Annotated in this window: 36 protein-coding genes, 1 tRNA gene, 2 pseudogenes and 1 other annotated feature (1 of these 40 cut by a window edge); of the genes and pseudogenes, 25 read left to right on the top strand and 14 right to left on the bottom strand. The window is 46.3% G+C overall.

Features of this window, described 5'->3' with window-relative positions:
• The first annotated feature begins 344 nt into the window (after positions 1-344).
• The 7 genes from ABD014_RS22140 to ABD014_RS22110 all read left to right on the top strand — a co-directional run bounded on the left by ABD014_RS22140 (position 345) and on the right by ABD014_RS22110 (position 9,293).
• Entirely contained in the window at positions 345-1,157 is an 813-nt protein-coding gene (locus ABD014_RS22140) for an NUDIX hydrolase (RefSeq protein ID WP_343864965.1), read from the top strand.
• A 175-nt stretch (positions 1,158-1,332) separates the two neighbouring features.
• Positions 1,333-1,893 carry a cysteine hydrolase family protein gene (locus ABD014_RS22135; RefSeq protein WP_343864957.1) on the top strand — a complete coding sequence of 187 codons (561 nt, stop codon included), beginning with the start codon at positions 1,333-1,335 and terminating at the stop codon, positions 1,891-1,893.
• Positions 1,894-1,909: 16 nt separating this feature from the next.
• A complete protein-coding gene (locus ABD014_RS22130; protein WP_343864956.1) occupies positions 1,910-3,409 on the top strand; it encodes a nicotinate phosphoribosyltransferase in 1,500 nt (499 codons plus the stop codon).
• Between the two features lie 34 nt (positions 3,410-3,443).
• Positions 3,444-4,058, top strand: coding sequence for a nicotinate (nicotinamide) nucleotide adenylyltransferase (gene nadD, locus ABD014_RS22125; RefSeq protein WP_343864955.1), 615 nt, complete (start codon positions 3,444-3,446; stop codon positions 4,056-4,058).
• An 18-nt stretch (positions 4,059-4,076) separates the two neighbouring features.
• Positions 4,077-4,895 (top strand): ammonia-dependent NAD(+) synthetase, encoded by an 819-nt coding sequence (gene nadE / locus ABD014_RS22120; RefSeq protein WP_343864954.1) that lies wholly within the window; start codon positions 4,077-4,079, stop codon positions 4,893-4,895.
• Positions 4,896-5,416: 521 nt separating this feature from the next.
• The gene (locus ABD014_RS22115; RefSeq protein ID WP_379341324.1) at positions 5,417-8,308 is read left to right on the top strand and encodes a glycosyl hydrolase family 18 protein; all 2,892 of its coding nucleotides are present in this window, start codon (positions 5,417-5,419) and stop codon (positions 8,306-8,308) included.
• A 163-nt stretch (positions 8,309-8,471) separates the two neighbouring features.
• Complete coding sequence (locus tag ABD014_RS22110) at positions 8,472-9,293, top strand: alpha/beta hydrolase (protein ID WP_343864952.1); 822 nt, start codon at positions 8,472-8,474, stop codon at positions 9,291-9,293.
• A 61-nt stretch (positions 9,294-9,354) separates the two neighbouring features.
• On the opposite strand, the gene kduD is transcribed toward ABD014_RS22110, so the two are convergent.
• The 3 genes from kduD to kduI are packed head-to-tail and all read right to left on the bottom strand — an operon-like array spanning position 9,355 to position 11,778.
• Complete coding sequence (gene kduD, locus ABD014_RS22105) at positions 9,355-10,107, bottom strand: 2-dehydro-3-deoxy-D-gluconate 5-dehydrogenase KduD (protein ID WP_343864951.1); 753 nt, start codon at positions 10,105-10,107, stop codon at positions 9,355-9,357.
• A gap of 16 nt (positions 10,108-10,123) precedes the next feature.
• Positions 10,124-10,906, bottom strand: coding sequence for a DeoR/GlpR family DNA-binding transcription regulator (locus ABD014_RS22100; RefSeq protein WP_343864949.1), 783 nt, complete (start codon positions 10,904-10,906; stop codon positions 10,124-10,126).
• Between the two features lie 38 nt (positions 10,907-10,944).
• Positions 10,945-11,778: a 5-dehydro-4-deoxy-D-glucuronate isomerase gene (gene kduI, locus ABD014_RS22095; RefSeq protein ID WP_343864948.1), complete on the bottom strand. Its 834-nt coding sequence runs from the start codon at positions 11,776-11,778 to the stop codon at positions 10,945-10,947.
• Between the two features lie 241 nt (positions 11,779-12,019).
• Between kduI and ABD014_RS22090 the strand changes: the two genes are divergently transcribed.
• The gene (locus ABD014_RS22090; protein WP_343864946.1) at positions 12,020-13,531 is read left to right on the top strand and encodes an alpha-N-arabinofuranosidase; all 1,512 of its coding nucleotides are present in this window, start codon (positions 12,020-12,022) and stop codon (positions 13,529-13,531) included.
• 1 nt (position 13,532) lies between these two features.
• Entirely contained in the window at positions 13,533-13,796 is a 264-nt protein-coding gene (locus ABD014_RS22085; protein WP_343864944.1) for a DUF6171 family protein, read from the top strand.
• Positions 13,797-13,848: 52 nt separating this feature from the next.
• Here the strand turns inward: ABD014_RS22085 and ABD014_RS22080 are convergent, their stop codons facing one another.
• Positions 13,849-14,751: an ArsR/SmtB family transcription factor gene (locus ABD014_RS22080; RefSeq protein ID WP_343864942.1), complete on the bottom strand. Its 903-nt coding sequence runs from the start codon at positions 14,749-14,751 to the stop codon at positions 13,849-13,851.
• Between the two features lie 405 nt (positions 14,752-15,156).
• Here ABD014_RS22080 and ABD014_RS22075 point away from each other — a divergent pair, with 405 nt between their 5' ends.
• On the top strand, positions 15,157-15,822 hold the full coding sequence (locus tag ABD014_RS22075; RefSeq protein ID WP_343864940.1) for a bifunctional 2-keto-4-hydroxyglutarate aldolase/2-keto-3-deoxy-6-phosphogluconate aldolase: 666 nt from the start codon (positions 15,157-15,159) through the stop codon (positions 15,820-15,822).
• Positions 15,823-15,918: 96 nt separating this feature from the next.
• Here ABD014_RS22075 and ABD014_RS22070 read toward each other — a convergent pair whose 3' ends face one another.
• The 3 genes from ABD014_RS22070 to ABD014_RS22060 all read right to left on the bottom strand — a co-directional run bounded on the left by ABD014_RS22070 (position 15,919) and on the right by ABD014_RS22060 (position 19,167).
• A complete protein-coding gene (locus ABD014_RS22070) occupies positions 15,919-17,022 on the bottom strand; it encodes a Gfo/Idh/MocA family protein (RefSeq protein WP_343864938.1) in 1,104 nt (367 codons plus the stop codon).
• A 14-nt stretch (positions 17,023-17,036) separates the two neighbouring features.
• The gene (locus tag ABD014_RS22065; protein ID WP_343864936.1) at positions 17,037-17,774 is read right to left on the bottom strand and encodes a ThuA domain-containing protein; all 738 of its coding nucleotides are present in this window, start codon (positions 17,772-17,774) and stop codon (positions 17,037-17,039) included.
• 226 nt (positions 17,775-18,000) lie between these two features.
• Positions 18,001-19,167, bottom strand: coding sequence for a Gfo/Idh/MocA family protein (locus ABD014_RS22060; protein ID WP_343864934.1), 1,167 nt, complete (start codon positions 19,165-19,167; stop codon positions 18,001-18,003).
• A gap of 456 nt (positions 19,168-19,623) precedes the next feature.
• On the opposite strand from ABD014_RS22060, the pseudogene pgmB reads away from it, so the two are divergent.
• Positions 19,624-20,258 (top strand): annotated as a pseudogene (gene pgmB / locus ABD014_RS22055) (beta-phosphoglucomutase).
• A 111-nt stretch (positions 20,259-20,369) separates the two neighbouring features.
• Here the strand turns inward: pgmB and ABD014_RS22050 are convergent.
• Both ABD014_RS22050 and ABD014_RS22045 read right to left on the bottom strand, forming a co-directional pair.
• Positions 20,370-20,633, bottom strand: coding sequence for a hypothetical protein (locus ABD014_RS22050; protein ID WP_343864932.1), 264 nt, complete (start codon positions 20,631-20,633; stop codon positions 20,370-20,372).
• Between the two features lie 33 nt (positions 20,634-20,666).
• Entirely contained in the window at positions 20,667-21,494 is an 828-nt protein-coding gene (locus ABD014_RS22045; protein ID WP_343864930.1) for a helix-turn-helix domain-containing protein, read from the bottom strand.
• A 369-nt stretch (positions 21,495-21,863) separates the two neighbouring features.
• Between ABD014_RS22045 and ABD014_RS22040 the strand changes: the two genes are divergently transcribed.
• From ABD014_RS22040 to ABD014_RS22030, 3 genes are read left to right on the top strand one after another with little or no spacing between them, the layout of a single operon-like run.
• Entirely contained in the window at positions 21,864-25,088 is a 3,225-nt protein-coding gene (locus ABD014_RS22040; RefSeq protein ID WP_343864928.1) for an RHS repeat domain-containing protein, read from the top strand.
• A gap of 45 nt (positions 25,089-25,133) precedes the next feature.
• Positions 25,134-30,029, top strand: coding sequence for an RHS repeat domain-containing protein (locus tag ABD014_RS22035; protein ID WP_343864926.1), 4,896 nt, complete (start codon positions 25,134-25,136; stop codon positions 30,027-30,029).
• 13 nt (positions 30,030-30,042) lie between these two features.
• On the top strand, positions 30,043-30,702 hold the full coding sequence (locus ABD014_RS22030) for a tetratricopeptide repeat protein (RefSeq protein ID WP_343864924.1): 660 nt from the start codon (positions 30,043-30,045) through the stop codon (positions 30,700-30,702).
• A gap of 243 nt (positions 30,703-30,945) precedes the next feature.
• Here ABD014_RS22030 and ABD014_RS22025 read toward each other — a convergent pair.
• Positions 30,946-31,736 (bottom strand): annotated as a pseudogene (locus ABD014_RS22025) (MFS transporter).
• A 153-nt stretch (positions 31,737-31,889) separates the two neighbouring features.
• On the opposite strand from ABD014_RS22025, the gene ABD014_RS22020 reads away from it, so the two are divergent.
• A complete protein-coding gene (locus ABD014_RS22020; protein WP_343864922.1) occupies positions 31,890-32,474 on the top strand; it encodes a TetR/AcrR family transcriptional regulator in 585 nt (194 codons plus the stop codon).
• A 52-nt stretch (positions 32,475-32,526) separates the two neighbouring features.
• Here ABD014_RS22020 and ABD014_RS22015 read toward each other — a convergent pair whose 3' ends face one another.
• Positions 32,527-33,870 (bottom strand): helix-turn-helix transcriptional regulator, encoded by a 1,344-nt coding sequence (locus ABD014_RS22015; RefSeq protein ID WP_343864920.1) that lies wholly within the window; start codon positions 33,868-33,870, stop codon positions 32,527-32,529.
• A gap of 339 nt (positions 33,871-34,209) precedes the next feature.
• On the opposite strand from ABD014_RS22015, the gene ABD014_RS22010 reads away from it, so the two are divergent.
• Entirely contained in the window at positions 34,210-34,638 is a 429-nt protein-coding gene (locus ABD014_RS22010; protein WP_343864918.1) for a DUF5412 family protein, read from the top strand.
• Between the two features lie 86 nt (positions 34,639-34,724).
• On the opposite strand, the gene ABD014_RS22005 is transcribed toward ABD014_RS22010, so the two are convergent.
• Positions 34,725-34,798: transfer RNA gene (locus tag ABD014_RS22005), tRNA-Pro, on the bottom strand.
• Between the two features lie 385 nt (positions 34,799-35,183).
• Positions 35,184-35,419, top strand: a binding site (T-box leader).
• 67 nt (positions 35,420-35,486) lie between these two features.
• Here ABD014_RS22005 and leuS point away from each other — a divergent pair.
• Entirely contained in the window at positions 35,487-37,925 is a 2,439-nt protein-coding gene (gene leuS / locus ABD014_RS22000) for a leucine--tRNA ligase (protein WP_343864916.1), read from the top strand.
• A 101-nt stretch (positions 37,926-38,026) separates the two neighbouring features.
• Here the strand turns inward: leuS and comER are convergent, their stop codons facing one another.
• A complete protein-coding gene (comER, locus tag ABD014_RS21995; RefSeq protein WP_343864914.1) occupies positions 38,027-38,863 on the bottom strand; it encodes a late competence protein ComER in 837 nt (278 codons plus the stop codon).
• A 108-nt stretch (positions 38,864-38,971) separates the two neighbouring features.
• On the opposite strand from comER, the gene ABD014_RS21990 reads away from it, so the two are divergent.
• From ABD014_RS21990 to holA, 6 genes are all read left to right on the top strand, one after another.
• Positions 38,972-39,547 (top strand): ComEA family DNA-binding protein, encoded by a 576-nt coding sequence (locus ABD014_RS21990; protein WP_343864912.1) that lies wholly within the window; start codon positions 38,972-38,974, stop codon positions 39,545-39,547.
• 14 nt (positions 39,548-39,561) lie between these two features.
• The gene (locus ABD014_RS21985) at positions 39,562-40,080 is read left to right on the top strand and encodes a deoxycytidylate deaminase (RefSeq protein WP_343864910.1); all 519 of its coding nucleotides are present in this window, start codon (positions 39,562-39,564) and stop codon (positions 40,078-40,080) included.
• A 138-nt stretch (positions 40,081-40,218) separates the two neighbouring features.
• Entirely contained in the window at positions 40,219-42,852 is a 2,634-nt protein-coding gene (locus ABD014_RS21980; RefSeq protein WP_343864908.1) for a ComEC/Rec2 family competence protein, read from the top strand.
• A 275-nt stretch (positions 42,853-43,127) separates the two neighbouring features.
• A complete protein-coding gene (locus ABD014_RS21975; RefSeq protein ID WP_343864906.1) occupies positions 43,128-43,676 on the top strand; it encodes an RNA polymerase sigma factor in 549 nt (182 codons plus the stop codon).
• A complete protein-coding gene (locus tag ABD014_RS21970) occupies positions 43,673-44,935 on the top strand; it encodes a zf-HC2 domain-containing protein (protein ID WP_343864904.1) in 1,263 nt (420 codons plus the stop codon). The genes ABD014_RS21975 and ABD014_RS21970 overlap by 4 nt, the downstream gene beginning before the upstream one ends.
• A 311-nt stretch (positions 44,936-45,246) precedes the next feature.
• Positions 45,247-46,266 (top strand): DNA polymerase III subunit delta, encoded by a 1,020-nt coding sequence (gene holA / locus ABD014_RS21965; protein WP_343864962.1) that lies wholly within the window; start codon positions 45,247-45,249, stop codon positions 46,264-46,266.
• Between the two features lie 105 nt (positions 46,267-46,371).
• Here holA and rpsT read toward each other — a convergent pair whose 3' ends face one another.
• The gene (rpsT, locus tag ABD014_RS21960; RefSeq protein ID WP_343864902.1) at positions 46,372-46,644 is read right to left on the bottom strand and encodes a 30S ribosomal protein S20; all 273 of its coding nucleotides are present in this window, start codon (positions 46,642-46,644) and stop codon (positions 46,372-46,374) included.
• Between the two features lie 202 nt (positions 46,645-46,846).
• On the opposite strand from rpsT, the gene gpr reads away from it, so the two are divergent.
• Together gpr and ABD014_RS21950 are read left to right on the top strand one after the other, a co-directional pair.
• A complete protein-coding gene (gpr, locus tag ABD014_RS21955; RefSeq protein WP_343864900.1) occupies positions 46,847-47,863 on the top strand; it encodes a GPR endopeptidase in 1,017 nt (338 codons plus the stop codon).
• A 239-nt stretch (positions 47,864-48,102) separates the two neighbouring features.
• Positions 48,103-49,026, top strand: the 5' portion of a protein-coding gene (locus tag ABD014_RS21950) for a stage II sporulation protein P (RefSeq protein WP_343864898.1). 408 nt of this gene lie beyond the right edge of the window; the window shows 924 of its 1,332 coding nt (coding positions 1-924); it begins with the start codon at positions 48,103-48,105; its stop codon lies off the right edge, out of view.

Below are 49,026 nucleotides of genomic sequence, written 5' to 3'. Positions count from 1 at the left end.
CTCCCCTTTATAAATAGTCTAATTTATTGGAGGGAAAGACTCCACTTTTATTAGGGGGCCGTGAGGCATATATAACTATTTCCCTAATTAAGCTCCGATCTAAAGAGAAAACATTCGAATAGTTGTATAACTGCAGTTATTTTTTCTGTTTAGGGAATAAAAGGGCATATAGTTGTAAATGAGCACTTATTTTCCTCAAATAAAAACCGTCAGGGAACTTCCCTGGCGGTTCTTCATGCCCGCAACAGCCCAAATTGCATAAATATGGTTGACATTGCCGAATGGGGTCAGTATAATTACAATTAACAATTTGTTAAATGTTAATAAAGGAGGTCCGCTGCGTGATATCCAATGAACAGGCACTGCAGCACTATGACGTCAAGAAATACCGGACACCGGATGGATATACGTCTGATATCGCGGTGTTTACAATCCTATCAGGTCAGCCTGAGCCTTTTAAACCTCCGGTTATGAAGCTGTATATTATGCTTATCAAGCGGAGCATGACGGATAGTGAAGGGCGTCCGAATATAGAAGCTGGCAAATGGGCGCTGCCCGGAGGCTTTGTGAACCCGGATGAGACGGCGTTCCAGTCGGCTGCTAGAGAATTGAAGGAGGAGACCGGAGTAGACAGCATTCATCTGGAGCATTATGGCGTATATGACGCTCCGGGGCGTGATCCGCGGGGATGGATTATCTCCAATGCACATTATGCCATCGTGCCGGAGCATCTTCTGAAGCATCGTCAGAGTGGTGATGATGCTAGTGAAGTCGAGCTATTTCCGGTTGAGGATGTCCTGAAGCTGGAGCTGGCTTTTGATCATGAACAGATTATCCGTGATGCGATCAACGTGATTCGTCGCAAACTGCTGGAGACGACCGCGGCAAAGGAGTTCCTTCCCGAAGAGTTTACATACTCTGAGCTGCAGGCAGTACTGCTTACCGTTACCGATGATTCGGCGATTGCACTGGACGCATCTTTTGCCCGTAAAATAAAATCACTACCATTCATTAAGGAGGTTCCCGGCAAGAAAACAACCCGAACCTCTAAGAAGCCGACGCAATTGTATCGCTTTGTAGAGAAAGCTTCGGAAGCGAATCACTCGCTTTACCATACTAAAGGTAGTTCAAAAAGTCCGCTTTTGATCACGAAGTGAATCAGGAAGTGGGCTCGGCATCGAATCTTGAATTCAGCTGGGACTTCCGGTGCTCACGTACCCAATACGTACGCTCCGCTCCTCACTCCCAAGCTTTATCCAACCTTCTCGGTGCTGAAAATCGACCCTTTTGAACTCGCATTGAATTGAAAGTAAAATCAGGGAGGTATTCAGGATGACAGAAGTGAAGAAGAGAGCATTAATCAATATTGATTACACGAATGATTTCGTGGCCGATGATGGAGCGCTGACCTGTGGGAAGCCAGGGCAGGCGATTGAGCAGGCGATGGTCAACATTACCAAACAGTTTATTGGCAATAATGATTATGTTGTGTTCGCGATTGATCTTCATAGACAAGGGGATCAGCTTCATCCCGAGACTAAACTATTCCCACCGCATAATCTTGAAGGAACGAATGGACGCGAGCTGTATGGCGCATTGGAGGAGGTCTATCAGCTGAATAAGGCATCTGAGAATGTGTATTGGATGGATAAGACGAGGTACAGCGCGTTTACAGGAACGGATCTTGAACTGCAGCTCCGCGCCAGGGGAATAACTGAACTTCATTTGGTCGGGGTATGCACGGATATTTGTGTATTGCACACGGCAGTTGATGCTTATAATAGAGGATTTCATATCGTTATCCATGAAGCAGCTGTAGCCAGCTTTGATCAGGAAGGCCATGTCTGGGCGCTGCGTCATTTTAAAGGATCGCTTGGAGCGGAGATTCAGTAAGTAGGAGGAATGAGCCATGAAGAACAGTCTTGACAAAGAGATGCGGCTGGCGCCTGACGCTTATGCGGATGACAGCTATGCCCTGCATACCGATAAATATCAAATCAATATGACCCAGGCCTACTGGCAGGATCAAATTCATGAACGTAAGGCTGTATTCGAGGTCTATTTCCGCAAAATCCCTTTCGAGAACGGTTATGCTGTCTTTGCCGGGCTGGAGCGGGTGATCCGGTACCTTCAACAATTCCGGTTTACGAAGAGCGATCTCGATTATTTACGGGATGATGGGTATAGCGAGGAATTCCTCGCTTACTTGGAACAACTTCGTTTTACAGGAACCGTGCGCTCGATGCAGGAAGGTGAACTCGTCTTCGCCAATGAGCCGATGATGCAGATCGAGGCTCCGCTGGCCGAGGCTCAACTGATTGAGACGGCTCTGCTGAATATGGTCAATTTCCAGACCTTGATTGCAACAAAGGCCTCGCGAATCAAGCAGGTGATCGGCCATGAGATCAGCATGGAGTTCGGAACCCGTCGTGCACAGGAGTTGGACGCCGCGATCTGGGGAGCAAGAGCTGCTTATATCGCCGGCTTCGAAGCGACCTCCAACGTCAGGGCCGGTAAGCTGTTTGGGATTCCTACGGTTGGTACCCACGCCCATGCGATGGTTCAAGCCTATCGCGATGAATACACCGCTTTTCACAAATATGCGGAAGCCCATAAGGATTGCGTGTTCCTGGTGGATACTTATGATACGCTAAGATCAGGGGTACCTACGGCGATTCAGGTTGCCAAGGAGCTTGGCCCGAAGATTAATTTCCTTGGCATCCGTCTCGATAGCGGGGACCTGGCCTATTTGTCGAAGGAAGCGCGCAAGATGCTTGACGCGGCAGGCTTCAAGCAGGCCAAGATTTACGCGACCAATGATCTGGATGAGCATACGATCATGAACCTGAAGGCTCAAGGTGCGAAGATCGATGTATGGGGAGTTGGAACCAAGCTGATCACGGCTTATGACCAGCCAGCCCTGGGGGCGGTATATAAATTGATCGCCATTGAGGATGAGAACGGCCAAATGCAGGATACGATCAAGATCAGCTCGAATCCGGAGAAAGTGACGACGCCTGGCCGTAAGAAAGTGTTCCGCATCATCAATAAGGGCAATCAGAAATCGGAAGGCGATTATATCGCGCTGGAGCATGAAAATCCACAGCAGGAGGATCCGCTGAAGATGTTCCATCCGGTGCATACCCATGTCGCCAAGTTCATAACTAATTTTGAAGCGCGTGAGCTGCATCGTACGATCTTCAAGGCTGGCGAACTGGTCTATAAGCTGCCAGAGCTACCCGAGATTCAGCGATTTGCGGCTCAGAATCTGGAGCTGCTATGGGATGAATACAAGCGAATGCTGAATCCGGCCGAGTATCCCGTAGATTTAAGCCAGGCATGCTGGGATAACAAAATGCGGCTGATCGCCGAGATCAGGCAGCAGGTCAGCCGGAGAGTCCAAGCATAAGTGCTACTTCGAGATCAGGGGGAGGAATCGGGCGATGGCCAAGATAGGAATCTACGGATCGTCCTTTGATCCGATCACGAACGTGCATTTGTGGACGGCAAGTACGGTGATGCATCGCTGCAAGCTGGATCAGGTTATTTTTCTGCCCTGTTCAAGCAAGCGTCCAGACAAGACGATGCATGTGAGCGATGAGCATCGCTGGAACATGATCATGATGGCGATCCAGGGGAATGACAGATTTGTTGCCGATGATTATGAAATGAAGCAGCCAGGCTGGGAGATTGCGACGTATATAACGCTTAAGCACTTCAAGGCAAAATATCCGGAGGATGAGATTTATTTTATAATGGGGGCGGATCTGCTGCTTGATATCGGTGAGGGAAAATGGAAAAAATCCGAGGAACTCATCCGTGAGAACAAGTTCATCGTTATGGCCAGGGATGGGATCAATATGCTCTCGGCGATCAGCAAGTCGCCTATTCTGCGAAATAGCGATGACGGACAAACGTTCCATCTTATCGATAAAGGGCTGGCGATGGAGATCAGCTCCACCTATATTCGTGACGAGTTCAGATTAGGCGGAGAGCCGCGGTATCTGATGCCGGACAGCTGCTATTCCTATATTAAACAGCACCAACTATATAAATAGAGAGGAGCCATCAATAATATGAGCATTCAACAACAAGTTATTAAAGCGCTGCATGTGAAGCCGGTCATTCACGCCAAGGAGGAGATCCGACAGCGGATTGATTTCCTGAAGGCGTACTGCCGCAAGACGAGAGCCAAGGGCTTCGTCCTCGGGATCAGCGGGGGGCAGGATTCGACACTTGCCGGCCGGTTGGCCCAACTTGCGGTCGAGGAGCTGCGGGCTGAAGGCTACGAAGCGACATTCTATGCGGTGCGCTTGCCTTATGGGGCACAGCAGGATGAGGCGGATGCGGCCGAGGCGCTGGCTTTTATCCGGCCGGACCAATCTCTGGTCGTTAACATCCAGGAGCCGGTACTCGCCTTTGCCGATCAGGTCAAGCAGTCGATCGGTTATCCGATGTCTGATTTCAACAAGGGCAATGCTAAGGCGCGTATGCGGATGATGGTCCAATACGCGATCGGCGGGGAGACGGGCTGTCTTGTCATCGGTACGGATCATGCAGCCGAGGCTGTAACCGGCTTCTATACGAAATTTGGCGACGGCGGCGCAGACCTCGTGCCACTGGCCGGTCTTACGAAGGACCAGGGACGTGAGCTGCTTAAGGAATTGAATGCGACGGAGCGTCTGTATTTGAAGGTCCCTACGGCCGATCTGCTTGATGACAAGCCGCAGCAGTCCGATGAAGCGGAGCTTGGCATTACCTATAAAGCGCTGGACGATTATTTAACTGGCGCAGCAGTAGATGCTAAGACCGAGGCCAGTATTGAGGAACGCTATTTACGCAGCGAGCATAAGCGTCAGATGCCAGTGGCACCTTATGACGAATGGTGGAAATAGAAATAAGGTGAAAGGCTTAAATAAAAGTGGGGGACGGATAAACTGACCCACCACTTTTTTTATGATCTGTAACGGACACCACAATCACGCTAAATTCCGTCCCATTGGAGTCATATTTTATTTTCCATGCCATATAAATACTTTCGTACCAAATCGCAACCTCAGCGTGTGTTTCGTATCTCCCCTAGCTTCATTCTGCGAAGTGAAATGCTATATCACCCCATTAACACCCATTTAAATGTTCACTCTGATCAAACCCAATGCCCCATGCCTAAAGGATTTACACTCTAGTTTTGCTGTATTTCCACATACGTGTTCTTTGTTCTTTGCTGTAATTACTCCACAATATTTTTTTCTCCATATACCATGCCTAGTGACTTACTGCTTCCCACTTGAAAGGGGGTGAGGCCTTTTTATTTGTGATTCGCAGCATCATTGACCGAGGGCGTGTCTATTCAGCATTCAAATAGCAAACAAACGCAGAGTATGGGTACCTGTTGTACAAAAAAGGAGGAGAATGCATGGTTTACAGCAAGGTATTAAAAAAAGTTGGAATGGCCTGGATCTGCTTGTTACTGATCATCGTGTCGTTCGTATCCGGCATTGGTGCACAAAATGCAAGCGCAGCCACTCCAAACGGAAACTATAAAATCGTCGGATATTTTCCATCTTGGGGAGTTTACGGCCGGAGCTATAATGTTACCGATATCGATGTTTCTAAAATTACACACATCAACTATGCGTTTGCTGATATTTGTTGGGATGGTAAACATGGTAATGGTTCTACAGCTATAGACAACCCGAACAAAAATACATGGCCTTGTACGGTATCCGGTATTCCACTTCAATCCGGTAATGTTCCCAATGGCAGTATCGTACTTGGCGATCCTGATGCCGATGCCTTGCGCCCTACACCTGGCGGGCCAACAACCGGTTGCTGGGCCGATGCGGCTTGCGGTAACTTTGGAGCCTTACGGAATTTGAAGGCAAAAAATCCGCAATTGAAGACGATCCTGTCGGTCGGGGGATGGACATGGTCCAATCGCTTCTCCGATACCGCGGCATCCGATCAAACTCGAAAGAACTTCGCTAAATCCGCCGTCGATGCGCTTCGAGCCTATGGGTTTGATGGGGTTGACCTCGACTGGGAATATCCGAATGTTGAAGCCATCAAAGGCAACAGCTACCGACCGGAGGATAAACAAAACTACACCTTGCTGCTTCAAGAAATCCGTAACCAGCTGGATGTAGCAGGAGCCGAGGATGGCAAACATTACATCCTTACCATCGCTTCCGGAGCGAGTCAAAAATTCGTCGATAACACAGAGCTGGGCAAAATTGCTCAAATCGTCGATTGGATCAATATTATGACTTATGACTTCCACGGCGGTTCTTTTGAAGCTACGACTAGTCATAACACCGGTCTCTATGGTGATCCTAGCGATCCATACTACAGCAACGGTTTCTTCGTGGACGGTGCAATCCAAGCTTATAAAAACGCTGGCGTACCTTTGAATAAACTCGTTGTCGGGTTAGAGTTCATGGCTCGAAGCTGGAAGAACTGCCCTCCAGGGCCGAATAATGACGGTCAATACCAGACTTGCGCGGAAGATAACGGTTCTGTGTTCAAATGGGCTCCAAACGGAACTTGGGATGATACCAACTCCGGAAATACAGGGGTGTTTGATTACGGAGATCTCGCCGCGAACTATGTAAATAAAAACGGGTATACTCGTTATTTCAACAGCATTGCCAAGGTTCCTTATCTCTACAATCCAACGACAAAAATCTTTATCTCTTATGATGATACGGAATCCATCGGTTATAAGACTGAATACATCAAGAACAACAATCTCGCCGGCGCTATGTTCTGGGAATTCAGCTCCGATTGTCGCACAAGTCCAAAGTTCAACTGCACAGGGCCTAAGCTGTTGGATAAAGTTGCTGCTGACCTGAGTCAAGCCACTCCGCCAGTGGATACAGTTCCGCCAACAGCACCTACAAATTTGGTTGATACAGGTCACGGCGATAAGAAGGTCACATTAAGCTGGAGCCCTTCAACAGATAATGTAGGCGTTATGGCTTATGATATTTATAAAAATGGCACGCTTGTTCTATCGGTTGACGGAGCGACAACAACCGCACTCATCAAAGGATTAACAGGCAGCACAACGTATATCTTTACGGTCAAAGCAAGAGATGCGGCGGGCAACTCATCCGCAGCCAGCAATGCCCTTTCGGTCACCACTTCACCACCAATCCTCGATAATCAACCTCCAACCACTCCGACCAATCTTGTCGCCTTAGCCAAGACAAAAACGACGGTCAAACTAAGTTGGGGTGCTTCAACTGATAACGACGATATCGCCGGCTACGACATTTACCAGAATGGCGCACTTGTTAAATCAACTGAAAGTACAACGGAGACCATCACTGAACTTTCCCCAGGAACAACTTACAACTTCCATGTTATTGCCAGAGATCTGTCTGGCAACCCTTCTGCCCCTAGCGACTCTATCTCTGTCACGACGCCAACCGATCCGGTCTTCCCTGCATGGCAACCCAATACCGCGTATGCAGTTGGAGCTTATGTTACTTATAACGGGAACCTCTACAAATGTACTTATGCTCACACTTCCATCCAAGGTTGGGAGCCTACAGCCGCTCCAACATTATGGCAGCTTCAATCTGCTCCACCTGCAGATACGCAACCACCAAGCGTGCCTGCGAATCTCACCATTACTGCACAAACTTCAACATCCGCAACATTAACCTGGACAGCGTCTACAGATAATATCGGTGTAACCGGATATGACATCTATCAAGGTTCGAATCTGATCGGCAGCTCTACGACAACAACATTCACCGTAACAGGTCTTCCAGCGGGCAGTGCCGTATCCTTCTACGTGAAGGCGAAAGACGCGGCGGGCAATGTGTCAGCAGCCAGCAACGTCGTGACTACGACACCAACGGCACCGGATACAGTTCCTCCTACCGCTCCTGCAAATCTAACCTCCACGGCAAAAACTCAAACGAGCGTAACCCTGGCTTGGGGGGCTTCCACAGATAACGTGGGTGTTACAGGCTACGATGTCTATAACGTTTCCACGCTGGCCGCTTCCGTCAACGGTACGACGCTTACAGCCGTCATTAATAACTTAACACCAAACACGACTTATACCTTTACAGTCATAGCCAAAGACGCGGCGGGCAACGTCTCAGCAGCTAGCAATGTCGTGACAGTTACAACCGATGCCTCTACGCCAACCGTTGATGCATGGGTGGCCAATAAGGCATACGTCAAAGACGATTTGGTGACCTATAACGGAAAAGTGTATAAATGCCTACAGCCACATACGTCGCTTGCTGGTTGGGAACCTGCTAATGTGCCTGCTTTGTGGAGCCTTCAATAAATCGAGTAGGAGGGGGCGGCACAGTTCCGTCCTCTCCCCTTTGGGAGTAGAGCATGAAAGTACTTTACAATAATACTAGGCCCTTTTAAGGGCTTTTTTTCATTCTCCTTAAGTAACAATTTGCAGTATAATGAGGGATATACGGCATAGAGGAGAGGACAAGATGATCGAGAAAATCGTTGAAATATGGGATCAGGGTACATATGCTGGCCAACTGGAGGACGGTTTTACCCCTAAAATAGAGACTTACATTCTAAAAGGCGAGCAAAAAAGAGGGGCGGTTCTGATCTGTCCCGGCGGTGGCTATGGATTCACATCTGAGCGTGAAGCGGAACCGATCGCTCTAGAGTTCAATGCAGCCGGGTTCCATGCCTTTGTATTGTATTATAGTGTAGCCCCAAGGAAGCACCCGCAGCCATTGCTGGACGTGTCCAAGGCCATTCGTATACTTCGGGAGAATGCGGAAGAATGGAATATTCTTACCGATAAGATTGCGGTCTGTGGATTTTCCGCTGGCGGCCACTTGGCAGCAAGCCTGGGGGTTCACTGGGATAACCCGCTGCTTCAGGATGAACAGGACCAGGGAGCGGACATTTATCGACCGAATGCATTAATTCTAAGCTATCCGGTGATTTCAGGCGGGGAGCATGCACATCGGGGCTCTTTTGACAATCTGCTAGGTGAGGATCCGGAGGAAGCGCTGCTTACTGAGATGTCTTTGGAGGAGCAGGTGAGTGAGAAGACGCCACCGGCGTTCATCTGGCATACATTCGAGGACACGGCAGTTCCGGTGGAGAACAGCCTGCTGTTTGCACAAGCGATGCGCAGACATGGCATTCCGTTTGAACTGCACATCTATCCGGAAGGACCGCATGGATTATCGCTGGCTACCAAGCTTACGGCTACAGATGAAGGGCAGATTGATCCTCATGTGGCAACCTGGATGGATCTGTGCATCCAATGGTTAAGCCGTCTATTCTTATAAAATAACCAAGAGCTGCCACAGTCCCTGAAGGACTGCAGGCAGCTCTTGGTTTAGCAGGAGATTATCTTGCCATCCATCCGCCATCGACACACAGAACATGACCGTTCAGGTAATCGGAAGCCGAGGAAGCCAGGAATACGGCAGGACCCTTCACGTCGTCAGGAGTTCCCCAACGTCCTGCAGGAATTCTCTCGGTGATCGAAGCCGTTCTCTCTTCGTCCGCGAGGATTGGAGCAGTATTGTTGGTAGCCATATAGCCAGGAGCAATGCCGTTGATTTGCAGACCGCTTGCTGCCCACTCATTGGCAAATGCCTTTGTCAGACCCGCAACACCGTGCTTGGACGCAGTATAGCCTGGTACATTAATTCCACCTTGGTAGGAGAGCATCGAGCAAATGTTAATCATTTTGCCGCTGCCTCTCTCAATCATGTGTCTGCCAACGATTTGTGACAGAAGGAATACAGTGTTGAGGTTAATATCAATAACGTCAAACCAGTCTTTCTCGCTGTGATCCTTGGCTGGAGTACGACGAATAATCCCGGCATTGTTCACAAGAATATCTACATGTCCGGTCAGTTCAAGAGCCTTGTCGAAAGTTTGTTGCAAAATAGAGTGATCGCTTAAGTCAACAGTAATATCGGAGGCTTTGCGGCCTAATGCTTGAGCGGCCTTTACAGTCTCTTCGCTGGAGCTGTAAGAAGCACAGACAATGTCTGCTCCTGCTTCAGCAAGTCCTAATGCGATGCCTTGGCCCAGTCCGCCGGCTGCGCCGGTTACAAGAGCAGTCTTGCCGGATAGATCGAATAAGTTCATTAGATATAACTCTCCTTCATGGATTGGATTCACCTTGTTCGTAGCCGCTGGTCAAAATTCGGATTCCCATATCCTTGTAGGGTTTAGCAATCTCGGCTGTAAGTCCGCGGTCGGTTATGATTGCGCTGATCTCGTCGAGGGATGCAAAGGTCCGCAGAGCGGATTGTCCGAATTTATGATGATCGATAACGGCAAACGTCTCACGGGCGGTATCGATTAATGCACGCTTGAAATCAATTAAATCACCGGTATATATGGATAGGCCATGTTCTGGATGAACGCCTGTCGTCGATATGAATGCTTTCTGAATATTGAGCTGCCGGACGTAGGAGTTCGCTTCCGAGCCGGCGAGCATATTGCGAACCCGATATCCTCCGGGAACGACGAGAAGGATCTGGTCTTTAGTTGCAAGTTCACTAATGATATAGACGTCGTTGGTAACTACCGTAAGCGGCTGATTATCCAGACGGCGGGCAATTTCAAGCGTTGTGCTGCCACCGTCAAGGGCGATAATGTCATTTCTGGCGATATGGCGGATCGCTTCATAGGCGATCTCAACCTTGGCGTCTGCATTTTTGGCAAGCGGTTCTTTGGAAGGCAGAATACCGAATTGATCGTCCTGGGCAAGAATCGCTCCCCCATGGATGCGGCGAATCAGCCCCTGTTCCTCCAATTTAGACAGATCCTCACGGATCGTCTTCCCTGTTACCTGCAGTCGCTCGCTCAGCTCTGCTACCGTAACCTCTTTATTCATCAACAATACTTCCATGATCTTCTCGTAACGTCGGATCGGGTTCATCTAACTAGCCTCATTTCTTTTCAAACATCTTTGAACCTTTATTTTAACTCTTTCATATCTACTGGGTCCATATCGGAGTAGATTTTGTTGTCTCCAGCCATGCTCCAGATGAAGGCGTAGTTGCTTGTGCCAACACCACTATGCACAGACCAGCTAGGGGAGATAACAGCTTCATCATTTCTCATAACGATATGTCTTGTCTCAGTAGGCTCACCCATCATGTGGACGACTACAGCATCCTCAGGAAGGTCGAAGTACACATAGGCTTCCATCCGACGAGGGTGCACGTGAGCTGGCATCGTATTCCACATATTGCCCGGCTTGAGGATGGTCAAACCCATAACCAGCTGCGAGCTTTGAATTCCGTTCTCGTGAATGAAGCGATAGATTCTACGTTCGTTAGAATTTGTGATGGAACCCAGTTCAGCGGATTCTGAATCTTCGAGCGTAGCTTTGGCGGTAGGGAATTCTTTATGAGCCGGAGCGGAGTTCAAATAGAACTTAGCTGGCTTTGCAGCGTCCTTGCTGTTGAAAATAACTTCTTTGCTGCCCATGCCTACGAATAAGCATTCTTTATTATCCAGTTCGTATACCGTTCCGTCTACAGTAACGCTTCCTGCTCCGCCGATATTAATGATACCAAGCTCGCGGCGCTCCAGGAAGAAGGATACACCGAGTTCTTTCAGATCCGTCTCCAATCTAACTGCTTCATTAACCGGATGTGCTCCGCCAATGATCATACGGTCTTCATGAGTCAATACGAGTTCTAGTTTGTCAGCTGTAAATAAAGTTGGAATATGAAATTCCTCGCGCAGGCGCTCCGTATCGAATTGCTTAACCTCATTTGGATGAGAAGCATAACGTCTTTCCATGTGAATAGTCCCCTTTACAAAATAATAAGTTCTTTAATGTTCAATTTACTCCATTTATGTTCATTTATCAAGTTCATTTTGGTTTATTTATAAGTTTATTTTAGTTGCACGTGAAAATATTGAGATTCGATACGTAATAAGCATGGACTGCATTGACGAATTTGTAAGAGCTTCATTATAATATTAATGATTATATTTATTAATTAATATATTTATTAATCAAATGAAGGGACGGGAGACAATGGCTTCTAGTGCTGTGTTAAATGCAGATTTGCGAAAAGGACTTATCCATAAAGAGATTTACGGACATTTCTCCGAGCATTTGGGCAGAGGGATCTATGAAGGCATCTGGGTAGGCGAGGATTCACCAATTCCAAATACCAAGGGGATTAGGAACGATGTGTTGAAAGCGCTGCAGCGCATCAAGATCCCGGTCTTGCGGTGGCCAGGCGGTTGCTTTGCAGATGATTACCATTGGGAGGATGGGATTGGTCCGCGAGAGACACGCAAACGAATGATTAACAAGTTATGGGGAGGTGCTATCGAAAATAACCATTTCGGGACTCACGAGTTTATGATGTTGTGTGAGTTGCTGGGCTGTGACGCTTACATAAATGGGAATGTAGGCAGCGGGACAGTGCGGGAAATGTCCGAATGGGTAGAGTATCTAACGTTCGGTGGGGAGTCACCAATGTCTTCCATGCGTGCCGCGAACGGACAGGCGGAGCCGTGGACGGTGAAATATTGGGGTGTTGGCAACGAGAACTGGGGCTGTGGCGGTAATATGCGCCCGGAATATTATGCGGATCTCTATCGTCAGTATCAGACCTACGTCCGCAATTACGGCGAGAATAAGATTCATCGGATCGCCTGTGGTCCTAATGGGAATGATTATGGCTGGATGGAAGTTCTCATGCGCGAAGCGTCTTCATTCATGGATTCGATTACACTGCACTATTATACGATTCTAGGTCCGAACTGGGAGAATAAAGGAGACGCAACCGGTTTTAATACGGATGAATGGTTCACTACGCTGGAGCAAGCACTGCATATGGACGAACTGATTACTCGGCATAGTGCGATTATGGACCAATATGATCCTGATAAACGGATCGGACTGATCGTAGATGAATGGGGAACCTGGTACAATAGCGAGCCAGGATCGATGCCGGGTTATTTGTATCAGCAGAACTCCATCCGAGATGCGCTGGTTGCCGGCGTTACCCTCAACATTTTTCATCAGCACAATGATCGGGTAAGAATGGCGAATATCGCCCAAATGGTCAATGTGCTGCAAGCGTTGATCTTGACGGAAGGGGAGCGAATGCTCTTGACGCCAACCTACCATGTATTTGATATGTTCAAAGTGCATCAGGACGCTGAGAGAGTCGAATTCACTTTCGAGAGTGAAGCTTATCGTCATAATGGCCGGGATATCCCCGCTGTATCGGCTTCGGCCTCCGTGGATCAGGAAGGTGCTATCCATATAAGTCTGTGTAATCTGAACCATGCGGATGACAGTGACCTGACTATCGACCTGCGTGGCATAGATGAGAGGAGCGAGGGACTCAGCGTATCTGGTACGATATTAGCCGCTGCCGAGATCGACGCCCACAATACGTTTGAACATCCGGACCAGGTTGTTCCACAGCCTTTTAATGCCTTTGTACTAGAGGGCAGCAAGCTGAAAGTACAATTGCCGCCGATGTCAGTCACGGTGCTGGAGATCAAGCAGCAAGTGGCGAAGGTATAGGATGGACACGCGAAATAACGGATGCAAAGGCTGCCGGGAGGAGTATCAAGTGACAGAGGAGAGCATCCAGCGCATGTTGGCCTCTCCGATGTTCACCTCTGATCAATGTGTGGAAGATGAGGTATATGATGAGCGGCTGCGAATTTGCAATAGTTGCGTTAAGCTGCAGGATGGGATTAACTGTACGGTCTGCGGTTGCATCATTCCCGTTGCCGCCAAGCTGAAGCGGAAGAGCTGTCCGATGCCGGGCGGGGCGCTGTGGTGAACGATACCTAACCTAAGAACTCCATTCTCTCTGCGCAGCCAGGTGCATGCGTTCAAGTATAATAAAGTTCTGATATAAGATGCTCGTTATAATTGCCGAAGCCTTTGCCAAACAGCGTAAGGCCGCCAATATGACGGGCATCTTCTTCTACAGAAAGCCTGAAGGTCCACTGCTTCCCGCGGATATTCACGTCATTTAGCGTGATCTCTGAAATTTTCAGGCTATCTATAAAAGTGCCTTCTCCCGTAACGCGTAGCTGCTTGAGCAGGCCATATTGGTTGATATGATTCGCCCACCATTTTGGTGTATATTTTCCGCGCTGATCGCCGAAATCGCCGGGGCTTGTCCAGGTGCCGAGCTTGACTCCGTTCAAGGTGAAGGTAATATCTGAAGGCCAGTCATTGTTCGTCTCAGGGGCTTCTGAAGCGATTTCCATCGAGATGACCAGCTCCTCCGGGTTCTGGCTTGCCAACAGGAAGTTAGGGATTTTATATTCTACATAACCTTTCCCGAACCAGAGGATGCCGGCATTCATCCGCTCGTGATCCCAGAAGAAACGGGGGTCATCGAAGCCGCCGATCATATGCTCGGTCGTAGCTAGACCGCAGGTCGGCTCAATTTGGAAGTCAGAATAATGGCCTACCGGAATTTCCGTGCGGTAGCTTTTTCGTTCGTTCTGCACTTTATTGGGGAAAATAATCTCGATGCCGTCAGCGGACAAGGTGCATATTTTCTGCAGACCGCTTCGTCCAGGGGCCATATGACTGCTGATGAGGTTAGCGTTCTCCAGCTTGCGAACATGCATCGTCATTATCGCGCTGCTTAAATTCAGAGCTTCTGCAAGCTCTTTGATATTCAGCGGCTTCTCGGCCAGTAGAGTCATGATCTTCAGACGAACAGAGCTGGACAGCGCTTCGTAGACAGGCAATGACCGTTCGGTAAGATCCAGTTTCATGGCGAGCCTCCTCATATGATTAATATATATGTTAATTATTAATGATTATATTACGTATACTCCCGTTTTTCAATGTGGTAAGGGTTAGGTATTGCCAATGAAATGAGATAGGGCCCTGAAGGCTGGATTCCTTTCAATAATGAGACTTAGTTGTTAGTGTTAATAAGCTGCTGTTATTGAGCAATTAACGCTCAGTAGTCTTACAAGCCAGAAATAAACTGTGGATATACGGCTCAAAATGGAGTATTGTGGATTTATGAACGGAAATGAACCCATTTAGGTTCAAAAGAAACGGCCGAGAAGGAAAATTCATTATCGGAAAGTCTGTTTTTTGAGAGAGATATGTTTTGTCCTTTAGGCAACTATCAAAATCCAGAACATACATGAGGGTGAGGAGAAACCATTATGAAGAAAATCCAGCTGATCCAGAAGATTGCGCAAGAAGGTGTCGTTGCAGTGCTTCGCGCTGAGACGGCAGAGGAAGTTGTCGCTATGGCCGAGGAAGCGATCGCCGGCGGAATTAAAGTCATTGAGATTACGATGACAGTTCCATTTGCGTTGAAAGCGATTGAGGAATTGTCCCGCAAATATAAATCTAATTCAACGGATAAGGCCACTTATGCGATTATTGGTGTAGGGACGGTCCTGGATGCAGAGACAGCTCGTGCCGCAATTCTTAGCGGTGCAGAATTCGTAGTGTCACCATTCCTTAGCCCTGAGACGGTTACTTTGTGCAACAGATATCGTGTTCCAGTAATGCCGGGAACAATGACTATTAAGGAAATTAACGAGGCGCTCGAACTTGGAGCAGACATCGTGAAGCTGTTCCCAGGCAACCTGTACGAGCCATCCGTAATCAAAGCCATCAAGGGTCCATTGCCACAGGCAAACATTATGCCAACCGGTGGAGTATCGCTGGATAACCTGGGCGAGTGGATCAAAGCCGGTGCCGTTGCCGTAGGAATCGGCTCCGATCTGACGAACGAAGCAGTGAAGAACAAGGACTTCTCGTTGATCCGCAAGAAGGCTGCAGCTTACGTGGATGCTTACCGCCAGGCGAAAGGCATCTAATGAAGTAATTAGACCCATAAGAAAGAGCGAGCCCGGGCCATTCAGGCCGGGAATCTCGCTCTTTTTTTCGGATAATGTGTATATGTGTATATTCCGTTAATCCAGAGTATAAGGCTGAAGCTCTAGCGGTAACGGTGCCGGGCGGGCACAGGTACTCTGCATTTGATAATATTGCCCGGAGTCCGAGGAATCGTGGAAGCCCCACATCGCTTCGAGCACATGGTAAGCCATCTCTCCATTGGCACGGTGCGGGCGACCGGATTGCAGGGCATAGGCCATATCAGCGACGCCTATCCCGCGAGTATTCTCGCTATACCCGGCCAACAGCGGGACCTCATTCCATTCGGTTTCTCCAAGCCTACGGTACTTGACCGGACCGCCGAAGGTATTCGGATCGGGAACGAGCATCGTTCCGTCCGTCCCATGAATCTCTATCGGAGGCAGACTACTGCCGCCAAAAATATCGAAGCTCATGATCAGCGATGCAATCGCTCCGCTGTTGAATTCAAGCGTTCCGGCAACATGAGTAGGTATTTCCACAGGGATTTTCTTGCCGTTCTTCTTCTCACTCGAGATTGTCCGCTCCTGCAGAGCCATTCCGGTAATTCCAGCGATCCTGGAGATAGGACCAAGCAATTGAATCAGCGCTGTCAAATAATAAGGCCCCATATCAAACATCGGTCCTCCGCCATGGGCATAGTAGAATTCCGGATCGGGATGCCAGTGTTCATGTCCCCGGCTCATCATGAAGGCTGTCGCTGACATCGGACGACCAATGGCCCCGTCTTCGATCAGCTTCAGCGCCGTCTGAATACCCGCTCCAAGGAAGGTCTCCGGTGCACTGCCAACGAGTAGTCCTCTCTGCTTCGCAGCTTGTAGAATACGCTGCCCTTCTTCACGTGTAACCGCCAATGGCTTCTCTACATACACATGTTTGCCGGCTTCAAGCGCCCTTAAGCATATCTCCGTATGAGCAGCCGGAATGGTCAAATTAATAATAATCGAAATATCCGGGTCGCTAAGCAGTTCCTCGGTAGAGCATGCGCGAGGAATGTTGTATTTAGCAGCTTGCGTCTTGGCCCGTTCCACGTCAAGGTCAGCGCAGGCGCTCAGCTCAATAACTCCGAACTTGGCGCAATTCTCCATATATATGTCGCTAATTTTGCCGCATCCAATAATGCCAACCTTTACGCTGTTCATGTTCATTTCCCCTCTTATGCGTTGTTGTACTGATTGTCACCCATGCCTGTGTATGCTTTGCCGCTCAAGGCCGCTCCATCGTTCAGCGTCAGCTGCTTGCCCTCGGCCGCCCAGAGCATTCCACGGGTCATTAACTCCTTCACTGGAGGAAGGTCGACGATGTCGGCATGGTGGCCAAGAGAGTTATAATATACTCTTCCCAGTCCCCAACGCTTCGTCCACACGACAGGCATATCCACCGCTTTATTCAGGCGATGCGGACCGTCAATGACAGGGAAACGAGTCGTAGCCAATACTTCAACGGCGGGATCAACATGCAAATAATATTGCTCTGTACTTACCATGAAATCAGACACGCCTTCGACGAGTGGGCTGGAGGAGGATTTGATCTCTACCTTGTACTCCACACCATCATTGCCCGGATGAGCCACCCATTGCCCACCGGTCATAAATTGCCAATCTACATTGTTGCGGAAGGAGTCGCACATGCCGCCATGGCATCCAGCTAATCCAGTTCCGGCCTGGACCGCTGCCGATACATTGTTAACGAGTTCCTGAGAAATCTCGCCCATCGTCCATACGGGAACGATCAGATCAAGCCCGAGCAATTTCTCGGCATCTGCATATGCATCAAGCGTGTCGGCAACCTCAACCTCGAATTGATGCTCCAGAAGAGCGTTTTTGAAGATGGTCGCTACCTGCTCTGGTTCATGTCCGTCCCAGCCGCCCCAAACGATCAATGCCTTTTTCATATTATCTATCTCCTTATAGAGGTAGTTTAAAAAGTCCCCCTTTGATCACGAAGTAGCACGGGTAGCTTAATCGGCATCGAATCTTGAATTCAGCCGGGCCTTCCGGTGCTCACGTATTCACTACGTACGCTCCGCTCCTCAGCCCCTAGCTTCATCCAACCTTCTCGGTGCTGAAAGTCTGACTTTTTAAACACGCACTTATAGTAAACATATTTTGCTGTCTATCTTACATTTCAGCGATTTCAACCCAGCGACGCTGTTCAATCGAACGTTCGACGGCTTCGAGTACAGCTTGGCATTTCACTCCGTCTAGGAAATTGGGCACAGGCTGTCTGCCTTCGCGTATCGCATGTGTAAGCTCCAATACTTCATGAATGAATGTATGCTCGAAGCCAATCGTATGGCCCGGAGGCCACCAGGCTTCTGCGTAAGCATGGGCTGGATCGGTGGCGAGAACACGCCGGAATCCCTGCACATCCTCATCATCCGAGTTGAAATAAACCTCCAGCTCATTCATTCGCTCAAAATCGAATTTGACACTGCCCAGACTGCCGTTGATCTCAAATGAATTTGTAGAGCGATGGCCCGCGGCAAACCGCGTTGCCTCGAAGCTGCCTATAGCACCGTCAGCAAATTTGGCCATGAAGAGGGTAGCATCATCAACAGTAACCGGACCTCTAGGCGCGTTCGGATCGGCGCTGCCTGTAGCACTAAGCCCGGTCATTTCTTCAGCAAGCGGACGTTCCTTAATAAATGTCTCGCTCATGCCGATGACTTCATCGATATCACCGATGAGATAATGAGACAAATCGATTAAATGGGCGCCCAGATCCCCAAGTGAACCGGAGCCGGCAATTTCTTTCTGCAGCCTCCATACAAGCGGGAACTCAGGATCCATAACCCAATCCTGCAGGAACCAGGCGCGGAAATGATAAATTTTGCCCAGCCTGCCGCTCTCTACCAGCTTCTTGGCGAGTTGGACCGCAGGGGAGAAGCGGTAATTGAAGCCAATCATATGGGCGACGCCAGCCTCTTCCGCTGCTTGAAGCATCTCCCTGGAGTCTACTAATGAAAGCGCTAACGGTTTCTCGCAGAAAATATGCTTGCCAGCCTTCGCAGCGGCCAGGGCAATCTCTTTATGAGCATTGCTTGGCGCGTTAATATCAATTAAATCGATGTCATCCCGGGCGACAAGCTGTCTCCAGTCGGTTGCAATCTCCGACCATCCTAATCTGGAAGCCGCTTCTGCGACCGCTTGTTCATTTCTGCCGCATAGCACGGCCATCTCCGGCTTGAGAGCCTGTGGAAAGAACATAGGCAGAGCACGATAAGCATTACTATGGGCCTTGCCCATAAATTTGTAGCCGATCATCCCGACACGAAGCTGGTTCATATCATCCCTCCATGAATCAATAAGTTGGTATTGCTTATGAACATTATAGAAAAAAGGCCTGTTTCACACTCGCCAGTTTATGCAGAAACCTAGTCAAAAAATGCGTTTTCGTAAAATAACTGACGGGGATCAAGGGCAGCCCTGTTTGCATTTGTTCTTATGGACTTCGTAATAGTTGCGCTAGTTGACGAGCTTGAACACGAATGCGGGAGTGGCGATTCTGAATAATTCGTTGATAAATTTACTTCAAGTAGATAAAATATTATCAACCGCTTTCAATTTAAATAAAATGTATATTAGTCGTTCAGAATTTCATGGGGTTCAGTACATCAGCAAAACTAAAAATCTTACATTTACCTCATCGGATGTAAACAACAACGATAATAAGAAAATGCTTGGCGACTATGATGATATCAAAGGTGAAGCTACGGTTTATAGTGTAAAGAATCTGGGAACATGAAGCTGCAAGCCGTATTATTTGATCTGGATGGCGTGATCACCGATACCGAAGAGTATCACTATTTGGCATGGAAGCAAATGGCGGAGCAGATCGGAATAGAATCGACCGTGCCTTTAACGAACAGCTCAAAGGAATTAGCCGAATGGAGTCTCTGGAACGGATATTGGTTCATGGGTGTAAGGATGGCCAGTATTCGGTGGAGCAGCGTCGGCAGCTGGCTGCAGATAAGAACAAGCATTATGTGTCACTGCTTGCAGGGCTTGCTCCAGAGCGAGTCTACCCGGGGATTGTTGAATTGCTCGGTCAGTTGGAAGAGCATTAGATTCCTGCCGTATTGACGTCTGCAAGCAAGAATGCTCCGCAAATATTGGAGTCGCTTGGATTGGCGGATCACTTCTATGCGATTGTAGACCCTGACGGCATTCCCGGCAAGCCCGCCCCCGACATCTTCCTGAAGGGAGCAGAACTGGCAGGTGCCGATCCGCGATACTGTATCGGGATCGAGGATGCCCAAGCCGGTATTGAAGCGATCAAGGCGGCAGGGATGTTCGCGGTTGGTATCGGCGAGCCCGAGCTGTTGGGAGCTTCAGGCGCGGATATCGTATACGATAGCACTGTTAAATTGAGTTAAAATCGCTGTTGCAGGCGATGAGGCAAGGTCTATAATTATCAGCTTCAACAAAAATCAGGGCTGCCCAAATTCATCCGAAGGATGATTGGGACGGCCCTGTTTACGTTCGGCTTATTGCTCTTCGTAACTGTTGCGATCATTGACGATCAGACTGGTGAAGATGAGAGACAACAGAATAATGAACCCGGAGGCAGCCAATTGGATATAAAAGTCATGAGGCCTCGGGAGGGATATAAATTGAAAAATAACATCGGTTAACAGGTAGAGCAGCATTTTAAATATTCCCCAAAATACGAGAATGGAAATGATCCATTTGCGAATGGACTTTTTAATACGAGACCGTCTCGTGTAGCTGAGCTTATCCATGACAGACATGAAGATTTACCTCCTTATCCAACATACACTATTCTATTGAAAACTGCTGCGCGTGTCCGAGGGAGAGCAGCCCTTCAACTCCTTATACACTCGATTAAAGGTACGGATGCTGCCAAAGCCGCATTCCAAAGCGATGTCCGTGATGCTAGAATCCGTGTTCACGAGCTGGTGCTCTGCCATGAGCACACGGATCGTATTGAGATAAGTTTTGAAATTCATACCGATCGCTTTTTTAAAGGAACGGCAGAAGTGGGATGGATTCATCTCGAACCGCTCCGACATCATCTCGACGGATAAGTCCATCGCATAATTTGCTTCGATAAAAGAAATAATCCGATGTATTTTGGCTCGTTTACTCTCAAACCTCTGGCTCGAGCTTCGGTCAAAGGGAACGGTAGGCAGATACCTGCACAAGGTTCCGAACAATTCCAGTAAATAGCTCTTGATGTACATAGGGTAGCCCGTTCGGGCGTCCTCATTCTCTTGGAACATTTGACGCAGTAGATCGCCAATTCGCGAGAATTCTGGCTGGGTGGAATCGATATACGGCGACTCGAAGCGAAAATCAACAGGCCAGGTTTTGGCCGCGCCAATCAACTCCGGCTTGAAGATCAGCATGAAAGTTTCAGACTCCAGATCCTTGCTCTCGTAATAGTGAATATCATTACTGCAGCAAATGACCATATCCCCGGCCTGCAGCCGTCGTTTCTCTTCATTTACCCCGACGATAATATCGCCCCGCTCCACGTAGACGAATTCCAGCTCATTATGGAAATGTGGATAAAAGGATAGATTGCTAATACGATAGATTTCAAGCGGAAGCTCGGCATCCATATTCCAATTTTGATAGACCGATTTCATATATATCTCCATGATCCATGCGTAAAATTTTGTATTTATTGGCTTTAGTTCATCATACCGAGTTAGGCAATTTTTGTCTAATGGGTTGAGGTGTGTTTTTTTATGAGAGTTTTGGGTTGATAAAACTAGGGCTAGGGGTATTGAATATTTAAGTTTAAAAGTATGTTTTAGGAAGAAAGTAAAGTAGTTGAAAATAGTATAATGTTACTGGGTAGAAGCGCGTAAGCTGAAAGTCCCTTCATAAAGGTCATCTTCTAAATCAATAGAGGATGGCCTTTTATTGTATAGGTACATTTTTCCTATTTAGGAATAATTAAGTGTGGACGATAGAATCTATGTATCTATAAATTTGGAAATGGAGGTTATTCGATGAAAACAAGGAGGTTATTTCTCTCTATCTTATCTATTGTTTTATTTCTAGGAAGTGTGAGTTCTACATTAGCCAAAGAGAACCCAAATTCCACAGCAGCTATCCATCAGTACTCACTAATTAAAAACGATCTTGATCCACTCAGGATTGAAGTACAGGGAGATTCATTTCAAGAGAACTCAGGACTTTTTGAGAAAGAAACGGAAGATCCAACGGTAACAGAAAGCGTATACCAAATTGAACTATTTGCAGAAAAAACAGAATTGATAATCTATCCTGGAGAAAGTGTTCAATTTACCAATGATACGAATACTCTACTTTCTGTATCAACAGATGCTAAATCGACGAATAATATCCGCTATGATTATGTCTCTTATAATTCCGATGGTAAAGTTTCTTCTGACGATTTAGAGCATACAGGAAGTGCTAGTGTTTACTCTAAAGGTGGAAAGACAATTATCACCGTAGACTACGATTATCCCTTATCAGTGAGTTTTAATTCAGGGATCACTTATTCTTATACGTCTAACCCAGCTTTATTAAAAAAGAAGCTTTATCGAAATGAGAGTTACCTGTTTGCGAACCAATCTTACGCGGCAAGGAGTATTATGAGTGATGCCACTGCTAGTAATGGGAAACGGTATGATTATGCGATTTATAAGAGCGATGGCTCGCTTGAAAGATCTAGCTTCGAATCTACAGTGAAGCCATCAATAAGTGTTGGAGATGAAATTATACTAACAGGAGTTTCTGACATTCCAGTTACAGTGGCCTTGCCTTATGAAGATTTTTTTGGATATGAAACAGAGGAACCTGCTTATGATAGCGTTATGCTCTATCCCGGTAAAAGCTATAAGTTTACGAATGTTGGAACGAAATCGGACCGGGTTGAGCACGCCGGAACTACTAAAGACAAATTCGATTATGTAGTTTATAACTCTGATGGGACGGAAACCTCGCGGGGAACTAATACTTCTACACTACCATTGGTAGCCGTAGGAAGATACGTTGTGCTTACGTTAGTTACAGAAAATCCTGTTCGTGTAGGGGCACCTTATCGTTCTTTCATAGGAGGATATCGTGAAGATAATGCTATTAGTCGAGTCACTGTTTACCCAGGGGAGTCCTATCTATTTACAAATAACGGAACATTATTAAATCCTGTAAATAATAATGCCCGGGCAGTAGATGGTTTTTACGATTATACCGTTTATAAAGCCGATGGAGGTTACGCTTCCCAAGGATTTAATGCTATTAGCACTCCTCAATTACCTGCGGGTGGTATTGCAGTTATAACTGTTCAGGGTACGAATGCTGTTACTTTTGACTATACGGACGATTTTTCTGCCGAGCCAAGTGATGAACCTTCGCATTTCCGGGTAACGCTTACAGAAGGCAAAAGTTATGAATTTCAGAACATTACTTCTTCTACCCGTATTCTGCGCAGTAACGCAACTTCTAAGAATCGTTTTGACTGGGTTGAGTATTTCCCTGATGGAACACAGCAAGCAAAGCGCGCAAATACATATACAGATCCTCAGGTATCTGGAGGTAACTCTATCGTAGTTACTGCAGTGTCGGCTCCGGTTACATTTGGTGCAAATTATCGGTTGTTTTCCTGGAAGGATAAGCAGGGCGAAGCGATTTCCAAAAAAACTGTACATTTGGGAGAGTCCTACACGTTTTACAATACGGGCTCTCGGCTTGTTACGATAACCAGTGATGCAAATCAGGCGGGTGGTAAATATGACACAGCCGTCTATAGCAATGCTGAAAAAGTACACAGTGCCAAGTTTGATGAGACGGGAAATATAGCGATTCCGGCAGGAGGATATGCGATTATAACAGGGCAATCTGCAAGCCCAATAACTATTTCCTATACAGATGCGATTTTTGTATCATCCGCAGAGTATCCTGCAATGCTCAGAGCTACCGTTTCTCTAGGAGATTCTTATACTTATAAAAATATAAGCGGTGATACGGAGTATGTATACAGCAACGCATCTCCTAAAACAAACGAATTTGCCTATGTTATCCGACGCCCAGATGGAACGATTTCAAGTGAAGGGTCAAGCCGCTATACTTCAGTGCAAGTTTCGGCGGGTTATTCTGTTACTGTAATGCCGCTAACAGCTAGTGTAACCTTCGGAGGAGTATATACCTCGTTTATAGGCACACCGGGTGAAAATCCTGAAGTTAAACAGGTTACTTTAAGCAAAAATGAAAGTTATTCGTTCACTAATATATCAACCACACAACAAAAGCTAACAAGTAACGCCGCAAAGAATTTGTTATCTATGTTCGACTTCGCCATGTACGGTTTTGACGGCAAGCCGGAGAAGGCGGATTTTGATCAGGAAGGGAACTTGTCTGTTCCTGAGGGAAGCCAAGTCGTGGTTACTGTAGTTACAGACACCCCTGTTACCTTTACTTATGGGCAGGTCTTTCAAGCGACACCGAGTATAGAGCCGGCCTTATTGAAGAAAACGCTGGAATCCAGTCAAAGCATCGGTTTTAAGAATAAGAGCTTTTTTGAAGCCAAACTTACAACAAACGCAAGTACAGCTAGCAAGCGATATTTCGATTACACCATTTACGATTCAAATGGAGCGGTGATTAGACAAGGGGAACATTCAATAACTTCCTATGGCATCCCTGCTGGTGGAAAAATACAAGTAAAGACAACCTCGGAGAATCCAGTCATTCTCGCGGCACCATATCGAGTGTTTGAGTTTGTTGAAATAGAGGAATATGAATTCGAGGAACTACTACATCGTCAGCGACTGTATGTAAACAAAATGGCGGGAGAGAACGGTTATTACCGCTTCGTTGCTCCTGAAACCGGACATTATCGATTTGTCACCATGGAGATGAATTCGTTCATTCAGCAGCCGATATTGACTTTGTATGACCGCCCGGATTTGTTGGAACCGATAGGATCTAGCAAACAGAACAATCAGGAGTTTGGCCTTGATTATACTGTACTGGAAACTGATCTAGCTGTTGGGCAAATAGTTTATTTAAAGCTTTCTGAAGAGCACGGTCTTCCATTGATGCTGCAGTTAACCGTATCGATTATGTCGTTTGCACCCGAAACGAAGTACCAGTATACCAAGGATGGAAAGCTGCTTCAGATGACTTTTCCTTCGGGAGACGCTTTGATCTATGAATATGATCCTAACGGCAATTTGAAGAGAAGAGTGAAAAAAGTATTTCCGTTTTAATTTGAGAGTGTTAGCTGGTTCATAAGAACAATCGAGGTGATATAAATGTTTAAAAGAGTTGTTAGCTTAATATTATGTTTGACTCTGATCACTACGGGATTATTGGAAACTGTAGCCTACGGTGCAGGGGACACGACTAGTAACAAAATACCGCAACCTAATCAAGTAGATATACAAAAAATACTAACCATCTCCGAGGTCATGCAACAATTTGGAGTTAGTACAGATTGGATAGATGAACAGCTATCCAAAGGTTATACTCTTTATCAAATCTATATGGGATTGCAAAGCGGAAAGGAAGATTATGAGAAAGTTATTTCACAGTTTGATGTGGATCGGGAAATAGACAGGAAGTCCATGGAACTCCATGGGACTGCTAAAGAGGAAATCGCTCTTTTTCAAACTACAGATTTGTCATCTGACTATGATCAAGCAGCAGTAGAGCATCTCTCACTACAAGATGAGTCTTCCTTACACGAAATCAGCTTTGGTAAAGATACACTTTCTACTGCTACGGGGGATATGAAGCTCTACTATACAGATCTTTCGCTTCCGGGGACAATACCGTTCTCTCTTACCCGTATATATGACACTTCAAGAGCAAGTGAAGAAATCGGAATTGGCTTGGAAAACGGTGCCTATGTAAACCAGACTCGTATTCGTAGAGAGGAACGCGATTCAGGAATAGGTCGTGGATGGAGATGGGCTCTCCCCTTCATCGAAGTACAAGAAGTTGGTCAAATCCTGGATTTTCCCGGCATAGGACGGTATAAGATATCTGATACGTTGAAGCTGGAAGGCTATCCTTGGAACAATCTTCTTCTGGCGAAGGACGCTTCGAAGACAGTTGGAGGATTAACAAGCGAGACGAAAGTTTCTGTATTGAACGGGAATGATTACTTCTTTAGTTCATCAGGCCATCTTCTCCTGACAACCGATAACTATGAAAACAGAGTTGAATTTTATTATACTTCTCATGGAGATGGGAAAGTGCTTAACCGAATAGCCAATAGCGATGGAAATGAACTTTCCTTCTCTTATTCTGGAGACCGGGTAACAGTAACTCAACCGGGTACAAATAGAAGAATGGATTATTTCATTAAATCAACAGTTGATGGTCAACCCGTCTTAAGCGAGGTGCAAGATGCACTTAGCCGTAGTACCAAATATTTGTACTATTACACAGAATCTCGTTTTAATTTTTTGGAATCGCTTATGGACCAAGAGGAACAGCAACCCGTGAAACATTCGGCATTGTTGCTGCGCATCGTTCATCCTAGCTCAGGAATTACGGAGTTTGACTATACTTCAGTTCGCAAACAAATCGGCCCTATAGCTACTGACTTTGCATATAAGACCAGCATGCGCAGAGATGTGTATTCAACTACGTCGGGTGACAATGAGCTACTACGGAAATCTATCACATATGCAGGAGAAGACTTGGACCAGTTTGGAAAGACTGTATCTTCGACGACAACGGTGAAGTCTTCACGATCAGAGGAAGAATTTAAATTCATTAAGAAATTTTATGCTAACACTCAACCGGATGTTTACTTCCTGAATGAGCAAAGAAGCAAAGAATCGACGACAGAATTTAGAATGCAATTTGCCTATGATAATTCAACCGGCTGGAATGTCCCTACTCAGGCCATTGAAAGTTATTTACAAGGGGGAGCCGAGTCTCAGCAATTAACGGTAAATTATCAATATAACGAACAAGGACAGATTTTAAAAGAAAGTTGGAGCACGGGACAAGAAAATGTTTATGAATACACAACTTCAACAGACTCCTATTTTTGGTCGCTGCCAAGCCAAATTCAATCAAAGATCAGCGGAGAGCAAAAAAGAGTTGAGCGGATTCAATATAATCCTCAAGGAGATGTATCTCAATTTGCGGTAAGAGAGAACAGTGGGAGCGGCAAATTGCTAGCCCAAACAGATCTGGAATATGATGACTTTGGCAATGTCATTATATCGAAGACTAAGGATGATAAACGGAACAACATCGTAAATTACTCGTATCAATCGCCTTACGGGAAGCATCTGCTGACGGAAAAATCGCTGACAGTTCACTCAATCACAGGAGGTTCATCTCTGTCGAGGGAGAAGTTCGACTATACAAAAGCGGGTGAGTTACTGACCTCCGAAGATGAGGTTGGAGACATTACTTCGTATACGTATGATGCACTGGGACGTATGACAAAAACACAGTATAGCGATCAGTCGACCACCACGATACAGTACGATGATGTACTGAATAGAGTAACTGTGACAGGACCCGAAGGTATCGTGACGGTTGAGAAATACGACCCATTAGGATTATTAGTTGAAGAAAGTGTAAGTGATGCTTTATTCAAATATAAGTATGATGGGGAAGGAAATTTAGAGCAGGAGATTGATGCGGAGCAGAATAAAACAAGTTATGTTTATGATGGATTTGGTCGTTTAACGAAGACCATTTACGCCGATGGCTCTCAGGATGAGACATCTTATGATATGGTTAGAAGAACTGTAACTAATACAGACCCTGTTGGGGTGAAGTACCAGCAAAAATTGGACTTACTTGGAAACATATTAGCAGTTGAAGAATGGAGAGATGGGGCTTTTGTAGCTCTTGAGCAAGCCACTTATGATTTATCCGGAAATGCGCTGGCCGTAACTGATGGAAAAGGACAGCAAACTCTCTATCAATATGATGCGTTGGGACGTGTTATTTCTGTAACTGATCCTGAGCAACGTTCCACTTCATATAAGTACACCCTGGCTGGAGATTTGAGCGTTATCCAGTATCCGGACAACAGTTATATAGAGAGAGAATATAATGAAGCGGGTAATTTAATACGCCAAGTTAATGAAGAGCGTATGACCGAAATATTCTATTACGATGCTAAAGGAAATCTTACTAAATCGCTGGATCACGCAAGTCAGTTTACAGAATATCAGTACAACAAGGATAACTTGCTGACGAAGATTCAGGCTCCAGATCAGCAAATCCAGTACACTTACGATGCCATGGGCCGCCGGATCGGTATGACGGATACTACTGGAAGTACAACCTATGATTATAATCCTTCAGATAGCTCTTTAGCTGCGATTCATTATCCAGATGGAATGCGAATTGATTATACGTATAATAAGCAAATGCGGACGGGCTATACGCTGACGGATGTCTCTGGAAAAACGACAGGCGCCAGTTATACAGTAAATGAAATGAATCGGGTCAGTGCACTGGATGTACTTCATCATGCTGCGGAATCAAATCAATCGACACTATCGGCTAAATCTAGTGCATCGGGTGCGATTGACAGGATCGCATTTGACTATAAAGCCAACGGACTACTGGAAAGGGGAACATCAGGCAACGGACCAAGCATGTCATTTAGCTATGAGGGATATGACTTGACGGGAATGACGATAAACCCTGGGTTGACGGCTAAAAGCACGGTAGCGCCTGAGGTAAACGATGTTTCTGAAATCGATACGTCGAAGGGTTCCGATTCCATGACCACAGGAGATATCTTGGAGACAGCAAATGAGGTGACCTTCGGAGTTTCCGAGTTGAGTGTGGCTAAAGGCTACGAGTTTACGTATGAATACGATTTTAATAAGAATATTATCGGTCGGACGCAAAACGGTGCCGGGAATACTTTTACGTATGATCCGTTAAATCGAATCCATACCGAAAGTGGAATAAACACTAACAAGAAATACAAGTATGACGATCGCGGTAATCTAATGGATATAGAGGGTCGTCAGCTTCGCGGATTATCGAATGCGGATTACACTTTTGACAGTTTGAATCGATTAACGAAGGTTACAACCGAAGACGGAACGCAAATCAGTTATATCTACAACGGCGACGGCCTGTTATACGAGCGGATAGAAGGAAAGAAAAAATCCCGTTATTATTATGATGAAGAAGCCAAGCTCATCGCCGAAGCGGATGTCAGCAGTGGAAAGCCAAAACTGATCTATACTTATATTTATGATCTCAGCGGTCAGCTTTGGTCCCGGGTGGATCAGACTACAAGCGAAGTGCAATACTATCAATTCAATGGTCATGGGGATATCGTTGGCCTGACCGACAGCCAAGGCAACCAACTCAATACTTATTCCTACGACATATGGGGTAATCCTGAAACCGTAGAAGAGACAGTTCCAAACATCTTCCGATATTCAGGAGAGTATTGGGATAACGTGACCGATTTACAATATCTGAGGGCTCGTTGGTATGATCCTAATGCGGGAAGATTTGTGTCGAAAGATACCTATCAAGGAAGTATTGATAATCCCTTGAGTTTGAATCGGTATTCGTATGTGCACAATAATCCTTTGATCTACACGGATCCTTCGGGTCAGTATATTATGCCTATGGGTCCAACGCCTTCGTTGACTTGCGCCGTAGATATTAAAAATTGTAAAACAAATCTTGATGCACAAATAAAAGCAAGTCAAGAAAATCTTGATATGCTTTATCTTGATGATGTTAGAACTATGCTGGACAATGAAGCAAGTAATCTTGAAAAAGGAATAGTTATTGTTCAGTATATACCAGTAGTTAAAGCATACAAATTAGTTAAAAAGACTGAAAAGGTAATAGATTCAAGTAAGGATATTATAAAAGCTACCAAAAAATTTACAAAAATTGGATTTCAAAAAGATTTATTCAAGAGATATGAGAGCCATGTATTCTCAGCAGATCATATTAAGAACGGAATAATGAAATTAGGCAAAGACAGGCAATCAATATTTAGCAGCATAACTAATAAGATTGCTTCAGTAAACCCTTCTAAGTTAAAAAAAGGCTCAAACCAAATGCATACTAAAATAAACGGATATAATGTAACGATCAGATTTTATGTCAATGAGAATGGAACTGTGATTAATGTCAATGCTTTTATGGGAATTGCTGACCGAGTAATAGGAAACCTTGTCAAGTAGAGTGGAGGATGAAATGGAAGATAAAATATTTAAAGAGACTATATCAAAGCTAATTGTTAAAAGAGATTTTTTTGAAGCAGAAAGATTAATGCTAGACTATATAAAGGTAAATCCACATGACATTGATGGTTGGTCTAGGCTGGTAATTCTTGAAACGCTTTCCCCGATTGAAGATTATGAACGAGCGACCGATTATCTAACAACTGCCTTGACTTATCACAGGGACAACCATTTGTTTTTCATTGTGAGGTTGTTTTTTATTGAATGGTACTTGGGCGGCTTAAATGAAACTCTAATAAAAATGGCTTTAGGGCTAAAAAACTCAATGGACTACGAAATGTCCTCCATGTTGTCTTACATTCTTGCTTGGCATTATAAAAATAAAGATATATATAAATTTGAATCTTTATTGGAACAGTCGATACAAGAATATTCAAAACATGTAACTAACTACGCTGATTTAGGAAAGTTTTATTTAAATAAGGGGGAAAAAGAACAAGGAACAGAATTAATTAAGAAGGGTATTGCGAACATTAAAGTCATTTATAGAGACTCTAATAATGATCATGACCCTCTTGATATAATTCGATTTATTAACGAAAGAATAACCGGGGTATTTATAACAGAAGGTACTTATCATTCTCTGGAAAATTTAATACAAACATCAGATTGATAGAACCTATACGATTATTTAACTTTATGGTACTAACTACCAATCGACAAAAACCATTTTTGCTTCATTGGTAAGGTTTGTTGAATAAATCAACATTCTATGTCAGGGAAGATAAAGAAAATTCAATTGAGTTCTACCTACTCTCTTCAACTGACAATAAGAAAGCATTCTTGTTTCATATCATTTTTCAATAAATTTAAGGCCTTGGGGGCACCCCAAGGCCTTGCTTTTTTAATGTTCTCTTTATGCTAAACGGTGCGTTATTGCCCAGAAGATAAGGGCTAGTGAGCTGACGACAGCGCCAAACAAGCAGACGGCATTCCAGCCTGCATAGGCATAGAGCTTGGTTGAAGCAATCGATCCGGCGGCGCTTCCGATGGAATAGAAAATCATGTAGGCTGCGGTCAGCCGACTTCTATAGCACCAACTATAATGAGCATTAAGGCTGCAGAGGTAAGATAGACCGAACGCCAGCCAGCAAGATCAGTCAGTACACCTGCAATGGTTCTCGCTAATAGAATTCCAATAACTACTCCGCTGGTTACAAAGCCAACCACACTTCCTCGTTCGGACGGGTAGGCTAGGGTTGAAGCAAATGACACTAGCACCTGGGTTACAACTGCAAGCAGTCCCATAATAGCTAAGCCAAAGAAAAGAATCGGTACCGCAGGAGCGGTTCCAATGATGACAAGAGCGGCAACAGATAAGAGCATCATGATGACGATCAGTCGGCGCTGATTTAATAAGTCGCCGAGCGGAACGAGCAGGAAAAGTCCGAGTGCATAACAAATTTGAGTCACAGTGATCACGATGCCAAGAGAAGAATGAGAGATTCCAAACTCATATGCCAGAGAGTCGAGCAGCGGCTGAGCGTAATAGACATTTGATACGGCTAGCCCGCAAGCGATGGCGAATAGTATGGCTATACGACGAGTCATTAAGGGAGGAGCAGATTTAGCAGCAGCATTTTGTGTTACAGCTAGGCTATCGAGTTCATTATGGATAACAGGCGAATCCGGGCCAATGTTTTGCATATTCACACCTCGCAGTAGAATTTCAATACCGATCGGTACAAAATGAGTCTATATTTAAGCATGGAGTACTGTCAAGATATATTTGACATTAAGCCTGATGATAAATAAAATTAATTTATACTGATCGATACAAAATGTCTGGGGGTAATAGGATTGGCCAGGCTTCGTGAGTTTGATGAGGAACAAGTTTTGGATGCAGCGATGCAGATTTTTTGGGAGAAGGGGTTTGAAGCTACCTCTTTAAGTGATTTGACATTAAGGATGGGAATTCAGCGCCCTAGCCTATATGCGGCATTTGGCGATAAGAAGGAACTGTTTGAAGCTGCGCTGCGCAAATACACACAAATTCATGCCTCTAATATTAGAGCGCAGTTTCATAATAACTCATCCATCAGAGAGGCGTTTCGCGTTTTTTTTGAAGGATTAGTTGAACAGGCATATGCTGAGGATATGAACCGAGGTTGTTTTTGTCTTAATACAATGGTGGAGCTTGCGCCCCATGACGAGAAATTTGAAATTCTTACGAGGGAGCATCAGATGTACCTGACGGTCATTTTTCAGGAGGCTATAGAACGGGGAATTCAATCGGGTGAACTTAACCCCCGGCTTAACGCAAAGGCTCTCGCACAGACATTGATAGTCTCTATGATTGGATTGACCGTAATGATGAAGTCTCGCCCAGAGCGCTCTTTTGCAGATAACGTAGTGTCGGGGATACTTTTGCAGCTAGCTGAGTAATAAGATATATAGCGTAGCTAGGAAACTGCTTGCCAACAAACAAAGACCAGTTTTACGAACTGGTCTCCTTCGCGTTGGTTGAGATTATTTTAATGCCTGGATGTTGGTGATTGTAAGAGAGATGATATTGACTGAGAAGTCTAAATAAACCATGTTTCTCACTAATAAATATTGACTTGTCCAGGTTATTTAATAAGTAGTTTAATCCATCTTTATATCCACCCTTATTTAGATAATAACAGGCTAATTCATTATTGAAGCGAGCCAGATGGCCCTCAATAATCTGTCGAGTATAAACATTGTTAGGAGATTTATGTTTTATAATCAAGGAGGGAATATCAAAGCGCTGGAGAATATCATCGATGTTAAAGTGGTAGCGATTAGCGAATTCGACAATGTTTAATAGGGACAACAATACTTCATCCTGATTTGATTCCATATAAGTCACGTAGTCTGTAAGTACGTTTGGATCACCTGCGGCTAATTTCGTTACCATTATATTCATTTTGGCCCATTCTCGAAATTTTTCTTTCCATTGTTCAGCTTCCTCATCTTGTTCTTTTACCCAATCCAAGTCGTTATACAATTGTATATACTGCAGAGTTTTTTCATAATCTCTTTTGTTCTCATGAACATCTCCTAGAAGTAAGTTGGCATAAGCTATGTAAGTAAAGAGTGGACGATATGATTTATAACCACTAGCATATTTTGGACTTTTTTGATACAGAAATTGAGCTTTTTGCTTAAGTCTCTCAGCAATTTCCTCCAGCTTATTCCATCGACTTAATCCACGATATGTATTCGCGAGATCCTTCAATGCTTCAAGCTGATCATACTCGCCTAGACGATCTACAAATAATTCAAACTGAAGGGCCCCTTGGTAATTCTTTTCTTGGTTGTTTTCAAGTTCACACATAAACAAACGATACTGACATAGAGCCAGGCGTTCAGAATGTTGATTTCTTTCACTTAGCGCTACATTTTCATACAATATAATGGCTGCTTCTTTTTTTTCATTCTTATTGAGATCTTCTGCTACTTCAAATAGGTGTGGTGAATAGATCAAGCTATCTAGTAATTGCTGAACTGTTTTAAGAAGAAGGTCTAAGTTGCCAACCTCTGCACAACCGTATAAGAAGGGCTTGATCTTGCGCCAGTTAGGAGGAGCCCCAGCTATGACTTCAACGTAGTACTGATTATAGAAGCAACCTTTAGGTAATCCCATAACTTCTGTGATACGGTCTAACTGTCCAATATTCAAAGTTCTATTTTCATTGAGAATGTTGCTAAGAGAGCCGATATTTATACCGACTTTCTCAGCAAATTGTCGTAAATTTAATCCTTCTTGATTCATAAAATCATTCAGTATTGCACTAATCGTGGTTGTACGGATCATATTAGACACCCCTACCATCCAATCTCTAATATTTCAATAGTATCCATTATTTAAATGGTGGTCAATTTAGAAATACGGTGTTCGAAGAACAGAGATAATCGTGTCTTCTCGGTATTTGGAAAAATTATGATAGAATATTTATAGATTGTGAATAATGTTCTTGCTTATTGAAATAGACAGGTTAATTAAGGGAAACAGGAGGTAATACATATTTTAATTAATATACTCGGTTTCTTATTGTTATTATTTACTATACTGTTATTTCTCGTTTTTGTTATCCATTTCATAATCTTCTTTATCAAAAAGAAACAGTTTCCTAAAAAACTACTACTGGCTACTTTGACAAGTGTAATTCTGCTTCTTGGACTATTTCTATATAAGAACTATTTTTTCACTTTTGATACTATTGATAGAGAATATACTCAAAAAGGACCTGGACCTATAACATCACCAACAGAAAAATATACAGCTAATGCTTTTTATGAACTATATGGAGGTGCTGCTGGAGGAGTTAATGTATGGGTTGAAATCACATACAATAATGAAGGAAATAAAGTTAAAACTGTTTATTATAGTGATGCAAAAAGTAACATTTCTATGGAATGGGTGAATGAAAACACCCTGTATATTCTGAATGACGAACCTAAGTATCCAAAATCAAATAGAAGTATCGAATTAGAAATTGATAAAGAGATTTATCACGAAAATGGTCTTGCCTGTAAAAGTTGGTTAATGAAAGATGAATATGAGAAATGCTATCAAAACTAGCGACATCAAAAAACGCTAAAAAAAGACAACTCCCTTTTCGGAAAATCAATCCGTTAGGTAGTTGTCTTATATTCTATAGCGTAAAATCGAGACGACAGGATTTGAACCTGCGACCTCTTGCTCCCGAAGCAAGCGCTCTACCAAGCTGAGCCACGTCTCGGTAAGATGAAGCGTCCCGACTATCAACTTCGATGAACTAGTGGGAACACCTGAAATTATACTCCTGTTCAAAAAACGTGTAAAGCGGTTGTTCTAAAAGTCAGCTTTTGATCACGATGTGAATCAGGAGGTTAATTCGACATCGAAGCTTGAATTCAGCCGGGCTTTCCGGTGCTCACGTACCCAAAACGTACGCTCCGCTCCTCAGCCCCTAGCTTCCTCCAACCTTCTCGGTGCTGAAAACCGGACCTTTTGAACACTCATTAAAAAAGACATGATCTTGAACAATATATGAATATCACATCATCACCTTGATCTTGAAATATAGCCAGGTATGTTGCGTAAAAAAGAATCTTTCTATATAATATAGGGTGATTCATTGGATATTTGCGACTTTGATGAGGATTATTAGTTTGGTTACTGCGCCATTCAGAGAGCCGGCGGCTGGTGAAAGTCGGTTGGAGCAACAAATGAACTCGCCTCGGAGTCATGATGCAAAAGGGCATATCCCCTGTAACATCATCGTCTTACCCGCGTTATTGGGTACATAAGGGAGTGAAGGACAAAGCATGTCCAACGCTAACTAGGGTGGTACCACGGGAAATTTCCTCTCGTCCCTAGCGATAACGCTATGGATGGAGAGGTTTTTTTACATTTCAGGAGATGTTTTAGAGGAGGATTCGAGAATCATGGCGGACAAGAACGTACCTCATGACGTGTATCAAGCCCAGACCATTGAGCCGAAATGGCAAGCATTCTGGGAAGAGAATCATACTTTCAAGACTCGCGAAGACGCGGGAAAACCAAAATTTTATGCATTGGATATGTTCCCCTATCCTTCGGGCGCGGGGCTTCATGTAGGCCATCCTGAAGGCTACACGGCGACGGATATCGTATCTCGCTACAAGCGGATGCGCGGCTATAATGTGCTTCATCCAATGGGCTGGGACGCTTTCGGACTGCCAGCAGAGCAGCATGCGCTGGACACAGGTGAGCATCCTCGCGACATTACGATCAAGAATGTGGACAACTTCCGGCGCCAGATCAAATCGCTCGGTTTCTCCTATGATTGGGACCGTGAGATTAGCACAACGGATCCGGACTACTATAAATGGACACAATGGATTTTCATCCAGCTCTACAAGAAAGGACTCGCTTATGTGGCGGAAATTCCAGTGAACTGGTGTCCGGCACTCGGTACTGTACTTGCCAATGAAGAAGTTATCGACGGCAAGAGTGAGCGAGGCGGCCATCCGGTAATCCGTAAGCCGATGCGCCAATGGGTACTGAAGATTACCGAGTACGCGGAGCGATTATTGGAAGATCTCGAGGAGCTTGACTGGTCCGAGAGTATTAAGGATATGCAGCGCAATTGGATCGGCAAATCTGAAGGTGCGGAAGTCGTGTTTGATATCGATGGACACAAGGATAAGCTGGTCGTATTTACGACTCGTCCGGATACATTGTTCGGTTCTACCTACGCCGTGCTTGCTCCTGAACATGAACTGGTGGCCAAGATCACGACTGACGCACAACGTGAAGCCGTAGAGAGTTATCAGGAACAAGCTGCTCATAAGAGTGATCTGGAGCGTACAGACTTGGCTAAAGAGAAGACAGGCGTGTTTACAGGCGCGTATGCGATCAATCCAGTTAACGGTGCGAAGCTGCCGATCTGGATTGCCGATTATGTACTTGCCGGTTATGGTACCGGGGCGATCATGGCTGTTCCAGGACATGACGAACGCGACTATGAATTTGCGAAGCAATTCGATCTTCCTATCATCGAAGTGCTGTCCGGTGGCGACCTGTCCAAGGAAGCCTATACTGGAGACGGCCCGCATGTCAATTCCGAGTTCCTGGATGGTATGGATAAAGAAGCAGGAATTAAGAAGATGATTTCCTGGCTTGAAGAAAATGGCAAAGGCCAAAGGAAAATCACTTACCGTCTACGCGACTGGTTGTTCAGCCGTCAGCGTTATTGGGGCGAGCCGATTCCGATCCTTCATCTTGAAGACGGAACGATGAAGCCGGTTCCTGAGGATCAGCTGCCGCTTGTCCTTCCGGAAGTTGAGCATATCAAGCCGTCCGGTACAGGGGAATCCCCGCTGGCGAACGTTACAGAATGGGTGAATACGGTAGATCCTGAGACAGGACTTCAAGCTCGCCGCGAGACAAACACGATGCCGCAATGGGCGGGAAGCTGCTGGTACTACCTGCGCTATATCGATCCGCATAATGATAAGGAACTGTGCTCCCCAGAGAAGCAACAGGAATGGCTTCCAGTCGACCTGTATATCGGTGGCGCGGAGCATGCGGTATTGCATCTGCTCTATGCACGTTTCTGGCATAAAGTGCTGTATGATCTTGGCGTGGTATCCACGAAGGAGCCGTTCCACAAGCTCGTTAACCAAGGAATGATTCTGGGCACAAATAATGAGAAAATGAGTAAATCCCGCGGCAATGTTATTAACCCGGACGATATCGTGAACAATTATGGTGCCGATACGCTCCGTATGTATGAAATGTTCATGGGGCCGCTTGAAGCGACCAAGCCATGGAGCGAGAACGGGGTTGAAGGAGCTCACCGATTCTTGTCCCGGATTTGGCGTCTGTTCGTTACTGAGGATGGAAGCCTGAACGCAAAGATCGGCGGCGAAGGCAGCGACGAATTCAAACGTACATGGCATAAGACAGTGAAGAAGGTAACGGAAGATCTTGAGGCTCTGCGCTTCAATACAGCGATCAGCCAGTTGATGATCTTCGTCAACGAAGCTTATAAAGTGGACAGTGTACCGAAAGAAGCAGCTGAGAACTTTGTACAAATGCTGTCTCCGCTCGCACCGCATATCGCAGAAGAATTGTGGGAGCGTCTTGGAAATACTGGAGGCATCAGCTATGTATCATGGCCAACTTATGATGAAGCTTGGACTGTGGATGCTGAAGTAGAGATTGTTGTACAGGTGAACGGGAAGATCGTGGAACGTACGAAGATCTCCAAGGATCTTGACCAAGCAGCTATGCAAGAACACAGCATGAACCTGCCTAACGTGAAGCAGGCTATTGAAGGCAAGACAGTCCGTAAAGTCATTGCGGTTCCGGGCAAGCTTGTCAATATCGTAGTTGGTTAATTTAATATTGCAGACAGACAAGGACTGGGAAGGCCGGCCGAACCCGGCGGTCTTCCCTCTTTTTTTACACGTTTAGAGGTAGTATGTAGTAAATATTAGAGTCACCGTTCGTTTTGGATTTCACTGAACAATTTGTCTAATTTATCGAGATCTTCATTATATTTCTGATGCGTAGCGTCGATAAGTCTGGAGAACACGTCCTGTAGCCCTAAATCTAGAATATCAATGCCTTTGGCGGTGATTCCGCCCGGCACGGAGACGCGCCGCTGGAGCTCTTCCGGGGACAGTCCGCCTTCCGTAAGCAACTTACCGGTACCGAGCAGCATTTGCGACCCCAGATACAAGGCATCGGCTCTGTCGATTCCCGTCATCTCGGTCGCAGTCTCGGCCCAACGCTGCAGGATGAACGCGATAAAGGCTGGGCCGCAGCTTGAGATATCAGAGGCGATCCGGGTTTGTTCCTCCTTAATGATTAATGGCGTGCTGATCGATGACATGAGTTGCTCCAGCAAGAGACGGTCCTCCGGCTGGATGCGCGAACCATATATGCAGAGCGAGGCACCGCTTTGCACCGAATGTGTAATGCTGGGAATGATTTTTGCTATACGCGATGGAACGGCCTGCTCCAGCATTTCAATTTGAACAGGGCTCGTAATGGATACGATAATTTGTCTATCCGTCAGCACATCCTTAATCTCCGATAGGACGCCCGGGAAATCCAGCGGCTTCACACATAGGAATATAATCTGGCTCTCACGCGCGGCTTCGACATTGCTGTCTACGATGCGTATTCCGGGATGGCGTCCTGCAATCCGCTCCGCCTTATGCGGGGAACGATTGCTGATGCAGATGAAGCTTTGATGTAGTGCACCGGAGCGTAGAAATGCGTCGATCAGCAGGCTGCCCATAGACCCTGTTCCGATGAAAGCCACTTTCATCCCGTTTCCTCCTTTCGTGCAAATATGCAGTGTTTTTATATATGTATGCATCTTGATTGGATCTTCATGACCTAAACGGCACAGATTCTTTTGAGATTGGAGTGTTATATGATGAATAAAGGGTATGTCATTACCTCGATTTGCTCCGCGCTTGCGGGGGCTGTATTAATGCTTCTTGTGCTAGGAGGCAGCCATGCCTCAGGGATCGAAGGGTGGACCCCCGTGAACCGTGAGGTGGCGCTAACTCTGCAGGATCAGGCGGCTCTTATGAATGATGCCTCCTCAGATAGGTCGGCTCTGACTGCAACGGCGCCACTAACCACAGAGACACAGGCTCAAGGACAGGTAGAGCAGGTTTTGCTTGATGCGGATACGGCAGCGCAGAACAATAACGGGGGAAACGCTGAACCAAATGCTATGGGCACGGGTACATCGGATGCAGAGGCTAAGAGCGAAGGTACACTACCCGCAGAAGCCCAAGGCCAGAGTGGCTTGATTAATATCAATACGGCCGGAGTGACAGAGCTTCAGGAGATTCCTGGAATCGGTGAGAAGAAGGCGCAGGCGATCATTCATTTTCGCAATGAGAATGGCCCCTTCCAATCGGTAGATGATTTGACGAAGGTCAAAGGAATCGGCGCAAAAATGCTTGAAAAAATGAGGCCCTTTGTAGGGCTGAGATAGGAGATTAGCGAACAATGAATCATGATCAGCGTAAAGATTGGGATACGTATTTCATGGATATCGCCTATATGGTATCGACGCGTTCCCGCTGCGATCGTCGCCATGTTGGGGCTGTGCTCGTGCAAGGCAAGAAGCTGCTCGGAACAGCATATAACGGAGCGCCATCCGGTGTTCCGGATTGTTCGGAAGCAGGCTGCATGATCTCCGAGGAATACGAATTGGTCATTCAGGACGGCAAAGAGACTATGGTCAAAAAACAGCGTTGTATCCGCACGATCCATGCGGAGCAGAATCTGCTGTTGTTCACCGACCGAATTGATCGTGAAGGCTCGAGCGTATACGTAACAGATGAACCGTGCTGGACCTGTGCGAACATGCTCGCGAACAGCGGGATTACAGAGATCGTCTTTCACCGCCCGTATCCGAAGGATACCGACAAAGTCAGGGCAATGCTGGAGCAGGTAGGCATCCGGTTCCGTAGACTGGACACTTACCAGCCGCCGCAAGAGACGATATCTGCAGTAGAGAACTAATAGATCGGCATCAAAGATCAATATATAACAAGATGAAGGAAGAACCTCATCTGCTTAGGCAGGTGGGGTTCTTTGTCGTATACAGAAGTAATGGTGGTTGGCTTCTAATGACAATTAGAAATTGGGAGGGTAAAAATTGTGAAAAGCAGACCATTGGCAATGGTCGTCTGCTGCTGGATTGCCGGGAGCGGGAGTGCTGTCCTATGGCATGGAACCTCATTATGGCTTACTTGGGGCGGGCTGACCCTGCTAATCCCCCTACTAGGGATCGTACTAAGATATCGGCCAAGACAGATGGTTTTGTTATGGCTTGCTTTTTCGCTTGGGGCTATATATTGGCAAATCAACGATGGGAGAAATGTAAGCAAGATTAGCACCGGCCTTGCTGCAGAAGATATAACTTCGGATACCGTTATGGTTAGAGCAATTGGAATGATCGTCTCCGCGGTGGAAGTCGATGGTGATCGGGCCGCATTTACAGCAGCTCTGCAGCGTGTAGAGCCTTCGCAAGCTCCAGGTGAAAGCACAGCTCCGGGTATACATGGGATCGACACCGCTGGTGAGCGGGTTGCCGTACAGATCAAGCTGTCTAAGCAGGAAGAGCAGGCTGTTGCGGCAGCTTGGACCCGTGGGCAGGAGATCACGCTGCAGGGCAGTTTGGAGCAGCCAAGCGCAGCGCGCAACTTCGGTGGATTCGACTACGGTAAGTATTTACGGACACAGCGTATCCATTGGATTTTCAAAGCCGCAGGCGCCTCCGCGGTGGAGGCAACATCCAGCGGTTTCAGTAGGGCGGCTCTACTGGGCGAGGTAGATAAGTTGAGACAGCGTATTGGAAGCCGGGTTGAGCAATTATTCCCGGAGTGGCAGGCGGGATATATGAAAGGACTTCTAATTGGGCTCGCCGACGAGCTGGAACCGGATAAATATACTCAGTTCACCCAGCTTGGTCTGACGCATATTCTGGCGATCTCAGGCAGTCACGTAGCGATTAACGTCGGTTTGCTCTTTGGCTTGCTTCGTCTCTGCAGAGTCACCCGCGAGACCTCGATCTTGATCGTGCTCTGCTTCGTGCCGATTTATGTACTGCTGACAGGCTTTTCTCCTTCAGTCATCCGTTCCGGTATCATGACGATACTCGGATTATATTTGCTGCGGCAGCGTAGGCTGAAGGATGGGCTGAATGTACTGTCAGCAGCAGCGCTGCTCATGCTGTTATGGGAGCCGAACTATTTGCTAAATGTCAGCTTTCAGCTGTCGTTTGCCGTTACAGCCGGGTTGATTATTTTCGTGCCGCAGATACTTCCGCTGCTGGGCTGGCTGCCGCCCAAAATTCGTAGCACCGTGGCGATTACGGTGGCTGCGGAGATCGTCTCTTTTCCCTTGACGATCTATTATTTCAATCAACTCTCACTACTCTCTCTGGCAGCGAATCTACTAATCGTCCCGGTTATCGGGCTTGTCGCTTTGCCTCTTGGCACGGCGGCATTGCTGTCCAGCTGGATTTGGCTCAGGCTAGGTACTTGGATCGCCTATCCGGTCATTCTCGTGAACAAAGTTACTTTTAAGGCTACGGAATGGCTTACTAGTCATAGCGGCTTCATGACTTATTGGAAATCGCCGAGCCTCCTATGGATCGCCAGCTACTACTTGGTCATTTACGGTTTGCTGCTGCTGAGCAAGAGGGTGGCGACTCAGCGCTCCGTTCAGTCTGTCACGGATGATACTGTTCCGTTGCCGGATCGTCCGGTCCGCCCTACAGCCAAGAGCTACTACAGCTTTGCGGGAGTCAGCTTCAAGCGTTACGCGACGATGCTCTCGCTGGCGATCAGTCTTATTGCTATGCTGATCTACGGTTACCGCCCGCTCAACTCCCATGGCATGGGTCATGTTCAATTCATTGATGTTGGACAAGGCGACTGTACACTGATCACGACGCCATCAGGGATTAATATACTGGTGGATGGGGGCGGCACCGTGTCTTTTCGCAAGCCGGGGGAGAGGTGGCGCGATCGGCGGGAACCGTTCGAAGTTGGAGCGAAGACAGTTGTTCCATTGCTTAAGAAGCGAGGAATCCATCGCCTGGACATCGTCATTGCCACGCATGGCGATCAGGATCATATCGGGGGCCTGCAAGCAGTCGTTGAGCAATTCCCGATCGGCGCTCTGTTGTTCAACGGCAGTTTCTCCGAATCGGCGACTTTGGCTAAGCTAATGCAGACAGCAGTGGATAAGAGAATCTCTATTTATGCGGTCTCTCGAGGCATGACCCTCAGTCCGGACTCCGCAACGAGACTTGAATTTATGGCCCCACTCCTGCATGGATATGAAGGGGATCAACCGGATTCAGCCATACCGTATATTAAAGAACAAAATGCCGAGTCAGTCGTATTTCGACTGGAAATGGACGGAGCAAGCTTCCTGTTCACAGGGGATACGGATGAAGGGACGGAGCGCAAGATGATGGCCCTGGAGCATCAAGAATCTACAGAAGGAGAAGTCAATAATCTGCGTCCGGTAGACATGTTGAAGGTAGCGCATCACGGTAGCAAGACATCAACCTCCGCCTTATGGATCAGGCGTTATCGGCCAACCGCATCGGTGATTTCGGCGGGGGTGGGCAATACTTATGGGCATCCAAATGCCGGCGTAGTGGAGCGGCTGGCTCAGTCCGGCAGCATGATTTTTCGGACAGATTTGCAGGGGGAGGTTCAGGTTACCGTACATCAAGGATTAATACAGTCAAGGTACAAAAATAAATCGTCGGAATAGGCGGTGTCCTTAGAAACTATTCACCTGTTCCTGCGTCTCATAGTAGGATTGGATTTTGCTCGAGGTCACTAGCGACCTCTTCTTTTTATTTTCGCACTGTGTCCGCTGGATGACGTGTTCTCTTTTTTTTGGTATTCTTAGGTGAGATTGAGAACTTATATGAAAAAAGATATCTTCTTAAAGCCAACATTATTTGTCTAAAAAATAGAATAACAATATTGCAACATATCGCTGGCCGATATCGTCTGTAATGTTGCAAGGAAGGGGGAGCCTTAGTGGTAGAGCAGGGACTCATCAGAGCCGCTCAGCAGGGCGATCGCGACGCTCTAATCACCCTATTGCGTGAGATAGAAACACATGTGTACCGGACGGCCTATTATATTTTGAATAACGAACAGGACGCGCTGGATGCAGCCCAGGAGGCGCTAATCAGGATCTATACGAAGATAGAGTCCTATGAGGAGAAGGCGCAATTCAAGACATGGGTTCAGCGCATAGTAACCAATATATGTATTGATAAGTTCCGAAGGAACAAACCTACGGTTTCTATTGAAGAGCATGAGCTTGTTTTTCAAGGGAAAGAGAGTGTCGAGAGGGAAGTGATGTCCGGCTACATAGCAGAGGACATTCGCGAAGCAATCGATCAGCTTCCGGAACATCACCGTTCTGTTGTTGTTCTGAGATATTTGCAGGACTTCTCGTACAATGAAATTGCTGACTGTTTGAATTTACCACTGAATACTGTGAAATCCTATTTATTTAGGGCGAGACAACAGCTTCAGCATTTACTCCAAGATTATCAGAAAGGTGGTGTGTCAGGATGAAATGTTCGGAGGCGGTGGAATGGATGCATCGTTATTTAGACCATGATTTGAACGATGAAGAAAGCGCCCAATTATTCGAGCATATTGGCAATTGCCGAGATTGTGCCGAAGAATTTGATATATTAAAAAGACTGAATTCCAAGTTAGAACAGCTTCCAAAGGTAATGCCGAAGATTAGTCTGGTTGATTCGATTCTTCCTCAGCTTGATGAGATCGACAGGGCACGCCGGGAGGGAGGCAGTGCTTCAGAGGTGTTACCCGGGATGGAGCCGCTGGTTGCCAAGTCTGCAGAAGCGGCGACAAGCCGCAGTCGCAGGCAGAGTCCATGGCGGAGTCGGGCTTTTCGCGCAGGGACACTTGGTGTAACTGCCGCGATAGTCCTTGGCATATTCATATACAATTACCAGCCGCATACGGTGTCAGATGCTGAAATGTCAGTACAATCAATGTCCAGTAGTGATAAGGCTGATCATGCTGCCCAATCAGATCGTGCAGATAGCCCTGCTGCTGATGACGGTGGTGTAAAGAGCTATTTATCACCAGAGGACAGTGACCCGGCCGGGAATGCTGGCGACAGCGTCTTGAGATCGACAGAGCAGCAAGGTGGTCATGCAGGAGATGAGAATCCTAATGCTGCGCGGATGGGGGATTCTCCTGTCGGGGACAGTAACGATAGTCGGGATTCCGTAAGCAAGCAGGGTTCAGCGGATCCAAAGGCCCCTAATAAGGTGGATGTGCCTGCCAGTGATAAGGCTTCGAGTGGACAGAGCAACGAGCAGGAGAAAGCTACGCCTAAATCAACCGCTTCGGGAAATACAACAGACTCGGGAACTGCAAGCGATAAAGTTGCTAAGGACAACCGCAGTATCGACAATCATGACCGAACTACGGATGGAACAGAGGATGCCGGGGGTTCTATTGAGAGCAATCAATTTACAATTGGTCAGAACATCATGGGTATAGTAGCTGCGGATCTATGGACTTCGCCGGACGGAGGCTTTAAGGTCGAGGTTAATGATGGCCATCTCTATTTGTATCAGAACAATTTAGACAGTATGAACGGCCGCACTTTGATTACAGATAAGCCCATTGATGGTGTATGGGTGCGAGGCTCCTGGTCCGAGGACAGCAAATCGTATCAGTATGAGATCGAGAAAGATGGCGTGACTTCGACTTATACGTTGCAGGCGGATGCTGGAAGCGATGCAGCGGGCTCAACCGGGAATAATGACCAATCTCAAAAAAATACAAATAAATAAGTCACCTTTTTATGAGATATGGAATAGGTTATATAGATTAGAGAGAGAAGACGGACCCCTGATCGTCGTATGACCGCCGGCGGAAAAGTTTCTAGAGCTTTTCAGCCCGCGTTTATATAGATGTTCTGGGACAAAGGGACCTTATGCTAATATAGCGGGGTCCCTTTGTTGCATCTAATGGGAATCTCCCATCCGCTCCATCTAGAAAATGTGGTTTGGACGAACAGCGGTTTTCGAGATATGATAATACAATGAGTGTTTAAAAGACAGACTTTTCAAATACCTCTTAAATAGACAAGGAGGGAAAAATGGTGGATGTGAAAGCAGCAATCAAAGAGATCAAACAGGGGAAGGTCTCCCCTTTATATTTGTGTTACGGTACAGAGAAATATCAGATGAAGCAATTCATCACCTTATTGCAGGAGCAAATTGTGAATCCGGAACAACGAGACTTTGCGCTTGCTCATTTTGATCTGGCGGAGACCCCTGTGGAGGTAGTCATTGAGGAAGCAGAGACGCCGCCATTCCTGGCTGAGCGCAAGTTGATCATTGCCAAAGATTCGGCCGTATTTACAACTGGCAGGGACAATAGCAAAATTGAGCATAAGCTGGAGACGTTGTTGACCTATTGTGCCAATCCTGCTGAATATAGTGTCATTGTCTTTATGGCTAACAGCGAGAAGCTGGATGAGAGGAAGAAGATCGTTAAGACGATGAAAAGCGAGGGAATCGTTCTGTCCTTCCTGCCGCTTAGTGGAGCCGAGCTTGTGCAGTGGGTGGTTCGTGAGGTGGAGGGCCGAGGCTGCCGGATCGGAACGGATGCGGCGGAGGCGCTTATCGCTTCAGCAGGGGTACAGTTGTCGGCCCTGTCGGTCGAGGTAGACAAGCTATGTCTATATACTGGGCCGGGAGGCAAAATTGAGCCGTCCACAGTGGAGCAACTGGTGGCGAGGAGCACAGAGCAGAATGTATTTGTTATGGTAGAGAATATCGCTAATTTGAAATTGGATAAGGCGCTCGATATTTTCTATGAGCTTCTTAAGCAGCGTGAAGAGCCTATTAAAATCGCTGCCCTAATCGCCCGTCAGTTTCGCATTATGCTGCAGGTTAAGGATTTAGCTAGGCAGAGTTATTCCCAGCAGCAGATCGCTTCTCAGCTCAGTCTGCATCCGTATGCGGTGAAGATTGCTGGTGAACAGGCGCGTAAATTCGAAGCTACGGCATTGCGGGGCATATTGTCAGAACTGGCTGAGCTGGATTACCGCATGAAGAGCGGGCGTGTTGATAAAGTGCTTGGACTGGAAATATTCCTGCTGAAGCTCGGGGCATAGAGGAGTGGCGATCCTCTTTTTTTCTCATCATATAAATGCATCCAAAAAGACCTGAACGAATTCGTTCAGGTCTCTTCAGGCTTCAGTTTATAAAAACGTCGCCAATTACGCTTGAGTCGTAAGGGCGTTCAATTTTTTAGCCAAGCGGGATTTCTTGCGAGCTGCTGCATTCTTATGGATCAGACCTTTAGTAACGGCTTTGTCCAATTTCTGAGTAGCAGCGGCGAAAGCGGCTTTCGCTACTTCCACATCATTGTTAGCCAACGCAGTGTCGGCAGATTTTACTACAGTACGCAGTGCAGATTTTTGCGAAGCGTTAAGTTGGCGACGTTTGTCGTTAGTTTTAACACGTTTGATTGCGGATTTAATGTTTGGCATTGCATTCACCTCCTGTAAAGCATATATCAAGCCAGATGATTCACAACTTAAAATATTTTATCACGCGCCCCGTCAAATTGCAATGAATTCATCAAAAGTGAATGAACAAAAGTGAACTTAATGAACTTTGCTTGCATAATCGGATTTCCTTTCCTGCACAATAACAGGTATAGGCAAGAGAGGAAAAGGAGGTCTGAATCAGATGAATCTGGATTTGCGTGATTATGCAGTAAGAACAGATTTAGCGGTTGAATCCAAGGAAATGGCCGAGACGTTGCATGGAGGCCCGCTGCCCGGCGTACAGGAGCAGGTGGATGAGCATGATGGGATCAAGATTACCCGGCTGGATGTTACTGACGAGAACGCTTCACGTCAGCTTGGCCGGATGATGGGTCATTATATTACTTTAGAGGTGCCGGGCCTACGGAGTCAGGATACCGATTTGCAGGAGAAAGTGTCGGCAGCTTTTGCGCAGGAGTTTAATGCATTTCTTAATAAAATAGGCATCAATACAGGGGCGAAAGTGCTGATCGTAGGACTTGGCAACTGGAATGTGACGCCGGATGCGCTTGGACCGCTTGTTGTGGAGAATGTGCTCGTTACCCGTCATTTCTTTGAGCTGGCTCGGGATCAGGTTGCTCCCGGCTACAGAGAGGTTAGCGCCATTGCCCCTGGCGTACTTGGAATTACTGGTATTGAGTCAAGCGAGGTGGTACAGGGGATCGTAGACCGGACGAAGCCGGATCTGATCATTGCTATTGACGCGCTGGCCTCGCGTTCGCTGGAAAGAGTGAATACGACGATTCAGATCGCGGATATTGGGATACACCCAGGCTCTGGTATTGGCAACAAACGCCGAGGGTTAACCAAAGAAATTCTCGGCATCCCTTGCATAGCCATCGGAGTTCCAACCGTATGTTACGCTTCTACGATCGTGAACAGTGTGTTTGATCTGATGAAGACACATTTCAATGATGAGAGCAGTGATGGTCAGGGGGCGGAGACGAAGCAAATTATGGGTCTGCTCCATGACCTGAGTGAAGGTGAGCGTCTAGGACTTGTCAAAGAGGTGCTCGAACCGTTAGGGCATGATCTGATCGTTACGCCCAAGGAAATCGATGAATTCATTGAAGACATTGCCAATGTGATCGCAAGCGGACTTAACCTGTCTTTACATGAGGCTGTAACGCCTGACAATGTTGCAAGTTATACGCACTAGCGGTGAAAAGCCATATATATTTGCAAATAGCTTCACGCCAACAGGGTCCAATATTCCGAAGAGGTGCATTCCCTTCGGAGTATTGGGCCTTCCTTCTCCTAAGCCCGCAGTTCAACGAATCTAGCGGACTACTTCTTTGTTATTAGAATTCTAGGTTCTATTCATTCGAATAGATTCATAGATTTGGAGTACAAGGAATGATTCTGATAGAACAACTGGCTAGGGAGGACGGAGGAAGCATGAAATTTAGAGCGTGGAATGTTGGCAAAATAAAACGAAGCATGATGCATATGCTGGCGATGGGACGAACCTTCTTGTTAATGTCGGTGATGGCTGCCGTATTTTTTGTATTATTGGGCACCCTGGGGATCGCCGAGAAGAGCTTGAACACTTCACCGGTATCTTCGATGAAGGGCCTTGCTGCTTCGCTGTCGAGCCGTTTTTTTATTGATATGGTTGGCATGGAGCTGCCGCATTCGGTGAGTGAGAAGCAGTCGCTCGTATTTGACGGTAAGAAAATGACGAATTTCGTATTTCAATTATTGACCGATGTTAATCCGGCTGACCCGAAGAGTCTGATCGCCCGGGAAGTACCCGGACTCGGAGCAGACAACCCGATACTGCTACGCAGTGGCTCAGGCAATAATACTGCCTCTGCCCCGGAGGATTATAGACCCGGTTCAGGTGCCGATGGCAGTGCGCCGGATCATGGGGAAGGGAACGGACATGGGGATCAGCCTGCACCAGATCCGCAGCAGGGGGGAGACAGCGGGCTGCCGCCAGATAAGTCTGGGGGTCAGGACCCCAAGGATAATGAACCGCCTATCAAACCGGGCAATAAGAACATCGTGATGATCTATCATTCTCACCCTCAGGAATCATATAATCCGCTGCTGGGTTCAAGTGTGGACAATCCGAGTTCTTCAGATAAGGATAAGAACGTTGGGCTTGTCGGCAAGATGCTGGCCAGTGCGCTGGAGAAGAAAGGCGTAGCTGCGCTGCATTCTTTTGTTAACTACCAAGCCACAGTGAGTAATTACAACTACAATTATTCATATAAATATTCAAGAGAGACGGTTAAACAGGCCATGGCGGAGAACGGCAAGCTGCAGTACTACTTCGATATCCATCGCGACTCGAAGCGTCATGATAAGACGACGGCA

It is taken from the genome of Paenibacillus motobuensis, assembly GCF_039521865.1.
Classification (GTDB): Bacteria; Bacillota; Bacilli; order Paenibacillales; family Paenibacillaceae; genus Fontibacillus; species Fontibacillus motobuensis.
The sequence above is the reverse complement of the archived record's forward strand: the minus strand, read 5'-3'. Positions and strand labels throughout refer to the sequence as shown.

Coding starts and splice junctions, on each gene's coding strand:
- ABD014_RS22050 (WP_343864932.1), bottom strand. CDS start 20,633: ATGTCTGTCATGGATAAGCTCAGCTACACGAGACGGTCTCGTATTAAA.
- rpsT (WP_343864902.1), bottom strand. CDS start 46,644: ATGCCAAACATTAAATCCGCAATCAAACGTGTTAAAACTAACGACAAA.
- ABD014_RS22110 (WP_343864952.1), top strand. CDS start 8,472: ATGATCGAGAAAATCGTTGAAATATGGGATCAGGGTACATATGCTGGC.
- ABD014_RS22070 (WP_343864938.1), bottom strand. CDS start 17,022: ATGAACAGCGTAAAGGTTGGCATTATTGGATGCGGCAAAATTAGCGAC.
- comER (WP_343864914.1), bottom strand. CDS start 38,863: ATGAAAGTGGCTTTCATCGGAACAGGGTCTATGGGCAGCCTGCTGATC.
- ABD014_RS21985 (WP_343864910.1), top strand. CDS start 39,562: ATGAATCATGATCAGCGTAAAGATTGGGATACGTATTTCATGGATATC.
- ABD014_RS22060 (WP_343864934.1), bottom strand. CDS start 19,167: ATGAACCAGCTTCGTGTCGGGATGATCGGCTACAAATTTATGGGCAAG.
- ABD014_RS22080 (WP_343864942.1), bottom strand. CDS start 14,751: ATGAAACTGGATCTTACCGAACGGTCATTGCCTGTCTACGAAGCGCTG.
- ABD014_RS22130 (WP_343864956.1), top strand. CDS start 1,910: ATGAAGAACAGTCTTGACAAAGAGATGCGGCTGGCGCCTGACGCTTAT.
- ABD014_RS22015 (WP_343864920.1), bottom strand. CDS start 33,870: ATGATCCGTACAACCACGATTAGTGCAATACTGAATGATTTTATGAAT.
- ABD014_RS21990 (WP_343864912.1), top strand. CDS start 38,972: ATGATGAATAAAGGGTATGTCATTACCTCGATTTGCTCCGCGCTTGCG.
- ABD014_RS22045 (WP_343864930.1), bottom strand. CDS start 21,494: ATGAAATCGGTCTATCAAAATTGGAATATGGATGCCGAGCTTCCGCTT.
- kduD (WP_343864951.1), bottom strand. CDS start 10,107: ATGAACTTATTCGATCTATCCGGCAAGACTGCTCTTGTAACCGGCGCA.
- ABD014_RS22075 (WP_343864940.1), top strand. CDS start 15,157: ATGAAGAAAATCCAGCTGATCCAGAAGATTGCGCAAGAAGGTGTCGTT.
- nadD (WP_343864955.1), top strand. CDS start 3,444: ATGGCCAAGATAGGAATCTACGGATCGTCCTTTGATCCGATCACGAAC.
- gpr (WP_343864900.1), top strand. CDS start 46,847: ATGAATCTGGATTTGCGTGATTATGCAGTAAGAACAGATTTAGCGGTT.
- ABD014_RS21970 (WP_343864904.1), top strand. CDS start 43,673: ATGAAATGTTCGGAGGCGGTGGAATGGATGCATCGTTATTTAGACCAT.
- ABD014_RS22035 (WP_343864926.1), top strand. CDS start 25,134: ATGTTTAAAAGAGTTGTTAGCTTAATATTATGTTTGACTCTGATCACT.
- ABD014_RS22115 (WP_379341324.1), top strand. CDS start 5,417: ATGGTTTACAGCAAGGTATTAAAAAAAGTTGGAATGGCCTGGATCTGC.
- ABD014_RS22065 (WP_343864936.1), bottom strand. CDS start 17,774: ATGAAAAAGGCATTGATCGTTTGGGGCGGCTGGGACGGACATGAACCA.
- kduI (WP_343864948.1), bottom strand. CDS start 11,778: ATGGAAAGACGTTATGCTTCTCATCCAAATGAGGTTAAGCAATTCGAT.
- ABD014_RS22100 (WP_343864949.1), bottom strand. CDS start 10,906: ATGAACCCGATCCGACGTTACGAGAAGATCATGGAAGTATTGTTGATG.
- ABD014_RS22085 (WP_343864944.1), top strand. CDS start 13,533: ATGGACACGCGAAATAACGGATGCAAAGGCTGCCGGGAGGAGTATCAA.
- ABD014_RS22030 (WP_343864924.1), top strand. CDS start 30,043: ATGGAAGATAAAATATTTAAAGAGACTATATCAAAGCTAATTGTTAAA.
- ABD014_RS22040 (WP_343864928.1), top strand. CDS start 21,864: ATGAAAACAAGGAGGTTATTTCTCTCTATCTTATCTATTGTTTTATTT.
- nadE (WP_343864954.1), top strand. CDS start 4,077: ATGAGCATTCAACAACAAGTTATTAAAGCGCTGCATGTGAAGCCGGTC.
- ABD014_RS22135 (WP_343864957.1), top strand. CDS start 1,333: ATGACAGAAGTGAAGAAGAGAGCATTAATCAATATTGATTACACGAAT.
- leuS (WP_343864916.1), top strand. CDS start 35,487: ATGGCGGACAAGAACGTACCTCATGACGTGTATCAAGCCCAGACCATT.
- ABD014_RS22090 (WP_343864946.1), top strand. CDS start 12,020: ATGGCTTCTAGTGCTGTGTTAAATGCAGATTTGCGAAAAGGACTTATC.